Below are 43,568 nucleotides of genomic sequence, written 5' to 3' on the forward strand. Positions count from 1 at the left end.
GGGGGGGGGGCTTCCTGCTGAAGGCTGGGTGATCGGGCCGCTTCGAGCGGTTGACGGCCCGCGTTCGCCTATTTAATCTGCATTCTCATACATAGATGATGTCTACATGAGGAGACCAGCTCTCGCTCGCCGACCTGGCCGCCCTCACCGTCCAACTCACCGCGGGACTCGACCTCGTAGGAGCCGCTCCGTGAACCTCGCCATCACCGACGTACGGCTGACGCCGATCCTGGTCGCGGACCCGCCGCTGCTGAACACGCAGGGCGTGCACCAGCCGTACACGCCCCGGCTGATCGTCGAGGTCGTCACGGCGGACGGGGTCACGGGCGTGGGGGAGACCTACGGCGACACCAAGTACCTGGAGCTGGCCCGGCCCTTCGCCGAGCGGCTGAAGGGGCGGCAGGTCAGCGATCTGAACGGGCTGTTCACGGTCGCGGACCAGGTCGCGGTGGACGCCTCCCGGGTCGAGAACGCCGTCGACGTCGGCGGGCTGCGCGGTGTCCAGACAGCCGACAAGCTGCGGCTGTCCGTCGTCTCCGCCTTCGAGGTCGCCTGCCTCGACGCCCTCGGCAAGGCTCTCGGGCTGCCGGTGCACGCGCTGCTCGGCGGCAAGGTGCGAGACGCCGTCGAGTACAGCGCGTACCTGTTCTACAAGTGGGCCGGCCACCCGAAGGGTGTCGCCTGCGAGAAGGACGACTGGGGGGCCGCCGTCGACCCGGCCGGGGTGGTGGAACAGGCCCGCCGGTTCACCGAGCGGTACGGCTTCACCTCCTTCAAACTCAAGGGCGGTGTCTTCCCGCCCGACGAGGAGATCGCGGCCGTACGGGCGCTCGCCGAGGCGTTCCCCGGTCACCCGCTGCGGCTCGACCCCAACGGCGCCTGGTCCCTGGAGACCTCGCTGAAGGTGGCGCGGGAGCTCGGGGACGTCCTGGAGTACCTGGAGGACCCGACCCTCGGCATCCCCGCCATGGCCGAGGTCGCCGAGCGGACCGAGGTGCCGCTCGCCACCAACATGTGCGTGACGACGTTCGCCGAGATCAAGGAGGCGTTCACCAAGGGCGCCGTCCAGGTGGTCCTCTCCGACCACCACTACTGGGGCGGGCTGCGCAACACCCAGCAGCTCGCCGCCGTCTGCCGCACCTTCGGTGTCGGTGTGTCGATGCACTCCAACACCCACCTGGGCATCTCGCTCGCCGCGATGACCCACGTGGCGGCCACCGTCCCGAACCTCCACCACGCCTGCGACTCCCACTACCCCTGGCAGCCGGAGGACGTGCTCACCGAGCGGCTCGGCTTCGAGGGCGGCAAGGTGACCGTGTCCGACGCGCCCGGGCTCGGTGTGGAGCTCGACCGTGAGCGGCTGGCCGTGCTGCACCGGCGGTGGCTGGAAGACGACGGTGCGCTGCGGGACCGCGATGACGCGGCGGCCATGCGGGTCGCCGACCCGGCGTGGGTGACGCCCTCGGTGCCCCGCTGGTAGGCCCGGCTCTCCGGTCGCTCAGGGGGCGCGCGGGGGGCCGGTGCGAGCTGACGGAACGGGTGGGCCCGGCGTGATCGGCGTCACGTTGTCAGTGATGTGGTGCAGACTGGCCTGATCCGCACCACGTCAGGGAGCGCATCGTGATCGCGTCCACCGCCCCGGCCGGAAAGGGCCCGGCCGGAAAGGGATCGCACCGCCAGACCCAGGTCGATCCCCTCGCCCCGCTGCGCGCGCCGGACGACCCGCCCTGGGACGTCTATCTCACCGGCACCGTCTTCCTCGACATCATCTTCACCGGGCTCGACTCCGCCCCGGTGCGCGGGACCGAGTCCTGGGCGCGCGGGATGGGCTCGAGCCCCGGCGGCGTCGCCAACATGGCCACCGCCCTGGCCCGCCTCGGCCTGCGTACGTCCCTCGCGGCGGCCTTCGGCGACGACCACTACGGCGACTACTGCTGGGACGCCCTGGAGCACGGCGAGGGCATCGACCTCTCCCCGTCGCGCACGGTGCCCGGCTGGCACTCCCCGGTGACGGTCTCCATGGCCTACGAGGGGGAGCGCACCATGGTCTCGCACGGCCACGAGCCGCCCCCGGAGGAGCCCGCCCCCGAGTGCCCGCCCCGCGCGCGTGCCGCCGTCGCCTCCCTCGCCCCCGGCGTGAGCGCGCCCTGGATCGCCCAGGCCGCGAGCAAGGGCGCGCGGGTCTTCGGCGACGTCGGCTGGGACGACACCGGCGCGTGGGACCTGGCGGCGCTGTCCGACCTGCGGTACTGCGAGGCGTTCCTGCCGAACGCGGAGGAGGCCATGCGGTACACGGGCGCGGACTGCCCGAGGGCGGCGGCACACGCGCTGACCGAGCACGTGCCGCTCGCGGTGGTCACGCTCGGGGCGGACGGGGCGTACGCGGTGGACCGGCGCACGGGGGAGACGGCTGAGGTGCCGGCGATCGAGGTCGAGGCGCTCGATCCGACGGGGGCGGGGGACGTGTTCGTCGCCGGGTTCGTGACGGGGACACTGGCGGACTGGCCACTGGCGGACCGGCTGGCCTTCGCCGGGCTGACCGCGGCGCTGTCCGTGCAGGAGTTCGGGGGGTCCTTGTCAGCGCCGGGGTGGTCGGAGATCGCGGCGTGGTGGCGGAGGGTCCAGTCGGTGGAGGGGCAGGATCCGGCGGCGTTGCGGCGGTACGGGTTCCTTGCAGGGCTTGTGTCGGATGAGTTGGTGAGGCCCTGGCCGTTGCGGCGGGCCGTGCCGACGATCGGGTTCCGGCGCTCCGCGTGACGCCCTGGCGGACCAGGGGGCTCCGCCCCGAGCGGTCGGGCAAGAAGCCCGGGTGAAAACCCCGCCCCCAAAACCCCTACGGCGTTGTCAGTCCCCCGTCGTACCCTGGGAATCGCGAGGCCGCCCTCAGCTACGCGGCCGTGAACAGGAGGAACCGCAGGCCTTCAGCGCCGGCCCATGACTCAGACACCCACAGCTCACACCCCCGCGCAGGAGCAGGCCAGAGCACAGTTCACCGTCCCTGCCCAGCACCCCATGGTGACGGTGCTGGGGTCCGGCGACGCCCTCCTCCGCGTGATCGAGAAGGCCTTCCCGGCGGCCGACATCCACGTCCGGGGCAATGAGATCAGCGCGGTCGGCGACCCCGTGGACGTCGCCCTCATCGCCCGCGTGTTCGACGAGATGATGCTGGTGCTCCGCACCGGACAGCCGATGACGGAGGACGCAGTGGAACGCTCGATCGCCATGCTCAAGGCGAGCGAGAACGGGGAGAGCGACGGCCAGGAAACCCCTGCCCAGGTGCTCACGCAGAACATCCTGTCCTCGCGAGGCCGCACGATCCGCCCCAAGACGCTCAACCAGAAGCGCTACGTGGACGCGATCGACAAGCACACGATCGTCTTCGGCATCGGCCCCGCGGGTACCGGCAAGACCTACCTGGCGATGGCCAAGGCGGTGCAGGCCCTGCAGTCCAAGCAGGTCAACCGCATCATCCTGACCCGCCCGGCGGTCGAGGCGGGAGAGCGGCTCGGATTCCTCCCGGGCACGCTCTACGAGAAGATCGACCCGTACCTGCGCCCGCTCTACGACGCGCTGCACGACATGCTCGACCCGGACTCGATCCCGCGGCTGATGGCGGCGGGCACGATCGAGGTCGCGCCGCTCGCCTACATGCGCGGCCGCACGCTCAACGACGCCTTCATCATCCTGGACGAGGCCCAGAACACGAGCCCCGAGCAGATGAAGATGTTCCTCACCCGCCTCGGCTTCGACTCGAAGATCGTGATCACGGGTGACGTGACGCAGGTCGACCTCCCGGACGGGACGAAGAGCGGTCTGCGGCAGGTGCAGGACATCCTGGACGGCGTCGAGGACGTCCACTTCTCCCGCCTGTCGTCCCACGACGTCGTCCGGCACAAGCTGGTGGGCCGTATCGTCGACGCGTACGAGCAGTACGACACCAAGCACGGCACCCAGAACGGCGCGCACAAGGGCCGCGGCAAGTCCGGGCACAAGGGGAAGTAGACACACACAGCACCATGTCGATCGACGTCAACAACGAGTCCGGCACCGAGGTCGACGAGCAGGCGATCCTCGACATCGCCCGCTACGCGCTGGCGCGGATGCGCATCCACCCGCTCTCCGAGCTCTCGGTGATCGTCGTGGACGCCGCCGCCATGGAGCAGCTGCACATCCAGTGGATGGACCTGCCGGGCCCCACGGATGTCATGTCCTTCCCGATGGACGAGCTGCGCCCGCCCTCCAAGGACGACGACGAGCCGCCGCAGGGTCTGCTCGGCGACATCGTGCTGTGCCCCGAGGTCGCGGAGAAGCAGGGCAAGGAAGCGGACACGCAGCACTCCATGGACGAGGAGCTCCAGCTGCTCACCGTCCACGGTGTGCTGCACCTGCTGGGCTACGACCACGAGGAACCGGACGAGAAGGCCGAGATGTTCGGTCTCCAGGCGGCCATCGTGGACGGCTGGCGCGCGGAGCGGGGCCTGACCGGCCCGTCCCCGGCGCCGACGGTCTCGTAGCGCCGCCGATGAGTCCGCAACTCGCCCTGGGCGCGGTCGCCCTGGTCGTCGTGGCCTGGCTCTTCGCGTGCGCGGAGGCGGGCCTCGCGCGCGTCTCCAGCTTCCGCGCCGAGGAGGCCGTGCGCTCCGGCCGCCGGGGCAGCGCCAAGCTGGCCCAGGTCGCCGCCGACCCGACCCGCTACCTGAACGTGGCACTGCTGGTGCGCGTCGCCTGCGAGATGGCCGCCGCCGCGCTGATCACGTACGGCTGCCTGATGGAGTTCGACAACACGACCGAGGCCCTCCTGATCGCCATCGCGGTCATGGTCCTCGTGTCGTACGTCGCCGTCGGCGTCTCCCCGCGCACCATCGGCCGCCAGCACCCGCTGAACACGGCGACGCTCTCGGCATACGTCCTGGTGCCGCTGGCCCGGATCATGGGCCCGATCCCGTCGCTGCTGATCCTCATCGGCAACGCGCTCACCCCCGGCAAGGGCTTCCGCCGCGGTCCCTTCGCCTCCGAGGCGGAGCTGCGCGCGCTGGTCGACCTCGCCGAGAAGGAGTCGCTCATCGAGGACGACGAGCGCCGCATGGTGCACTCGGTCTTCGAGCTGGGCGACACCCTCGTCCGCGAGGTCATGGTCCCGCGTACGGACCTGGTGGTCATCGAGCGCTTCAAGACCATCCGCCAGGCCCTCACTCTCGCCCTGCGCTCCGGCTTCTCCCGGATCCCGGTGACCGGCGAGAGCGAGGACGACATCGTCGGGATCGTGTACCTGAAGGACCTGGTCCGCAAGACGCACATCAGCCGCGAGGCCGAGTCCGAGCAGGTGTCCACGGCGATGCGGCCGGCGTTCTTCGTGCCCGACACCAAGAACGCGGGCGACCTGCTGCGCGAGATGCAGAAGGAACGCAACCACGTCGCCGTCGCCGTCGACGAGTACGGCGGCACCGCCGGCATCGTCACCATCGAGGACATCCTCGAGGAGATCGTCGGCGAGATCACCGACGAGTACGACCGCGAACTGCCGCCGGTGGAGGACCTCGGCAAGGACCGCTACCGGGTCACCGCCCGCCTGGACATCGGCGACCTGGGCGAGCTGTACGGCCTGGAGGCGTTCGACGACGAGGACGTCGAGACCGTCGGAGGTCTGCTGGCGAAGGCGCTGGGCCGGGTTCCCATCGCCGGTGCCTCGGCCGTCGTGGAACTCCCCGACGGCCGGGAACTGCGCCTGACCGCGGAGGCCGCGGCCGGCCGCCGCAACAAGATCGTGACGGTGCTGGCGGAGCCGGTGGACCCGGCGGATCTCCCGGAGGAGGAGAAGCCGGAATGACCCCGCAGGAACTGCGCGCGTTCTGCCTGTCCTTCAACGCGGCCGTCGAGGACTTCCCGTTCAGCCCGGAGATCTCGGTCTTCAAGGTCCAGGGCAAGCTGTTCGCCCTGTCGCACCTCGACGCGCGCCCCTTGAAGGTCAACCTCAAATGCGACCCGGACGACGCGATCCGGCTGCGCCGCGAGCACGAGGGCCTGATCGTCCCGGGCTGGCACATGAACAAGCGGCACTGGAACACGGTCACGGCCGGCGGGGGACTCCCGGACCGGCTGGTCCGGGAGCTCGTCGAGGACTCGTACGACCTCGTCGTCGCGGGCCTGCCGCGAGCCGACCGCCTCCGCCTCGACCGGCCCTGACGCTTCCGTATGCTCGGATCATGACCGACAGCAGCGCACTCGACGCCGAGGACCGCAAGATCGTCACCCTCGCCCGTTCCGCACGGGCCCGCAACGGCGTGCCCGAGGGGGCGGCCGTACGGGACGAGACCGGACGTACGTATGTCGCGGGGACCGTGGCCCTCGACTCGCTGAAGCTCAGTGCCCTCCAGACGGCCGTGGCGATGGCGGTGGCCTCGGGCGCGAAGTCCCTGGAGGCCGCGGCCGTGGTGACGGAGGCGGAGACCGCGTCCGACGAGGACCGGGCGGTGGTAAGGGATCTCGGTGGCGCCCAGACGCCGGTGTTGGTGGCCGGGCCCGACGGGACGGTTCGTGCGACGGTGACCGCCGGCTGACGTGCCGGCCGGACTTCGGTGTAACCGGCGGTAATTAGGCGAGTTTTCAACCTTGCCGCCGTCTGCCCCGGACGCATCAATGGAACCGTCAGTTCCGACGGACCGTCAGGTTCGGCTCTCGGCAGTGTGTCCGCATCCACGTGCCGAGCGGTCCCCCCACACGGAAACGGAGCCGGAATCCCATGAGATGCAAGCGAATCGGAGCAGGCGCGGCCCTGGCGGCCGGGGCCCTCGCGGTCACCGGGCTCGCCTTCGCCCCCGCCGCACTCGCCGTCACCCCCCAGACGGCGACGATCAGCGCCGACTGCGGCACCTTCGGCAGTGGCGAGGCCACGCTCACGGCCACGCAGGACGGCACCGCCGCCACGCTCACCGTCAAGTCATCCGCGATCACCGCGCCGATCGCGCTCGGCGAGGACTCGATCGCGTCCACGCTCACCCTGGCGAAGGCCGACGGCGGCACCGTCGACTTCACCGGCACGGAGAACCCGGCGATGGCCGCCGGCGCCCCCGTCGAGGTCGGCCCCCTCAGCGGCACCGTGGCCTCCGGCGACAGCCTGGAGGCCTTCGGCGGCTCGCTGAAGATGACCGTCTTCGGCATCACCATCACCTGCACGGCGACCGGGCCGCAGTCGCCGGGCCCGTTCGTGTTCGACTGATCCCGGCGGGCCGGGCGCGACCTACAGCGCGTCCGGCCCGCGCTCGCCCGTCCGCACCCGCACGACCGTGTCCACGGGCAGCGCCCACACCTTGCCGTCGCCGATCTTGCCGGTGTGCGCGGCCTTCACGACCGTGTCGATGACGGCCTCGGCGTCCGCGTCCTCGACGACGACCTCGATGCGGATCTTCGGCACCAGGTCGACCTGGTACTCGGCGCCGCGGTACACCTCGGTGTGGCCGCGCTGTCGGCCGTAGCCGCTGGCCTCGCTCACGGTCAGGCCGTGCACGCCGAGCTCTTGCAGGGCGTTCTTGATCTCGTCGAGGCGGTACGGCTTGACGATCGCGGTGATGAGCTTCATGCCTGGTGGGTGACCTTCTGGGCGGGGGAGAAGAGGAGGGGGCCGGGGCGCCGTGGCCCAGGATGCCGTGATCGTAGGCCGTCTCGGCGCGCACCGTAAGGCCCAGGCCGGTCTGCGCCCGGAGGCACCCGGTGGGCGGCGTTCGGGCGCCGGTGCGGCACGGCTCTGTGGATCAGGGAGAATGGGCGCCATGAGCGTTCGTACCCAGTCATCCGAAAAGCCGGCCGAAGCTGTCCACAGGGCTGGCTTCGCCTGCTTCGTGGGCCGTCCCAACGCGGGCAAGTCCACCCTCACGAATGCTCTGGTCGGCCAGAAGGTGGCGATCACGGCGAACCAGCCGCAGACGACGCGGCACACCGTGCGGGGCATCGTGCACCGCCCGGACGCCCAGCTGATCCTGGTCGACACTCCGGGGCTGCACAAGCCGCGCACGCTGCTGGGCGAGCGGCTGAACGACATCGTGCGCACCACGTGGGCCGAGGTGGACGTGATCGGCTTCTGCCTGCCGGCGAACGAGAAGCTCGGCCCCGGTGACCGCTTCATCGCGAAGGAGCTGGCGTCCATCCGGAAGACGCCGAAGATCGCGATCGTCACGAAGACCGACCTGGTGGACGGCAAGACGCTCGCCGAGCAGCTCATCGCGATCGACCAGCTCGGCAAGGAGCTCGGCTTCGAGTGGGCCGAGATCGTCCCGGTGTCGGCGGTCGGCGACAAGCAGGTGGGCCTGCTGGCCGACCTGATCGTCCCCCTCCTGCCGGAGGGCCCGGCGCTCTACCCCGAGGGCGACCTGACCGACGAGCCCGAGCAGGTCATGATCGCGGAGCTGATCCGGGAGGCCGCGCTGGAGGGTGTGCGCGACGAGCTTCCCCATTCCATCGCCGTGGTCGTCGAGGAGATGCTCCCCCGCGAGGACCGCCCCGCCGACAAGCCCCTTCTCGACATCCACGCCTTCGTCTACATCGAGCGCCCCAGCCAGAAGGGCATCATCATCGGCCCCAAGGGCAAGCGCCTGAAGGAGGTCGGCATCAAGTCCCGCAAACAGATCGAGGCTCTGCTGGGCACTCCGGTGTTCTTGGACCTGCATGTGAAGGTCGCCAAGGACTGGCAGCGGGATCCGCGGCAGCTGCGCAAGCTGGGGTTCTGAGGGTCCCGGGCGCGTTATGACGCCGTCGCAAGGCTCGCCCACACCGCGTTGCCGCCAGTGCGCGGCGAGCGGGTGACTCCCCAGCTGTCGGCTATCTCGCGCACGAGCAGCAGACCCCGGCCGCCCTCGTCGTCGAGGCCGGGGCAGCAGTCGGGGATGCCGCGGCCCGTGAGGTCGCCGTCGTGCACCTCCAACCGGAAGCGCTCGTCCGTCATCCGCCCGACGCCGCACAGGATCCGCTCGCTGGACGTGTGCAGTACGGCGTTCGTCACCAGCTCGGACACGAGCAGGACGGCGTTCGCGCACACCTCGTCGGGTACCTGCCACGAGGCCAGCCACGCCCGCGTGGCATGACGGGCGACTCTGACGCTGGTCCGCTGGGGCGGCAGTTCCAGCCAGTGGGTGCGGCCCGGGCGCACCGCGTCCAGGAACCGGGAGGTGGAAGTCGTGTGGGGGGACACGGCGGTCGCCTTCCGTGGGGGGTGGGCGCAGTCATGGAAGGGGCGAGGCGCGAAACGGACCGGCCGGAAAGGGGAGTTCAGGGTTCCGGCGTCGTCTTCACACAGTAACTATGCTCGCAGAGCAGTTCACGCTGCAACCATCTGCCGGTAGACGTCAACGACCCCCAGGTACTCCTGAACGCACCCGAACTGGCAGAGGTCCTGGACCTGAGCCGCCCGGTCGGGCTGTCCCTCAACGCCCTGATGCACTTCGTCACCGACGCCCAGGACCCGTACGGCATCGTGCGCCGCCTGCTGGACGCCCTGCTCTCGGGCAGCGCCCTGGCGCTGAGCCACTGCACGCCCCCGACTTCGACCCGTCCACCTGGCAGAAGGTCACCGACATCTACACCTCGGCCGGGACGCCGTGCGGTTCCGCTCCCGGGCGGACGTCGCCCGCTTCTTCGACGGCCTGGAGCTGCTCGACCCGGGCGTCACCGTCGGCCACCGCTGGCGGCCCGGCCTCACCGACGGCGACGCCCCGACGGACGCCGAGGTCAGCCTGTGGACCGGGGTGGGCACCAAGCCGTAGTTCCCTGGGCCCGCAGCACCTCCCGGTACCAGCGGTACGACGACTTCGGGGTCCGTTCCAGGGTCTCGAAGTCGACGTGGACCAGGCCGAAGCGGCGTGCGTAGCCCTCCGCCCACTCGAAGTTGTCGAGCAGGGACCACACGAAGTAGCCGCGCACGTCGACGCCCGCCTCCAGCGCCCGGTGCAGAGCCCGGATGTGGCCGTCCAGGTAGGCGATGCGGTCCTGGTCGTCGATGTCCGGGTACGAGCAGCCGTTCTCGGTGATCACGACGGGCGGGAGCCGGTCGCCGTAGCGGTCGCGGAAGGCGGTGAGGAGTTCGGTCAGGCCCTCGGGCACGACCGGCCAGCCGAAGTCGGTGACCGGATGACCGGTGATCTCCAGGACCGCGAAGGGGAGTTCGGCGGGCATGGCGACGCCGCCGAAGGTGATGTCGGTGCCCTGCGGGGCGCCCACCCGCGTCGGCGCGTAGTAGTTGACGCCGTACCAGTCGACCGGCTCGGCGATCACCTCCAGGTCGGCCTCGACGTCCCCGGGCATCAGCTCGCCGATACCGTCCGGGTACCGGCCCAGCAGCACGGGGTCCGCGAACAGGCGGTTGAGCAGCACGTCGTAGAACTCGGCCGCCTCCACGTCCTCCGCCTCGGTCGACGCCGCCCAGGTCGGGCCGTGCGAGTTGGCGATGCCGATGTCGGTGGCGCCCGAGGCGCGCAGGGCCCGTACGGCCAGGCCGTGGGCCAGCAACTGGTGGTGGGCGGCCGGGAGCGCGTCGAACAGCAGTTGCCTGCCCGGTGCGTGCACGCCCAGGGCGTGGCCCAGCAGGGTGTGTTCGGCGGGCTCGTTGAGGGTGATCCACTTCGTCACCCGGTCCCCGAGGCGGCCGGCGACGAGCGAGACGTAGTCGGCGAAGCGCGCGGCCGTGTCCCTTTCCAGCCAGTCGAGGTCCGCCGGCAGGTCCCAGTGGAACAGGGTCGGCACCGGGCGGACCCCCGCCGCGCACAGGTCGTCCACCAGCCGGTCGTAGAAGTCCAGGCCCTTCTCGGACCGCACCCGGGGCCAGGAGACCGAGAAGCGGTAGGCGTTCACGCCGAGGTCGGCCAGCAGGGCCACGTCCTCGCGGTGGCGGTGGTAGTGGTCGCAGGCCACCGTCGCCGTCGAGCCGTCCTTCACCCGGCCCGGCTCGGCCGTGAAGGCGTCCCACACGGACGGCTCGCGCTCCTCCGCCGCGCCCTCGATCTGGTGCGCCGAGGTCGACACGCCCCAGAGGAAGCCGGCCGGGAAGCGGGGGATCGGATTGCCTGCGTCAGTCGCCATGCGCTGGATCATCCGTACCAGCGGTAACAGAAGTCAACGGGCTTGTGGCGAGGACCTGTTACCGGGAACTCCTGGTGTATCCGGCGGGCGGAGACGCCGTGTCGTCGCCGCCGGATACGCAGAGACGCTGAACGCCTGTGGAGTGCCGGTAAGACGGGCAAACGCGCCCGCACAGCGCGGTGAAGCAGGAAGCCGCCGCAAGGGTCGGCCGACCCAGGCCGCATTCCCTGGACTTCAGGCCAGGGAGCACGTCAAGCACCTTCCTTCAGCACCCGCGAGATCAGCTTCCGCTGTTCGTCCGTCAGTCGCGGGTCGGCCGCGTACACCGTCTTCCCGTCCACGGTGATCTGGTAGCTGAACCCGTCCGGAACCCCGATCGGCGGCGTGCTCCGGCCGGCGGCGACCGCCTGCTCGGCCAGTGCGTGCCATTCGGGGGCATCGGGGCGGCCGGAGGTGTCCACCTCGGCATGTCGCTCGATGCCCGCGAACCCGCCCGTGCGCCTCACCTGAATACGCATGGCACCTGTCTAGTACGGAACTACAGGGTCCGCACCCCGACCTGCTCCCAGGCCTTCGACACGGCGTCCAGCTCCTCGCCGTCGCCGAACCGCTCCCGCGCGGCCTTGACGGTGAGCGTGGCGAAGTCGGCGAACATCGCCTGCTGCTTCAGCTCGCCGCCGGTCAGCACGTCGTACCAGATCAGCCCCGCGCGCTCCCAGGCGTGGCCGCCGAGGGCCGTGGCCGCCAGGTAGAAGGCGTGGTTCGGGATGCCCGAGTTGATGTGGACGCCGCCGTTGTCGCGGCCGGTGCGGACGAAGTCGTCCATCGTCGCCGGCTGCGGGTCCTTGCCCAGGACGTCGTCGTCGTACGCCGTGCCCGGCTCCTTCATGGAACGCAGTGCCTTGCCCGTCACCCGCGGGGCGAGCAGGCCGGCGCCGATCAGCCAGTCGGCCTCGGCGGCGGTCTGGCCGAGCGTGTACTGCTTGATGAGCGAGCCGAAGACGTCCGACACGGACTCGTTCAGCGCGCCGGGCTGGCCGAAGTAGGTGAGGTTGGCCGTGTACTGCGTGACGCCGTGGACCAGTTCGTGGCCGATGACGTCGATCGGGATGGTGAAGTCGAGGAAGATCTCGCCGTCCCCGTCGCCGAAGACCATCTGCTCGCCGTTCCAGAAGGCGTTGTTGTACTCGCGGTCGTAGTGCACGGTCGCGTCCAGCGGAAGGCCGTTGCCGTCGATCGAGTCGCGCTGGTACGCCTTCAGGAGCAGCTCGAAGGTCGCGCCGAGGCCGGCGTAGGCGCGGTTGACGGTGGCGTCCTTGCCGGGCTTGTCGCCCTCGCCCCGCACCTTGTGGCCGGGCAGGTCCGTGCCGTGCCGGGCGTCGTGGACCGTGCGGTGCGGCTTGGCGGGCACGGCCCCGGCGGGCTGGGCCACGGACGGGGCGCCGACGACCGTGGTCAGCCGGCGGTGGGTGCGCTCCAGGGCGTCGCGCTCCAGGGTCCGGCGGGCGGGTCCGGCGAGCGCGGGGTCCTCGGCCTGGGAGAGCTTGTCGAGGACGTGGGGCGGAACGATGGTGCAGAAGACGGGCTCGAAGCCCCCGTGAGTCGTCATGCCCGGCACCCTTGCACTGCGTGACGGTGCTGTCACTAGTAGCCACCATGATTGGTGAAATACCGGGACAAGGGTCTTCACTCTCCGTGGTGAAGTGGTGTGGCGCACTTTTTGTCCCGTATGTGCGTCCGGTCCCGCATACTGATACGGACCCGCGCACCCGGAGGGCCTCGGCTAGCATGCTGCGCATCATGCGTTTCGGGCTGCTTCTCCTTAGCTGCCGCGGCGAGGGCCTGTAGTCGAGGCCGACTCCCTCCCCGCGGAGCTTGGTGCTGCGTCGTCGGCCGTCCTTCCGGACACCCTCTGAGGAGCCCTAAGCATCATGGCGAACCGCCAGCAGCCCAGTTCCATGCCGATCCACAAGTACGGCCGCTACGAGCAGGTCGACATCCCGGACCGCACCTGGCCGGACAAGCGCATCACCACCGCCCCCCGCTGGCTCTCCACCGACCTGCGTGACGGCAACCAGGCCCTGATCGACCCCATGTCGCCCGCCCGTAAGCGCGCGATGTTCGACCTGCTGGTCAAGATGGGCTACAAGGAGATCGAGGTCGGCTTCCCGGCCTCCGGCCAGACCGACTTCGACTTCGTACGCTCCATCATCGAGGAGCCCGGGGCCATCCCCGACGACGTCACCATCTCCGTGCTGACCCAGGCCCGCGAGGACCTGATCGAGCGCACGGTGGAGTCGCTGAAGGGCGCCAAGCGCGCGACCGTCCACCTCTACAACGCCACCGCCCCCGTCTTCCGCCGGGTCGTCTTCCGGGGCTCCAAGGACGACATCAAGCAGATCGCCGTCGACGGCACGCGGCTGGTCATGGAGTACGCGGAGAAACTGCTGGGTCCGGAGACGGAGTTCGGCTACCAGTACTCGCCGGAGATCTTCACCGACACCGAGCTGGACTTCGCGCTGGAGGTCTGCGAGGCGGTCATGGACGTCTGGCAGCCCGGCCCGGGCCGCGAGATCATCCTCAACCTGCCCGCCACGGTGGAGCGTTCGACCCCCTCGACCCACGCGGACCGCTTCGAGTGGATGGGTCGCAACCTCTCCCGCCGCGAGCACGTCTGCCTGTCGATCCACCCGCACAACGACCGCGGCACGGCCGTCGCCGCCGCCGAGCTGGCCCTGATGGCCGGTGCCGACCGTGTCGAGGGCTGCCTGTTCGGGCAGGGCGAGCGCACCGGCAACGTCGACCTGGTCACCCTGGGCATGAACCTGTTCTCCCAGGGCGTCGACCCGCAGATCGACTTCTCCGGCATCGACGAGATCCGTCGCACGTGGGAGTACTGCAACCAGATGGAGGTCCACCCGCGCCACCCGTACGTGGGCGACCTGGTCTACACGTCCTTCTCCGGCTCCCACCAGGACGCCATCAAGAAGGGCTTCGACGCCATGGAGGCCGACGCGGCCGCCAAGGGCGTCACCGTCGACGACATCGAGTGGGCGGTCCCGTACCTGCCGATCGACCCCAAGGACGTCGGCCGCTCCTACGAGGCCGTCATCCGGGTCAACTCGCAGTCCGGCAAGGGCGGTATCGCGTACGTCCTGAAGAACGACCACAAGCTGGAACTGCCCCGGCGGATGCAGATCGAGTTCTCGAAGATCATCCAGGCGAAGACCGACGCCGAGGGCGGCGAGGTCACGCCGAAGGACATCTGGGCGGCCTTCGAGGACGAGTACCTGCCCAACCCCGAGAACCCGTGGGGCCGGATCCAGGTCAAGAACAACCAGTCGACGACGGACACCGACGGCGTGGACACGCTGACGGTCGAGGCCACGGTCGACGGCCAGGACACCGTCCTGTCCGGCTCCGGCAACGGGCCGATCTCGGCCTTCTTCGACGCGCTCCAGTCCGTCGGCATCGACGTACGGCTGCTGGACTACCAGGAGCACACGATGAGCGAGGGCGCTTCCGCGCAGGCCGCCTCCTACATCGAATGCGCGATCGACGACAAGGTTCTGTGGGGGATCGGAATCGACGCGAACACCACGCGCGCCTCGCTGAAGGCGGTCGTCTCGGCCGTCAACCGCGCGACTCGCTGACCAGTCCCGACGATGGTTCGAGGGCTTCGTCCGCCGTTGTCCGGCGGGCGGAGCCCCGTCGTATACCGGCCAATCCCTGTGTGGGTCACGGAAAGGTCTCCTCCGGGGTGCTGACTCCTCCTCATAGATGTGGCTAACATCACGCAAGCGCGGCGACGCTGCCGTGCGGCATGACGGAGGTGCGACGTGCTGCCAGGACGGGGACGAAACGGCCATGCCGCCAGGTTGTCGAGCATCCTGGGCACCCGTACCGCGTGGACGCCCGCCGGTGACGGGGAGTTCTTCTGCCCCGGCTGCGGCGGCGACCGCAACTACCAGCGGTTGACCGGACAACGCCGCTTCACTCTGCTCGGCCTGCCCTTGCTGCCGCGCGGCGAGACCGGCCCGGTCGTGGAGTGCGCCGCCTGCCGCCGCCACTTCGGCATGGACGTCCTCGACCATCCGACCACCACCCGCTTCTCCGCGATGCTCCGCGACGCCGTGCACACCGTCGCCCTCGCCGTGCTGGCCGCGGGCGGCGCCGGTTCCCGTACGGCGCTGGAGTCCGCGGTGCTCGCCGTGCGCGCGGCCGGCTTCGACGACTGTACGGAGGAGCAGCTGGCCGCCCTCGTGGAGGCGCTGGAGGCGGACACCGGCCGGATCACCGGGGAGCCCTGCGGTGCGGGGCTGGCCATAGAGCTGCACGAGGCACTGGACCCGCTCGCCCCGCACCTCGCCACGGCGGGCCGCGAATCGATCCTGCTCCAGGGGGCGCGTATCGCCCTGGCGGACGGGCCGTACACACCGGCCGAGCGGGACGTGCTCGCGACGGTGGGGGCGGCGCTGACCATCTGCTCGGACGACGTGACGCGGGTGCTGGCGGAGGCGGCGCGTACGCCGTCGTAGGGGAGCGTCTCTTCCCGCTGCCCCCGGCGTTACTCCCCGGGGAGTAATCCGCCGCTCGTACCGCCCTCGGCAGTAGCCCCCGATTCGGCCTCGGGCCCGACGAATCGGCCCCCGTGCGCCGGGATTCTGGAGACCGTTCCAGACACCCGGACCGGAGGGAGCCCGAGCAGTGGGGGACACAAGGAAAACCGCACGGCGGCGAGCCGTGCCCTGGGTGGTGGTCGGGCTGTGGCTCGCCGCGCTCGTGCTGGTCGGACCGCTCGCCGGGAAGTTCGCCGGCATCCAGCAGAACCGCGCGGTCGACTACCTGCCCGACAGTGCCGACTCCACGCAGGTGGCGCGGATCCAGGACCGGCTCCCGGGAGGCGAGTCGACCGACCTGGTGCTCGTGTACCACCGGGACGGCGGTCTCACCGACGCCGACCGGCGCACGGCCGCCGAGCAGGTCGCCGAGGTGCGCGGCGCCTACGACCTGACCGGCGAGCCGCGGGGCGTGCCGTCCGAGGACGGCTCCACCCTGATGTACCCGGTGTCCAGCACCCAGCCGGGCCAGGACGAGGAGGCCCGGAACGCCTTCGTGGACGGCGTGCGGGAGGTCGCCGAGGGGAGCGGCGGGCTGAGCGTCGAGGTCGGCGGGCCAGGGGCGCTGAACACCGACATGGGCAAGGTGTTCGAGACGATCGACGGCACCCTGCTGCTGGCCACGCTCGCCGTCGTCACCGTCCTGCTGATCCTGATCTACCGCAGCCCGTTCCTGTGGCTGGTGCCGCTCGCCGTGGCGGGCGTCGCCGCCGCCACCGCCATGGCCGCCGGGTACGGACTCCACGAACTGTTCGACGTCACCGTCACCGGTCAGAGCGGCGGCGTGATGACCGTGCTCGTCCTCGGCGCCGGAACCGACTACGCGCTGCTGCTCATCGCCCGCTACCGCGAGGAACTGCGGCGCCACGAACGGCCGTACGACGCCATGCGCACCGCTCTGCGCGGCTGCGGGCCGGCCATCCTCGCCTCCTCCGGGACCGTCGCGGCCGGGCTGCTGTGCCTGCTCGCGGCCGATCTCAACAGCAGCAGCGGCATGGGGCCGGTCGGCACGATCGGGGTACTCGCCGCGCTGGTCGCCATGACGACCCTGCTGCCCGCCGTGCTGGTGCTCCTCGGACGGCGGGTGTTCTGGCCGCTGATCCCCGCCTTCGGCAGTGAGCCCAAGGCCCGCCGGTCGCTGTTCGCCGCGATGGGGACCTCGGCGACGCGCCGGCCCGTCACCGTCCTGGCCGGCGGGGCCCTGCTGCTCGGTGCCCTCGCGCTCGGCACGCTGAACCTGTCCGGGAGCATCAAGCAGGAGGACTCCTTCACGGACCGGCCCGAGTCGATCACCGCGATGCAGACGCTGGCGCGGGAGTATCCGGAGCGCAGCAGCCGGCCGGTGACCGTCATCGCCCCCGACGAGCGGGCCGACGCGGTTCTGGACCGGGTCCGTGCGACGGACGGTGTCGCCGAGGTCGCCCCGGGGCGCTCCGGCTCGGGGTGGACCGAGATGGCGGTCTTCACCACTGCCTCGCCCGAGACCACGGCCGAGACCCGGACCATCGAGGCCCTGCGTGCCGGGCTCGACACGACGGGCGCCTACGTCGGCGGGCCCAGCGCGCAGCAGATCGACCTGGCCGACAGTGAGTCCCGGGACCGGAAGGTGATCGTGCCGCTGGTGCTGGCGGCCGTGTTCGTCATCCTGGTCGGGCTGTTGCGGAGTCTCGTCGCGCCGTTGCTGCTGCTGGCGGCGGTGGTGGCGGTGTGGGGCGCGGCCCTCGGCATCGGGGGCCTGGTGTTCGAGCCGGTGTTCGGCTTCTCGGGCAACGATCCCGGACTCGGGCTGCTGTCCTTCGTGTTCCTGGTCGCCCTCGGGGTGGACTACGGGATCTTCCTCATGCATCGGATGCGGGAGGAGTCCGTGAAGGGTGCCGAACCGGAGGCTGCCGCGCTCACCGCTCTGCGGACGACCGGTGGGGTCATCGCCTCGGCGGGGGTGGTGCTCGCGGCGACGTTCGCGGTGCTGACGACGCTGCCGATGGTGGGGCTGGTGGAGCTCGGCTTCGTCATCGCGGTGGGGGTGCTGCTGGACACGTTCCTGGTGCGCACGTACCTGGTGACCACCGCGAGTGTGCTGCTCAAGCGGCGGATGTGGTGGCCGGGGAGGCTCTCCCGCGCGACGGAGCGGACGGCCCCGCCTCAGGAGCGGAAGCCCTTGGCCGCGAACGCCCCCTGACCGACCGACGGCGCCCCTCCTCTCCCGGAGGGGCGCCTTCCTGGCCCAGGATGATGCCCGTGCAGGCACCCACCACACCGTCGGCGACCTGGTCGCGGCCCGCGGAGCGGATCATGGCCGCGATCAACCGCGAGCCCCTGACCGCCCCGCACGCCATCCGCAACGACGCGTTGCTCGCCGTTCTGACGGCCGCGCTCGCCGTCGTCCTCGCGCTGTTCGTCGACGACGGCCGCAGGCCCGACGCGCCCGGCTGGGCCCTGCTGCTCGTCTCCCACGTGCCGCTGGTGTGGCGCCGCCGCCGTCCCCTGCTCGTCCTGCTCGCCGTGGTGGCCTGCGTCTTCCCCTACCACTTCCTCGACTACCCGCACACCGCCGCCACCCAGGCCGCGTACGTCGCCCTCTACACCGTCGCTGTCACCGGCCGGCCGCTGCGCACCGTCCTGGTCGGCATCGGCGTCATCACCCTGTCGGTGAGCGTGATGCTCACCATCAGCGCCCACGAGGCGCTGGGGCTGCTGAAGGCATCCGGCTGGGTCGTCGCCGTGCTGTTCCTCGGCGTCGACGTGCGCTTCTACCGCCAGTACGTCGCCTCCATCGTGGAACGCGCCGAACGCGCCGAGCGCACCCGCGAGGAGGAGGCCCGGCGGCGGGTCGCCGAGGAGCGGCTGCGGATCGCCCGGGACCTGCACGACCTGCTCGCGCACACCATCACCCTCATCGGCGTGCAGACCTCCGTCGCCGCCCACGTGCTGTCCGCCGACCCCGAGCGGCTCGACCGGGAGACCGTGGCCAAGGCGCTGGACGACATCGCCGAGACCTGTCGCAGCGCCCGCGGGGAGCTCCGTACGACGCTGGAGGTGTTGCGCGAGCACGGTTCTCCGGACGCCCGCGGTCCGCTGCCCGGCCTGGACGGTCTGACCGACCTGGCGGAGGCCGCGCGGCTCGCCGGTGCCCGGGTCGAGCAGACCGTACGGATACGGCAGGCGCCGCCCGCCGTGGGCGCCGCCGCCTACCGCATCGTGCAGGAGGCGCTGACCAACGCGGTACGGCACGCGGGACCCGGACCGGCCGTCCGCGTCGATCTGGTGGAACGGGAGGGCGCCCTGCACCTGTCGGTCAGCGACGACGGCACGGCACCGGGCGCGGGCGGCACCCCGGGCTTCGGACTGGTCGGAATGCGCGAGCGGGCGCGCAGTGTGGGTGGCACACTCGACGCCGGTCCCCGTGCGGACGGCGGCTTCGAGGTGACCGCCGTGCTGCCGCTGACGAAGACGGGGACCATGGGGGAGGGGACCGGATGACCATCCGAGTACTGCTCGCGGACGACCAGACCCTGGTACGGGAGGCGTTCGCGATGCTCGTGGAGTCGGCCCGGGACATGGAGGTCGTCGGCCAGGCCGCCACCGGCCGGCAGGCCGTGCGACTGGCCCGCAGCGAGCGCGCCGACCTCGTGGTGATGGACATCCGCATGCCCGACCTGGACGGCATCGAGGCGACCCGGCTCATCGCGGCCGACGAGGACCTCGCGGGCGTCCGCGTCCTGGTCCTCACCACGTACGACACCGACGAGAACATCGTGGACGCCCTGCGCGCCGGCGCCTCCGGGTTCCTGGTGAAGGACACCAGGCCGGCCGAACTCCTCGACGCCATCCGTACGGTCGCGGCCGGGGAGTCCCTGCTGTCGCCGGGGCCCACGGCACGGCTGATCGAGCGGTTCCTGCGCAGCCCCTCGGCACCGGAGACCGGTGGGCCGGAGTGCCTGTCCGGCCGTGAGCGGGAAGTGCTGTCACTGGTCGCGCGCGGCCTCAACAACACCCAGATAGCCGACGCGTTGGGCCTGAGCCCGCTGACCGCGAAGACCCACGTCAGCCGCATCATGGGCAAGCTGGCGGCGCGGGACCGGGCGCAGTTGGTCATCGTCGCGTACGAGTCGGGGCTGGTGACGCCGGGGAGCATCTGACGGACAGGTACTGTCCGATGCTCCGTCACGCTCCGTCAGGAGAGGGATGACACTCCTCAGACGCACACTCCTCGTCACCGCCGTCCTGTTCACGCCCCTCACCGCCACGACCCACGCCTCGGCCGCCCCCGGCTGCACGTCCTCCGTCCCGTACGTCTCGGGCGAGGGCGGCTACGACACGTACCGCATCCCGGCCACCGTCACGACCGCCAAGGGCACCGTCCTCGCCTTCGCCGAGGGCAGACGCGGCGGCGCGGGCGACACCGGCGACATCGACGTCGTTCTCCGGCGCTCGGCGGACGGCGGCTGCACCTGGGACCCGCTCACCGTGGTCGCCGCCGGGGACGGCGACACCCGGGGCAACCCGGCACCCGTCGTCGACCCGCGCACCGGCGCCGTCGTACTCCTCACCTCCTACAACAGCGGCGAGGTGACGGAGGCCCGGATCATGCGCGGCGAGGTCACGCCCGAGCAGAGCCGCCGGGTGTTCGTGCAGCGCAGCCGGGACGACGGCCGGCACTTCACCCCGCCCCGCGAGATCACCGCGCAGGTGAAGGCCCCGTCCTGGCGCTGGTACGCGACCGGCCCCGGCCATGCGATCGCCCTCACCCGGGGCCCGTACGCGGGCCGTCTGGTCGTCCCCGCCAATCACTCGGCGTCCCCGCCGGCCGGCTCCCCGGACACCGGTCAGGAGCCCCGCTACTACGGCGCTCACGCGCTGCTGAGCGACGACGGCGGCAGGACCTGGCGGCCGGGCTTCGTCGACGACTCGTACGAGGGGACCCACAACGCCAACGAGTCCACAGCCGCCCAACTCCCGGACGGCAGGGTGTACTTCAACGCCCGGGACCAGCACGGCACGAGCCCGGGCAACCGCCTCGACAGCCACTCGCCGGACGGCGGCCGGTCTCTCGACCGCCCGTACACCGTGCAGCCCACCCTGAACGAGGTCCCGGTCGTCCAGGGCAGCGTCCTGCAACTCCCCGGCCGCCGCGGTCCGTTGCTGTTCTCCGGTCCGTCCGTCCCCACCGCCCGCCGGGCGATGGCCGTCTGGCGCAGCACGGACGGCGGCGCCACCTTCACCAAGGCGCTGACGCTCTCCCAGCGGCCCGCGGCCTACTCCGACCTGGTGCCGCTCGGCCGGAAGACGGTGGGGATCCTCTACGAGACCGGGGCCCAGGGGCCCTACGGGACGATCGAGTTCCGCCGCCTCCCGGCCGACGGGCTCTAGAGCAGCCCCGCCGCCGCCAGGTACTTCCCGACCCGCTCCACCTCGTCCTGCGACAACGGCACCTGCGGCTCCGCCGTGGCCGGGCAGTCGATCACGCCCCGCAGGTGCAGCGCGGCCTTGAAGGCGCCGATCGCCGAGGAGCCGGGGCCCATGCGGGCCGGGTCGCCGACGGTGACCATGCCGAACAGGGCGCACAGCCGCTCCTGTTCGGTACGGGCCTCCGCCCACTCCCCGGCGCGGCACAGGCGGTCCAGGCGGGCGTAGCCGTGCGGGTCGACGTTGCCGAGGCCGGGCACCGTGCCGTCCGCGCCGACGGCGAGCGCCGCGTCGACGATCAGCTCGGAGCCGGTCAGCACGCTGAAGCCGGTGATGCCCTGGTGGGCCCGGGCGCCGGTGACGACCCGGCGGAAGGCGGCCAGGTCGCCGCTGGAGTCCTTGAGTGCGGCCAGGACACCGTCGGCGGCCAGCTCCAGGATCACGTCCGCGGGCAGCTTCGTGTGGACGGCGACGGGAATGTCGTAGGCGACCACCGGGACCGGGCTGGCCCCCGCGACCACGCGGTAGTGGCGGGCGATCTCCGCCGGGTGGGTCCGGGCGTAGAACGGGGCGGTGACGACGACCGCGTCCGCGCCCGCCGCCGTCACCGCCGCGACATGGCCGAGGACCCGGGCCGTCGTCATGTCGATCGCCCCGGCCAGCACCGGGAGCTGCCCGCTCACGTGGCCCGCGACCGACTCGACCACCAGCCTGCGCTGCTCGTCCGTCAGATACGCGGCCTCCGATGTCGAGCCGAGCACGAACAGGCCGTGCACCCCGCCGGCCACCAGATGGTCGACCAGCCTGAGCAGCGAGGGGACGTCCACCTCGCGGTCCGGTGTCAGGGGCGTGCAGACGGGCGGGATGACACCGGTCAGCGAGGTGATCGTCATGGGGCCTCCATCGGGTCGCTCCGGCGGACGAGGTCGCGGGTCGACTCGTCCTCCTGGACAGGATGGTGGCAGCGGAAGCGGTGGGCGGGGGCCGACGCGGCCGAGAAGTCCGGCATTGTCTGCGCGCACGTCCCGTCCGCCTTCCAGCAGCGCGTGCGGAACGGGCAGCCGCTCGGCGGGCGCGTCGCCGACGGGACCGGACCGGCCAGCGGGATCGGGTCGATCGGGTCGAGCAGGCCGGGCGTGGCGGAGAACAGGGCACGGGTGTACGGGTGCCGGGCCCGGTCGGTGACCAGGGCGGCCGGGGACTCCTCGACGATCCGGCCCAGGTACATGGTGATCACGCGGTCGCTCATCCGCCGTACGGTCTGGATGTCGTGCGACACGAACACCAGGGCCAGGCCCAGGCGTTCCTTCAGGTCCAGCAGCAGATTGAGGATCTGCGCGCGGACCGACACGTCCAGGGCACTGGTCGGCTCGTCCGCCACGACCAGGTCCGGGTCCAGTGCCAGCGCCCGGGCGATCGCGACGCGCTGCCGCTGCCCGCCCGACAGCTGGCCCGGCAGGGCGTCGGCGAGGGCCCGGGGGAGGCCGACCAGGGACATCAACTCCCGTACGCGTTCGTCGCGTTCCCTCCTCGTGCCCCGGTCGTGCACGTCCAGCGGGTCCCGCAGGATCTGCCGTACGGTCAGGCGGCGGTTCAGGGCGGTCGACGGGTCCTGGAAGATCATGCCGGTGCTGCCGCCGACGGCCCGGCGGCGTTCGGCGGGCGGCATCGCCCACAGGTCGCGGCCCCGGAACGACACCGTCCCACGCGTCGGCCGCTCCACACCCACCAGCACCTTCGCCAGCGTCGACTTCCCGCAGCCCGACTCGCCCACCACGCCGATGGTCTCGCCGGGCGCGATCGTCAGGTCGGCGCCGGTCAGGGCGTACACCCGGTCGCGGGTGAACAGGCCGCCGCTGCGGGCCTTGTGCACGACGTGCGCGTCGGAGAGCTCCATCAGGGCGGGCCGCTCGGTCATGACACCGCCTCGGTCTCAGTCGTCGCCAGCTCTACGGCCGGGTGATGGCAGGCGGCCGTGTGCGCCGGCGTACCGGTCAGAAGGGGAGCCGTCGTCCGGCAGACCCCGCTCGCCCGCGGACACCGGTCGGCGAACCGGCACCCGGCCGGGAAGTCGACGGGGGACGGCACGACCCCCTTGATCTGCGTCATCCGCTCCTGCGCCGACTCCAGCGACAGCACGCTGCCGAGCAGGCCGCGCGTGTAGTGGTGGGCCGGGGCCTCCACCAGGTCGGCGGTCACGCCGATCTCGACGATCTGCCCGCCGTACATCACCGCCACCCGGTCGGTGACGTCCGCGACCAGCGCCAGGTCGTGCGAGACGAGGATCAGCGCGAAGCCCAGCTCCTCGCGCAGCCGCAGCAGCAGCTCTATGACCTGGGCCTGCACGGTCACGTCGAGGGCGGTCGTCGGCTCGTCGGCGACGATCAGCTTCGGGTCGCGGGACAGGGCCATGGCGATCAGGACGCGCTGCCGCTGCCCGCCGGACAGTTCGTGCGGGTAGCTGCGCAGGGTGCGCCCGGGGTCGAGGCCGACCATTGTCAGCAACTCGGCGGGACCGCGCCGCCCGCCCCGCCGCACGACCTGTTTCAGTTGCGCGCGGATCGTCATCGCGGGGTTCAGTGACGACAGGGCGTCCTGGTAGATCATCGCCATCTGGTGGCCGAGGAGTTTGCGGCGTACGCGCATCGGTTCGGCGAGCAGGTCCCGCCCGCCGAACCGGACCTGGCCCTTGATGCGCGCGCCCTTCGGTGCCAGCCCCATGATCGCGAGCGCGGTCAGCGACTTGCCGCAGCCCGACTCGCCGACCAGGCCCAGCACCTCACCGGGATGCACCTCGAAGCCGATGCCGTCCACGATGTCCACGCCGCCGTGCCGCTGGTCGAAGCCGATGGCGAGGTTCTCCACCGCGAGTACCGGCTGCCCGTCCCGGGGCAGTTGACGGGCCCGGGCCCGCAGCCGCCGGGCCGCCTCCGTCAGGCCGGGCAGTTGTACGACCTCCCCGCTGCCGGGTTCCGGCGCCTGGAGCCGGTCGTCCTCGGGGACGTCCACGTCCCGCGCCGACGGGGCCGCCCACGCGTCGGACACCCCCTCGGACAGGATGTTCAGCGACAGCACCGTGACCAGCATCAGCAGGCCGGGGAACACCGTCGCCCACCAGCCGCCGGTCAGCACCATGTTCTTGCCGTCCGCGATGACACTGCCCCAGGACGGGTCGGGCGGCCGTACGCCCGCTCCGATGAAGGACAGCGACGCCTCGAAGACGATCGCCTCGGCGACCTGCACCGTGCAGAACACCAGCACGGGAGCCGCGCAGTTGATCGCCACGTGCTTCAGCACGATGTGCGGTGTCCGGGCACCGATCACCCGTTCCGCCGTCACGTAGTCCTCGCCGTACTGGTCGAGGACGTTCGCCCGGACGACCCGCGCCACCGGAGGCGTGAACAGGAACGCGATCGCGCAGATCAGCACCGTGATGCCCCCGCCGAACACCGCCACCAGCACGGCGGCGAGCGCGATGCCCGGGAACGCCATGACGACGTCCAGGCAGCGCATCAGCGTCTCGTCGACCGCCTTGCGCGAGGTGGCCGCGACGGCCCCGAGCAGCGCCCCGACCACCAGTGCCAGGCCGGTGGCGCCGAGCCCGATCGCGAGCGACCAGCGCGCCCCGTACATCAGCCGGCTGAGGATGTCCCGGCCGAGGCTGTCCTGGCCCATCCAGTGCCCGGCGGACGGATGCCCCGTGCCGTCGACGGGCGGCTGCTGGTCGAGCGGGTCGTGCGGGGCGAGCAGCGGCGCGAGCAGCGCCAGCAGGACGACGACGGCCAGGAAGCAGACGGCGGCCTTCGACAGCAACGGCAGCCGGCGCCAGCCGCGCAGCCGCACGCCGGGCCGGGACAGCGCCTCGGTGAGGCTCTTGCGGGTCATCACGTGGTCGCATCCCTCAGTCGCGGGTTGACCAGCAGGTAGAGGACGTCGATGACGAGGTTCACGACGACGAACCCGGCCGCCGTGGTCAGTACGACGCCCTGGACGACGGCCGGATCACCGTTCTTCACGGCGTCGATCATCAGCTTGCCCATGCCGGGCAGCGAGAAGATCGTCTCGATGACGACCGCGCCGCCGAGGAGATAGCCGACGCGCAGCCCGAGCACGGTGAGCGGGTTGATGAGCGCGTTCCGCAGCACGTTCCGCCCCACGACCACGCGCGGCGGCAGCCCGCTCCCGATCGCCGTCCGTACGTAGTCCTTGTCCAGCTCCTCCACCACCGCCGTCCGCACGATCCGGGTCAGCTGCGCCGCCACCGGAAGGGAGAGGGCGAGGGCGGGGAGCGTCATGGTCTTCAGCCACCCGGTGAAGGAGTCGGCCGGGTTGATGTAGCCGCCGGTCGGGAACCAGCCCAGGTCGACCGCCAGATACTGGATCATCAGCAGCGCCAGCCAGAAGCCGGGCGCCGCGACACCGGTCAGCGACACGACCCGGATGACCTGGTCGGGCAGCCGGTCCCGGTAGATCGCCGCGGTAACGCCGCCCACGAGGGACAGCACGACCGCGATGCCCAGGCCCAGGAAGGTCAGCTGGAGGGTGAGCGGCAGCGCGGTGGTGACCTGGTCGACCACCGGCGCCCGGGTCAGCGCGCTGGTGCCCATGTCGCCGTGCAGCAGGTCGGCGACGAAGTCGGCGTAGCGCACGGGCAGCGGGTCGAGCAGGCCGTGTTCCTCGCGGAAGTCGTGCAGTTGCTGCGGTGTCGGGTTGGCGCCCTGGAAGAACGCGGACGCCGGGTCGACGTCCGAGAACCGCATCACCAGGAACACGAACAGCACGATGCCGAGCATCAGCGGCACGAGCAGGGCGACCCGGCGGAGCAGGATGCGGACGACGGCGATCACGTGACGGCAACCCCCTGTCGCCTAGGCCCACTTGGCCTGAAGCAGGTTGATGCCCGGGTACGGTTGCGCCCTTATGCCGCTGAGCTGCTTCGGGTCCCAGGCCGTCATCAGCTCGTTGTGGACGACCGGGTAGAGCACGGCCTGTTCGGCGACGACGTCGATGTAGTCCTGGACCATCGCCTTCTTCTTCTCGGGATCCGGCTCCCTGGTGGCCCGGTCCATGTCCCTGAAGAGAGCCTTGGCGACGGGGTCGCCCGCCCACCGCGTGTACTGCATCCACAGGTTCTCGGGCCCGTAGTTGTAGTGCATGATCAAGTCGGCGTCGAGGCCGAACTGGTTGGGGTTCGAGGCGGCGGCGACGACCTGGTAGTCCTGCTTCTGGTCCATCTTCGTGAACACGGCCGTGGTCTCCTGCGGGGACAGGGTCGTCTGCACGCCGATCGCGTCCCAGGAGGACTTGATGGTCGGCAGGCAGTCGACGATCCAGCTCACGTTCACCGCGAGGATGTCGATGCTCAGCCCCCTGACCCCGGCCTCCTTCAGCAGCGCCTTCGCCCTGTCGGGGTCGTGGTCGTAGACCGTCTTGGCCCGGCGGTAGGACGGGTTGCTCTCGTCGAGGAAGGAACTCGACGGCTTCCCGTGGCCCTTGAGCGCGACCTCCACCATCTTCTCGGTGTCGATGGCGTAGTGCAGGGCCTGGCGTACGCGCACGTCGTCGAAGGGCTTGTGCTTGGTGTTGAACATCAGGAACAGGTTGTTCATCCCGGCGCCGCCCGCGACCGTCAGCCCGCTGCTCTCCAACTGCGCGATGTTGGCATACGGGATGTTGTCCGCGATCTGCGCGCCGGCGCTCGACCCCGAGATCTTCGCGACGCGGGGTGCCGCGTCCACGATCGTCAGCCAGTTCATCTTCTGGAAGGCAGGCTTGCGCGGGCCGTTGTAGCCGTCGAACGCCTCGAAGGTCGTGTTCGACTTCGGGTGGTGCGCGGTCTGCCGGTACGGACCCGAGCCGATCGCCTTGCCCTTGATGGCGTCGTCCCAGGCGCCCGGCCGCGAGAACACGTGCTTCGGCATGATCTTGGCGAGTGTCAGCCGCGAAAGCCCGTCCGGGAAAGGGAACTTGAGCACCAGCTCCACGTTCTGCGCGTCGACCTTCCGGACCTCCTTCAGCCAGCTCGCGAAGAAGCCCTTGGCGAGGGTCTGGGTGTCCGGGTCGAGGATCCGCTCGAAGACGAAGACCACGTCGTCGGCGGTCACGGGCTTGCCGTCGTGGAACTTCGCCCCGGCCCGCAGCGCGAACTTCCACGACGTGCTGTTCGGGTCCTTCGGCACCTCGGTCGCCAGGGCCGCGTACGGCTCGCGGGAGATCGGGTCGGTGTCGAGCAGGCCCTCGTAGATGTGGTTGTTGGCGGCCATGCAGAACGCGGACGCCGTCTGGGTGGGGTCCCAGCTGCCGTCGTTGCCGTAGCCGATCACCGCGGTCAGCGTCCGGTTCGCCCCGCTGCCGCCGCCACTGGTGTCGTTGGTGGACTCCGGCCCGGACGAACAGGCCGAAAGCGACGCGGAGACGGCGGCGGCCGCGCCCAGCGCGCCGGTGTACTTCAGGAACGTCCGGCGGTGCGGCGCCGGCACGTCGTGGGTCACGTCGCGCACGGGGTCCTCCAGCGAGAGATCTGGAAAGGAAACGAGGGGGCGAGCAGAGGAGATACGACGTCCTACGTCCTGCGGTCAGCGCGACCATAGGAGGGGTCGTGGAGGCGGTCAAGGGATCGCACACGAATGGCGTATCTGCCAGAGGTCGGACCAATGGCGCTGGAGCAGACGCTAGTTGACGGTCTATCAGGGCAGGTCCGGCGCCGGGTACCGCCAGAGGTGGGACGTGGGACGTCCGGGGCGCGTACGATGCGGCGCATGTCCGAGGAGCCCAGGACCAGCCGGATACAACGCCAGGTCGTGCAGCTCATCCTCGACCGCAGACTCACCGCCGGCGCGCCGCTGCCCACCGAGACCGAACTCATGGAGGACCTCGGCGTCAGCCGCAACTCCGTCCGGGAGGCACTCAAAGCCCTCCAGGCCCTCGACATCGTCGAGATCAGACACGGCTACGGCACCTACGTCGGCCAGGCCTCCCTCACCCCCCTCGTCGACGGCCTGACCTTCCGCACCCTGGCCCGGCACGACGACGACACCGGCGCCCTCGCCGAGATTCTCCAAGTCCGGGAGGTGCTGGAGGAGGGCCTGATCCGCCGGGTCGCCGCGACGGTCACCGAGGTGGAACTGGACAGGCTGGAGGGCGTGGTGACCCGCATGGAGTCCGCGGGCGGCACGGGCCGCTCCTTCCCCGAACTGGACCGCGAGTTCCACGAGATCCTGTACGCCTCCCTCGGCAACGCGCTGGTCCCCCAGCTCCTCGGCGCGTTCTGGACGGTCTTCCGCCGGGTCTCCGGCGCTCGCGGCTGGACCGACGACCCGTCCCCCGAGATCACGGTCCGCCGCCACCGCGACATCGTCACCGCCCTGCGCGCCCGAGACGTCGAGGGCGCGCAGCGGGCGATGGCGGTGCACTTCCGGGGGATCGAGGCGCGGGCGGCGGAGGAGTCGCGAGGGGTGGGCTGATTCCGCTCCCGGGGGAGCGAGCGCGGAGCATCGTGAGCGGCGTGACTGAGCTGTGGAACGAGAGCGACGCCGGTGTCCTGCGCCTGCCCTCTGGCCGACTGGTACGCGGCCGAGGCCTCCGCCACCCCCTGGACCCCACCGCGCCCACCCCCTCCTACGGCCTCTACTGCTCGGCAAGCAGCCTCCCGAGGTCCCCTGGGGGCCGACTGGTTGCGCTGGCCCGACTTCCGCCTCCCGTCGGACCGGGCGGCCGCCCGGGGGGTGCTGGCGAGCGCCTGGGAACGGGCCGCCGGGGAGCGCGTGGAGATCGCCTGCGGCGGTGGCCGGGGCGCACGGGGACGGCCCTGGCCTGCCTGGCGGTGCTGGACGGGGTGCCGGGGGACGAGGCGGTGGCGTATGTGCGTCGCCACTATGACCGGAAGGCCGTGGAGACGCCGTGGCAGCGGCGGTACGTACGGAGTTTCGGCGAGGGCTGAGCCCCTCCTTCGGCCGGGGACGAGGCCGGCCGGCGCAAGCGAGCTGAACCGCAAAGGATTCTTCGCGAAGACACCTTTGCGAAGAACTCTTTGCGGACTACCGTGTGTCGCATGGCTGATGCAGAGGAGAGGCCGGATGGCCCGAACGTCGAAGAGGACTCGGTTGTCCTGGACGCCAAGGGGCTGCGTGCCCTGGCGCATCCGGTGCGCGTGCAGTTGGTCGGGCTGCTGCGAAAGTACGGCCCGTCGACGGCCACCCGCCTCGCGGAGCGGCTGGGTGTGAATTCCGGTACGGCCAGCTACCACCTCCGGCAGCTCGGCGCGGCCGGTTTCGTCGAGGAGGACACCGAACGCGGCAACGCGCGAGAGCGCTGGTGGCGTTCGGTGCACCGGACGACCTGGTTCAACGATCCGGAGCTGCCCGAGCGGGAGCCTGAGGCCTCACTGGCCTACCGGCAGTCCGTCGCCGCCGTCTACACCCTGCGCACGCAACAGACCCTGAACGGGCTTCAGGCGATGCCCCGCGCATGGCGGAACACCTTCGACATGAGCGACTGGGCCTTGCGGCTCACGCCCGAAGAAGCCGCCGCCCTGTACCGGGAGTTGACGGAAGTCATCGCGCGCTACCGGCGAGACGCACCGGAGACGGCGGCAAGTGCCCCCGAGGGAGCCGAACGGGTCGCCGTGATCACGCAGATCCTGCCCGAACTGGATGCGCCTGCCGCGTCGTCGCTCCCTTCCGGCCCTCAGGAAGAGGAAGGAAGCCCGACGTCATGACCGACGACGCCTCGGAGGCCGGCGGCATACCCGGCAAGAGATCCTTACGGCCGCTGGGCGGGGTGCTGGCAGCCATGACCGTGTCGCTGACCGGCACTCGGATCTCCGTTGTGGCACTGCCCTGGTTCGTCCTCGTCACAACCGGCAGCGCCACCCAGACCGGACTGGTCGCCTTCTGCGAGATGACTCCCTACGTGGTGGTCAAGGCGTTCACCGGACCACTGGTGGACCGGATCGGCCCGCGGGCCGTTTCCTGGACCACCGATCTGGCCAGCGCGACCGCCGCCGCCGCGGTTCCCCTGCTCCACGCCCTGGACCTGCTCTCCTTTCCCCTTCTGCTGGTTCTGGTCGCGCTGATCGGCGCGGCCCGGGGACCCGGCGACCTGGCCAAGGAGGTGATGGTCCCGGAGGCGGCCGAGCGCAGCCGGGTGCCGCTGGAGCGGGCCACCGGTCTGTCCGGCGTGATCGAGCGGCTCGCCTCTACCGTCGGCCTGGCGATCGGCGGATCCCTGGTGGCGCTGCTCGGCCCCCTGACCGGACTCGCCGTCAACGCGGGCTGCTTCGCCCTCGGATCAGTGATCATCAAAGTCGCGCTGCCTCGCGGCATGGGGCACGCGGCCGAGGAAGCCCCCTCGCCTGCCGGCAAGACGGCACCGGGCTTCTGGCGGCGGTTCGGCGAGGGCTTCACCTTCCTGCGCGGCGAGCCGCTGCTGCTCACCATCATCGTCATGGTCGGCATCACCAACCTGCTGGACGCAGCGTTCAACTCGGTACTCGTACCCGTCTGGGCCAGAGAGTCCGGCAACGGGCCGACCGCGATCGGTCTGACGGGCAGCGTGATGGGGGCCGCGGCGGTCGGCGGGAGCCTGATCGCCGCGGTGGTCGCGCACCGGCTGCGGCGGCGGGTGGTGGTTCTCACCGGGTTCCTGCTGCTCGGGGCACCGAGGTTCCTGATCCTCGCCGTCGATGCCCCGCTGGGGTTGGTACTGGCCGTCTTCGCGGTCAGTGGGTTCGGTGCCGGCTTCGTCAACCCAGTGCTGGGAGCCGTCCTCGTCGAGCGGGTGCCACGCCGGATGCTGGGCCGGGTCAACGCGCTCGGTGACTCGCTGGCCTGGGCCGGTATCCCTCTCGGCGGGCTGCTCGCCGGAGCGGTGGTGACCGCTGCCGGACTCGTGCCGGTACTGCTCACCTGTGGGGTCGCGTACTTCCTCACCACGAATCTGGCTGGACTGCGGCCGGAATGGCGCGAGATGGACCGTACCCGTGGGCGGAGCGTCGTGAAGCCGCATTCCAGGGAAGACGCCTCACAAGACAGCGCGAATGCAGCGACATGACGATTACGTGCACGGCGAAGCCCGGTCGCCTCGCACCGCGCTTGACGAGATCACCGCCGTTTGCGGCTGGTCACATCCGGGCGACTGCCGGATCTTTCAGGGGGTTCACCCCCTACGGGATCACTGGATGAGCAGTGTGCGGGAGTCTCAGCATGAAGATGTCGACCGGGTCCTGGGTTTCGACCGTGAAGCCGTGGCGTTCGTAGAGGCGGCGGGCCGGGCTGCCCTGGAGGACGTTCAGGCGGACGAGTGCGTGGTCGGCGTCGGTCCGGGTCAGCAGGGTGTGGAGGACGGCCGCTCCGAGGCCTCGGCCCTGGAGGGCCGGGGCGAGGTAGAAGTGCTCCAGCCAGTGGCCGTTCCCGTCGGTCTCGGACGGGCGCAGGGCGACGCTGCCCGCGAAGGCGCCGTCGGCCTCGATGACCGATGTGTGCTGGGGCGAGAAGGCGTCTCGTAGCCGCTGCCTGACCCGGTGTTCGTCGAAGCGGCCCAACCGTTCCAGGTCCGGGCGCATCACCACCGCCCGTAGTTCCGCTATCGGTTCGACGTCTGCCGGCTCGGCGGGGCGCATGGCCCAAGTCACGGGGACCGGCCGTATCCCGTCCGCCCTCGTACGCGTATCCACGGCCGGATTATGTCAGCGGCCGCTTATCGTCAATCGGCTTCCTGTCCAGCCGCTCGGAAAACCCCACTGCCTGCCGAGAACCGTTGGCCATTGCCGAACCCCTTTGTGCTGCGCCGCAGTTGTAGGGCACAGACCCCTCCCGAGTGTAGGCGCGGAGCGTCACCGCAGGGATGCGAAGAGTGAAACTCCAAAAGAAAGGGGAGCACGGTGGAGGCACGACACTCGGCGCTCTGCGTCGAAGAAGCGGAGGATGCGGTGAAAGAATTGCGGGCAGAACTCGCCAAGGCCGGAATTACCCTGCCGTCACTGGGGCTGGACCCGGTGAGTCTTGCGCGGGAAGCACCCTGTCCGCTCGTGGAATTGGGCCGGTGTTCCGTTCAGACCGCCCGGCGGCTCGCGGCGGTGCTGCGATGAAGCCCCCGGTCGGCGCGTACGTCGTGGACACCCACAGCGGCCGCATCGGCATCGTCATGGGGCATGAGGGGCCCTACGTGCAGCTGAGGCCGTACGGGGGCGGGAAGGAGTGGGACGCCGACCCCGGTGCCGTCCGGCACGCCACCCCGGCCGAGCGGCTGCGCGCGGCGACGGCGTACGCCAACGCCCGCAGCCGGGGTGAGGTCCCTTGACGCGATGACCCTGCGAGAATGACGCCATGAGTCTGTTCCGCGACGACGGCATCGTGCTGCGCACCCAGAAACTGGGTGAGGCGGACCGGATCATCACGCTGCTCACCCGCGGTCACGGACGCGTACGGGCGGTGGCCAGGGGCGTGCGCCGGACGAAGTCGAAGTTCGGTGCGCGCCTCGAACCCTTCTCTCACGTCGACGTGCAGTTCTTCGCCAAGGGGAGCGAGCTGGTCGGGCGCGGGCTGCCGTTGTGCACGCAGAGCGAGACCATCGCCCCGTACGGGGGCGGGATCGTCAGCGACTACGCGCGGTACACCGCGGGGACCGCGATGCTCGAGACCGCCGAGCGGTTCACCGACCACGAGGGCGAGCCGGCCGTGCAGCAGTATCTGCTGCTCGTCGGCGGACTGCGGACCCTCGCCCGCGGGGAGCACGCGCCGCATCTCGTGCTGGACGCGTTCCTGCTGCGGTCCCTCGCCGTCAACGGATACGCCCCGAGCTTCACCGACTGCGCGAAGTGCGGTATGCCCGGGCCCAACCGGTTCTTCTCGGTCGCCTCGGGCGGTTCCGTCTGCGGGGACTGCCGGGTGCCCGGCAGCGTCGTACCCTCGCCCCAGGCCCTGGAACTCCTCGGCGCGCTGCTTACGGGAGACTGGGAGACTGCGGACGCCTGCGAGGCGCGATACGTCCGGGAGGGCAGCGGGCTGGTGTCCGCGTATCTGCACTGGCACATGGAGCGCGGACTGCGTTCCCTGCGCTACGTCGAGAAGTAAGCGAAACAAGCAAGCACGAGGAGACGAGAAACACATGGCCGTACGCGGGATCCTGGGGCGGCAGCGCCGGGAGTACAGGACGCCGGAGCCCCACCCGTCCGGCGCGCGGCCGCCGAAGCTCGGAGAGCTCGTACCACAGCATGTGGCGATCGTCATGGACGGCAACGGGCGCTGGGCGAAGGAGCGGGGCCTGCCGCGCACCGAGGGGCACAAGGTCGGCGCCGAGCGCGTGCTGGACGTGCTCCAGGGCGCCATCGAGATGGGCGTGGGCGCCATCTCCCTGTACGCCTTCTCCACCGAGAACTGGAAGCGGTCGCCGGACGAGGTGCGCTTCCTGATGAACTTCAACCGGGACTTCATCCGCAAGACCCGGGACCAGCTGGACGAGCTGGGCATCCGGGTGCGCTGGGTGGGACGCATGCCCAAACTGTGGCGGTCCGTGGCCAAGGAGCTCCAGATCGCCCAGGAGCAGACCAAGGGCAACGACCGGCTCACGCTGTACTTCTGCATGAACTACGGGGGGCGCGCCGAGATCGCCGACGCGGCGCAGGCGCTGGCGGCCGATGTGAAGGCCGGGAAGCTCGACCCGTCCAAGGTCAACGAGAAGACCTTCGCGAAGTACATGTACTACCCGGACATGCCGGACGTCGATCTGTTCCTGCGCCCGAGCGGCGAGCAGCGCACCTCCAACTACCTGATCTGGCAGAGCGCGTACGCCGAGATGGTCTTCCAGGACGTGCTGTGGCCGGACTTCGACCGCCGCGACCTGTGGCGGGCGTGCCTGGAGTTCGCCTCGCGGGACCGGCGGTTCGGCGGGGCCATCCCGAACGAGGAGCTGCTGGCCATGGAGGGCAAGCAGGAGTAGTCCCGCAGACCAGCGCTTCACAGGCAAGGGTGGCGCAGTTCCCTCAGGGGCGCGAGGAACTGCGCGACCGGCCGCCACGGACCCGCACCCGGGAACCGGGTCTCACCCCCACGGCGAAAAGCGGCTCAGCCGCCGGAGGCCTTCGCGCAGTCCGCGCACGTCCCGAAGATCTCCACCGTGTGGGCCACGTTCACGAAGCCGTGCTCGACGGCGATGGCCTCCGCCCACTTCTCCACGGCCGGGCCCTCCACCTCGACGGCCTTGCCGCAGCCGCGGCACACCAGGTGGTGGTGATGGTCGTCGGTGGAGCAGCGGCGGTAGACGGACTCGCCGTCGGCGGTGCGCAGGACGTCGACCTCACCGGCGTCGGCGAGGGACTGCAGGGTGCGGTAGACCGTGGTGAGCCCGACCGAGTCGCCCTTGTGCTTGAGCATGTCGTGCAGTTCCTGCGCGCTGCGGAACTCGTCGACCTCGTCCAGGGCCGCCGCCACGGCGGCACGCTGCCTGGTGGCGCGGCCCTTCACGGACGGTCCAGCGGTCGTCACCGTTGCCTCCTCACGTCTGCCTTGCCCGGGCCATTGTGCCAGCCCGGGGCGGTGGCGGTCAGACGCCGACTTCGTCGGCTGTCTTCCGGGTGCCCGGAATCGCGCACTCGGCAGGGTCGTGGGCGGGATCCGCAGCCGCCTGGGCACGGGCGCGGCGGCGGGCCAGCGGAGTCGCGAGCGCCGTCAGCACGACGAAGGCGCCGATGGTCAGCAGCACGATCGTCGCGCCGGGCGGGACGTCCTGGTAGTACGACGTGACGGTGCCGCCGATCGTCACGCTCACGCCGATCGCGACGGCGATCACGAAGGTCGCGGCGAAGCTGCGGCCGATCTGCTGGGCGGCCGCGACGGGCACCACCATCAGCGCGCTGACCAGGAGCAGGCCGACCACGCGCATCGCCACCGTCACCGTGACGGCCGCGGTGATCGCCGTCAGCAGGTTCAGGGCGCGCACCGGCAGGCCCGTCACCCGCGCGAACTCCTCGTCCTGGCTGACCGCGAACAGCTGCCGGCGCAGGCCGAGGGTGACCAGGACGACGAAGGCGGCCAGAATGCAGATCGCCGTGACGTCCGACTCGGACACCGTCGACAGGGAGCCGAAGAGGTACGACGTCAGGTTGGCGTTGGAACCCGTCGGCGCGAGGTTGATGAACATCACACCGCCGGCCATGCCGCCGTAGAACAGCATCGCGAGGGCGATGTCGCCGCGGGTCCGGCCGTACCAGCGGATCAGCTCCATGAGGACCGCGCCGATGACCGAGACGAGGGTCGCCATCCACACCGGGGACCAGGTCAGCAGGAAGCCGAGTCCGACGCCGGTCATCGCCACGTGGCCGATGCCGTCGCCCATCAGGGCCTGGCGGCGCTGGACCAGGTAGATCCCCACGGCGGGGGCCGTGATGCCGACCAGGACGGCGGCGAGCAGCGCCCGCTGCATGAAGGCGTAGTCGAGGATCTCCATCAGCTCAGCAGTCCCGTGCGGATCGGTTCGTGGCCCGCGGGTGCGTGCGGGTGTACGTGGTCGTGGCCGGGCAGGGCGTGCTGCCCGACCGCCTTCGGGGGCGGGCCGTCGTGCACGACGCAGCCGTCGCGCAGTACGACCGCCCGGTCGATGAGGGGCTCCAGGGGGCCCAGTTCGTGCAGTACGAGCAGCACGGTCGTGCCCTGGGAGACCTGCTCGCGCAGCGTGTGCGCGAGGACCTCCTGGCTGGCCAGGTCGACGCCGGCCATCGGCTCGTCCATGATCAGCAACTCCGGCTCGGAGGCGAGCGCGCGGGCGATCAGGACACGCTGGTGCTGACCGCCCGAGAGGGCGTTGACCGAGTCCTTGGCCCGGTCCGCCATGCCGACGAGCTCCAGGGCCGCGCGCACGGCCCTGTGGTCCGCCTTGCGCAGCACGCCGAAGCGGGCACGGGACAGGCGGCCCGAGGAGACCACCTCGGTCACCGTGGCGGGCACCCCGCCCGCGGCCGTGGTGCGCTGCGGGACGTAGCCCACGCGATGCCAGTCGCGGAACCGCCTGCGGTCCGTGCCGAACAGCTCGATCTCGCCGGCGCCGGTCTGCACCTGGCCGATGATGCTGCGCACGGCCGTGGACTTGCCGGAGCCGTTCGCGCCGAGCAGCGCGACGACCTCACCGTGGTGCACGGTGAGGTCGATGCCGCGCAGGACGGGGCGCGAGCCCAGGTCCGCGCGGACGCCGCGCAGGGATACGACGGGCTCGGTCATGCCGTCCTCCGATGGGTCGATCACTTGGCTCCCAGGGCCGTCCGAAGGGCCTTGAGGTTGGCTTCCATGACCTGGAAGTAGTCGTCGCCGCGGGACTTGTCGGTGATGCCCTCGAGCGGGTCGAGGACGTCCGTCTTGAGCTTCGCGTCCTTGGCGAGGGTCTTCGCGGTCTTGTCGGAGACCAGTGTCTCGTAGAAGACGGTGGTGACGCCGTCGGCCTTGGCCTCCTGCTGGAGCTCCCTGACCCGGGCGGCGCTGGGCTCGCTCTCGGGGTCGAGGCCGGAGATGGCCTCCTGGGTGAGGCCGTAGCGCTCGGCGAGGTAGCCGAAGGCGGCGTGGTTGGTGAAGAAGACCTTGGTCTTGGTGTTCTTCAGACCGTTCTCGAACTCGCCGTTGAGGCCGTTCAGCTTCTTGACCAGGGCCGCGGTGTTCTTCTTGTAGTCGGCGGCGTGGTCCGGGTCGGCCTTTTCGAAGGCCTTGCCCACGCCCTCGGCGACCTCGGCGTACTTCACCGGGTCCAGCCAGATGTGCGGGTCGCGGGCGTGCTCCTCCTCCTCGGCGTGGCCCTTCTCCTCGGCGTGGCCCTTCTCCTCGGCGTGGCCCTCCTCCTCGGCGTGGCCTTCCTCGCCCTCGTGGCTGTGCTCGGTGTTGCCGTGGTCCTCGAGGGTGGTCAGGCCGGCCGCGTCGATCTTCGTCTTGATGCCGGTCTGCGAGACCGCCTCGTCGACGGCGGGCTGGAGGCCCTTGAGGTAGAGCGCCGCGTCGGCCTCTTCCAGCTGCGCCCGCTGCTTGGTGCTGATCTCCAGGTCGTGCGGCTCCTGGCCGGGCTCGGTCAGACTGGTGACGTTCGCGTGGTCGCCGCCGATCTGCTCGGCGAGGAAGGCCATCGGGTAGAACGACGCGACGACGTCGAACTTGTCCGTGTTGCCCGTCGCCGCGCTGTCGCTGGAGCAGGCGGAGAGAGCACCGAGGCCGAGAGCGGTGGCCGCGGTGACCGCGGTGGCGGATATGAGGCGTCGTCGTACGTTCATGACACTCATTTTCAACAAATATGGAAACCGTTGTCAACAAATCAGCTGAGCGGGTTCCCGGGAGGGGGCCTGGCGGTCGCGGGAGCGGGAGCGATTTGATTGAGGGGGCGCCCCCGCCGGTAACCTGAAGCATTCGCTGGAAGCAACTCGCTTCGTCGCCCGTCGTCGTAATGAAGAGAGCACCGTGGCCGCCGACAAGATCGACACCATCGTCAGCCTGAGCAAGCGCCGTGGCTTCGTATTCCCCTGTAGTGAGATCTACGGCGGCCAGCGCGCCGCCTGGGACTACGGCCCCCTGGGTGTCGAGCTCAAGGAGAACCTCAAGCGCCAGTGGTGGCGCTACATGGTGACGTCGCGCGAGGACGTCGTCGGTATCGACTCGTCCGTGATCCTGGCCCCCGAGGTCTGGGTCGCCTCCGGCCACGTCGCCACCTTCACGGACCCGCTGACCGAGTGCACCTCCTGCCACAAGCGGTTCCGCGCGGACCACCTGGAGGAGGCCTACGAGGCCAAGCACAGCCGCCTGCCGGAGAACGGCCTGGCCGACGTCAACTGCCCGAACTGCGGCAACAAGGGCCAGTTCACCGAGCCCAAGCAGTTCTCGGGCCTGCTGTCCACCCACCTCGGCCCGACCCAGGACTCCGGCTCCATCGCCTACCTGCGGCCCGAGACCGCCCAGGGCATCTTCACCAACTTCTCCCAGGTGCAGACCACCTCGCGCCGCAAGCCGCCGTTCGGCATCGCCCAGATGGGCAAGTCCTTCCGCAACGAGATCACGCCCGGCAACTTCATCTTCCGCACCCGCGAGTTCGAGCAGATGGAGATGGAGTTCTTCGTCAAGCCGGGCGAGGACGAGAAGTGGCAGGAGTACTGGATGGAGCAGCGCTGGAACTGGTACACCGGTCTCGGCCTGCGTGAAGAGAACATGCGGTGGTACGAGCACCCGAAGGAGAAGCTCTCCCACTACTCCAAGCGCACCGCCGACATCGAGTACCGCTTCCAGTTCGGCGGCAGTGAGTGGGGCGAGCTCGAAGGCGTCGCCAACCGCACCGACTACGACCTCGGCGCCCACTCCAAGGCCTCCGGCCAGGACCTCACCTACTTCGACCAGGAGGCCGGCGAGCGCTGGACCCCTTACGTCATCGAGCCCGCGGCCGGTGTCGGCCGCGCGATGCTGGCGTTCCTCCTGGACGCCTACATCGAGGACGAGGCGCCCAACGCCAAGGGCAAGATGGAGAAGCGCACGGTGCTGCGCCTCGACCCGCGCCTGTCCCCGGTGAAGGTGGCGGTGCTGCCGCTGTCCCGGAACCCGGAGCTGTCCCCGAAGGCCAAGGGCCTCGCCCAGGCGCTGCGCCAGCACTGGAACATCGAGTTCGACGACGCCGGCGCCATCGGCCGCCGCTACCGCCGCCAGGACGAGATCGGCACGCCGTTCTGCGTGACCGTCGACTTCGACACCCTGGAGGACAACGCGGTCACCGTCCGCGAGCGTGACTCGATGAAGCAGGAGCGCGTCTCCCTCGACCAGATCGAGGGTTACCTGGCGGCCCGCCTGGTCGGCTGCTGATCGCCCTTGGGCCTGCGGCGGTGCCGGGTTCCTCCGCGGAGGGGCCCGGCACCGCCGCGTTTCAGAGGTCCAGGTCCGCGTAGACGGCCGCGTGGTCCGAGGCGCGGTTCCACTTCGAGGTGACGGTGTCGAAGGACTTGACCGTGGACGGCGCCCAGATGCCGCGCCGTTCGACCTCGACGTGCTGCACCTGGTCCCACAGCGGCGGCGGCAGCATCAGGTAGTCGAGCTTCTGGCTCTCGGACGTGCCCGTGCCGTGGGTGCCCGGGGTGCCCCGGTACTCCGGGTGGCTCATCACGTCCCGCAGGCCGGTGCCCAGCAGGGCCCGGATCGCCTCGCTGGACGGTTCGTCGTTGAGGTCCCCGGCGACCACGACGTACGGAGAACGCTCCAGGGCGCTCTGGTAGATCGACGCCACGCGCCGTGCCTGGGCGATGCGCAGTTCCGGGTCGTCGCCGCTCTGGCTCTTCAGGTGATTGCCGAGCAGCCACAGCGGGGTCCCGCCGATCTGGATCTCGTACTCGGGGCAGTCCCGGCTGAAGAGGTACTCGCCCGGGCGGTCCGGGTCGGGGTCGAAGACGTGGGACCGCATGGACGTGATCGGGTGGCGGCTGAGGATCCCCACGTCGATGCCGCGCGGGTCGTTGCCGTCGATCACCATGTCGTAGGGGTACGGGGTCTTCTTCAGGTCGCCGCCCAGCACCTGCTCGTTGAACCGGCGCAGGGTCGTGCGGTCCTCCACCTCCACCACGAGCAGGATGTCGGCGTCGACCTCGGCGATCACCCGGCCCGTGTTGTGCACGACCTCCCAGTCGAGGTCGTCACGGACCAGCTCCACCCAGCCGGTCCAGCCCGAGCGGCCCTTGGCGACGATCTCGAAGGTGACGTGCTCGCCGCTGCCCCTCGTCTTGAACAGCGTCCCCTGGCCGCGGGTCTCGTTGACGAAGAACGGCCTGTCCTTGCGCGAGTCGTGTACCCGGTGCTTCTTGAGGAGCTCGGCGATGCGCTCCTTGGTCTTGTCGTCGTAGGTCTTCTTCTCCAGGAGGGAGATCAGCTTCGAGTAGTCGCTCAGGATCTCCCGGCGCTGCTTGTCGCCGGGGAGGCGGAAGACCTTGGGACGGCGGAAGAGGTTCTCCGTGTTGAAGGTGGCGATACGGATCGTCATGGCGCGCTCCCTCGGGCGGCGCAGGAGTTCCGCGCGGCCGGTGGGCAGGCGCCGCCGGGGAGACTGCTCGCCGGCTCTTCCATTCTCGGGGCGGGTGTGAGGCGTGTCGAACGGTGGGGCGGGTGAATGCCTGTGTGGTCGGCGTGATGGTGTCGCGCCCTTTCCGGTGCACGCACCACGAGCGGCTGACAAGTATCGAATGACAGATATTGAAATCTGTCACCTGTCATGTCATGGTGGAGGACATGAAGATGCGAACACGAACCCTCGGAACCACCGGCCCCCGGGTCTCCGCCCTCGGTCTCGGCTGCATGGGCATGTCCGCGCTGTACGGCGAGGCGGACCGGGCCGAGTCCATCGCGACCATTCACGCGGCGCTCGAAGCGGGCGTCACCCTGCTCGACACCGGCGACTTCTACGGCATGGGCCACAACGAGATGCTGATCGGCGAGGCCCTGCGCGCGGCCCCCGCCGCCCGGCGCGAACAGGCCCTGGTCAGCGTCAAGTTCGGCGCGCTGCGCGGCCCGGACGGCAGCTGGCTGGGCTACGACGGCCGCCCCGCCGCCGTGAAGAACTTCGCCGCGCACTCCCTCCAGCGGCTCGGCGTCGACCACATCGACGTCTACCGCATCGCCCGCCTCGACCCCGACGTGCCGATCGAGGAGACGGTCGGCGCGATCGCGGAACTGGTCGAGAAGGGATACGTGCGGCGCATCGGCCTCAGCGAGGTCGGCGCGGGCACGATCCGCCGGGCCGCCGCCACCGCGCCGATCTCCGACCTCCAGATCGAGTACTCCCTCATCTCGCGCGGCATCGAGGACGAGATCCTCCCCGCCACGCGCGAGCTGGGCATCGGCATCACGGCGTACGGCGTGCTCTCCCGGGGCCTGATCTCCGGCCACTTCACCGCCGACCGGCAGCTCGGCTCCGGCGACTTCCGGGCGATGTCGCCGCGCTTCCAGGGGGACAACCTCCGGCACAACCTGGACCTCGTCGAGGCGCTGCGGAAGATCGCCGAGCAGAAGGGCGTCAGCGTCGCGCAGATCGCCATCGCCTGGGTGCTCTCGCGCGGTGAGGACATCGTGCCGCTGGTCGGCGCCCGCCGCCGCGACCGGCTCACGGAGGCGCTGGGCGCGCTGGACGTGACGCTGGACGCGGTCGACCTGGCCGCGATCGAGGAGGCCGTACCGCCCGGCGCCGCCGCCGGCGACCGCTACCCGGCGGCCCAGATGGCGCACCTCGAGAGCTGAAGCGGGCTCCGGGTACGGTCAGGGGCATGGCACCGACCAGCGAGATCCTGACCGCCGAGCGCATCCTCGAGGCGACCGAGGAGGTGCTGCGCCGCCACGGCCCGGCCAAGGCCACGGTCGTGGACGTGGCCCGCGCGCTCGGCGTCAGCCACGGCAGCGTCTACCGTCACTTCCGCACCAAGGCGGCGCTGCGCGAGGCGGTCACCAAACGCTGGCTGGACCGCACGTCCGGGGAACTGTCGGGTATCGCCGCGGGGGACAGTGACCCTAAGGCCCGGCTGCGGGACTGGCTCGCCGCGCTGTTCGCCGCGAAGCGCCGCAAGGCGGGCGGGGATCCGGAGCTGTTCGCCACGTACACGGTCCTCACGGACGAGAACGGCGCGGCGGTCGGTGACCACATCGCCGACCTGACGGCCCAGCTGACCCGCATCATCCAGGCCGGCGTCGAGACCGGCGACTTCACCGCCGCCGACCCGCAGGCCACGGCCCGCGCGGTCTTCCAGGCGACGGGGCGCTTCCACGACCCCTGTCACGCCCGGGAGTGGGAACGGCCGGGGGCGGAGGCCGACTTCACGGCGGTCGTCGACCTGCTGATCCGAGGACTGCGGCCCTGAGGGTATCGCCGTACCCACCGGGTGCGCCCCGGCCGGTAGGGGCACAGGATGAGAAGTGAGGGGTGGGTCGCCGCGGGGGGCGCTGAGAAGGGGATGGCGATCGTGGATCTCATATTGCGTCCGGGCACTGCGGACGATGCCGCAGAGTGCGGAAGGATCTGCTACGAGGCCTTCGCCGGCATCGCCGAGGAGCACGCGTTCCCACCCGACGTCCCGAGCCCCGACGTGGGTGTCGCGCTGATCGAGGGAGCCCTGACCCACCCGGGGTTCTACAGTGTCGTCGCCGAGCTCGACGGGCGGATCGTGGGCAGCAACTTCCTCGACGAGCGCTCGACCGTCGTAGGGGTCGGGCCCGTCACCGTCGACCCCGCCGTGCAGAACGCGGGCGTGGGCCGCCGCCTGATGCGGGACGTGATGGAGCGGGCCGGCGAGCGCGGGGCGCCGGGCATCCGGCTGTTGCAGAGCGGCTACCACAACAGATCGTTCTCGCTGTACGTGAGCCTGGGCTTCGCCCACCGGGCCACCGTGGCCTGCGTGCAGGGCCCGCCGCTCCGGCGTGCGATGCCCGGGTACGCGGTGCGGGAGGCCACGGACGCGGACCTCGGCGCCTGCAACGACGTGTGCCGGCAGGTGCACGGCGTCGACCGTGGCGGCGAGGTCGCCGACGCGCTCAAACAGGGCACCGCCCGCGTCGTCGAGCGCGCGGGACGCGTCACCGGCTACGCCACCGACCTGGCCTTCTTCGCGCACGCCGTGGGCGAGACCACCCCCGACGTCCAGGCCCTGATCGCGGCGGCCCCTCGGTTCGGCGGTCCGGGCGTCCTCGTACCCGTGAGCGACAGCGTGCTGCTCAGGTGGTGCCTGTCCAGCGGCCTCAAGGTCGTGCAGCTGTTGAGCCTGATGACCATCGGCCTGTACCACCGGCCCGACGGGGCGTACCTGCCCTCGATCCTCTACTAGGGTTTGTCTCCGCCGCCCCCGGGACGCCGGCTCGTGATCGCCGGGCCGTTCAGGCCGCCGTCGGGTCCACCGTCGCCTGATGGGCCTCCGCCAGGTGTTCCTCGGCCTTCAGCCAGGGCAGGAACTGGGCGCCTCTGCGCCAGCCGCAGGTGTCGCAGCTGATCGTCCGCTGCACGCCCGTGCGCTGCACCCGCACCACGTGCTCCCGGCCGTGCTGGTCCCAGCGGCTGACCTTGCTGGTGTCGATCTGCGCCATGACGTCTCCCGCGTCCAGGAATCCGGCGGATCCGGGCCTGCTCGCAGCAAGGAGTGTGCAGCAGAACCAACATCAACAGGGTTTCCCCGGATGCGAGTTATCAGGCCGTGAGGGACCTCGAGCGACCGTACGCGGCAGCCGGGGACTCAGCGGACCGGTCAGCACCACACCGCCGAGCTGCACCGGGAGCGTCGTGACCAGGGCGTTTCGCATGCCCATCTCCGGGACGAGGAAAGGAACAGCATCCCCAGGGTCGCCACACCGAGTGCCGGCGCCGCCTGCTGAGTGATGATCATCACGCCGGCCTCAGGGCGCGGGGAACTGCGCGACCAGCCGCCGCTCACCCGCGGCTAGTGCCGCGGCAGGCAACGTTTGCCCGTCAAGGAGCGGCGTCCGGTGCGGCGAGAGGGCGTGCCGGGCGTCGCGA

43 protein-coding genes and 3 pseudogenes are annotated in these 43,568 nt (G+C 70.7%); 28 read left to right on the plus strand and 18 right to left on the minus strand.

Features of this window, described 5'->3' with window-relative positions:
- The first annotated feature begins 190 nt into the window (after positions 1-190).
- The 8 genes from AOQ53_RS01105 to AOQ53_RS01140 all read left to right on the plus strand — a co-directional run bounded on the left by AOQ53_RS01105 (position 191) and on the right by AOQ53_RS01140 (position 7,216).
- Positions 191-1,480 (plus strand): glucarate dehydratase family protein, encoded by a 1,290-nt coding sequence (locus AOQ53_RS01105; protein WP_059414058.1) that lies wholly within the window; start codon positions 191-193, stop codon positions 1,478-1,480.
- Positions 1,481-1,620: 140 nt separating this feature from the next.
- On the plus strand, positions 1,621-2,757 hold the full coding sequence (locus tag AOQ53_RS01110) for a carbohydrate kinase family protein (protein ID WP_059414059.1): 1,137 nt from the start codon (positions 1,621-1,623) through the stop codon (positions 2,755-2,757).
- A gap of 177 nt (positions 2,758-2,934) precedes the next feature.
- Entirely contained in the window at positions 2,935-4,002 is a 1,068-nt protein-coding gene (locus AOQ53_RS01115) for a PhoH family protein (RefSeq protein WP_078945087.1), read from the plus strand.
- 14 nt (positions 4,003-4,016) lie between these two features.
- Positions 4,017-4,514, plus strand: coding sequence for an rRNA maturation RNase YbeY (gene ybeY / locus AOQ53_RS01120; protein WP_059414063.1), 498 nt, complete (start codon positions 4,017-4,019; stop codon positions 4,512-4,514).
- Positions 4,515-4,522: 8 nt separating this feature from the next.
- Complete coding sequence (locus tag AOQ53_RS01125; RefSeq protein WP_059414065.1) at positions 4,523-5,827, plus strand: hemolysin family protein; 1,305 nt, start codon at positions 4,523-4,525, stop codon at positions 5,825-5,827.
- The gene (locus AOQ53_RS01130; protein ID WP_059414068.1) at positions 5,824-6,183 is read left to right on the plus strand and encodes an MmcQ/YjbR family DNA-binding protein; all 360 of its coding nucleotides are present in this window, start codon (positions 5,824-5,826) and stop codon (positions 6,181-6,183) included. Before AOQ53_RS01125 ends, AOQ53_RS01130 begins: the two co-directional genes overlap by 4 nt.
- Positions 6,184-6,203: 20 nt before the next feature.
- The gene (locus AOQ53_RS01135; RefSeq protein WP_059414070.1) at positions 6,204-6,557 is read left to right on the plus strand and encodes a cytidine/deoxycytidylate deaminase family protein; all 354 of its coding nucleotides are present in this window, start codon (positions 6,204-6,206) and stop codon (positions 6,555-6,557) included.
- A 182-nt stretch (positions 6,558-6,739) separates the two neighbouring features.
- Positions 6,740-7,216, plus strand: coding sequence for a hypothetical protein (locus tag AOQ53_RS01140; protein ID WP_059414072.1), 477 nt, complete (start codon positions 6,740-6,742; stop codon positions 7,214-7,216).
- Positions 7,217-7,237: 21 nt separating this feature from the next.
- Here AOQ53_RS01140 and AOQ53_RS01145 read toward each other — a convergent pair whose 3' ends face one another.
- The gene (locus AOQ53_RS01145; RefSeq protein ID WP_059414074.1) at positions 7,238-7,576 is read right to left on the minus strand and encodes a P-II family nitrogen regulator; all 339 of its coding nucleotides are present in this window, start codon (positions 7,574-7,576) and stop codon (positions 7,238-7,240) included.
- Positions 7,577-7,757: 181 nt separating this feature from the next.
- Here AOQ53_RS01145 and era point away from each other — a divergent pair, with 181 nt between their 5' ends.
- Complete coding sequence (gene era / locus AOQ53_RS01150) at positions 7,758-8,720, plus strand: GTPase Era (RefSeq protein ID WP_086605467.1); 963 nt, start codon at positions 7,758-7,760, stop codon at positions 8,718-8,720.
- A gap of 14 nt (positions 8,721-8,734) precedes the next feature.
- Here era and AOQ53_RS01155 read toward each other — a convergent pair whose 3' ends face one another.
- A complete protein-coding gene (locus AOQ53_RS01155; RefSeq protein ID WP_059414078.1) occupies positions 8,735-9,181 on the minus strand; it encodes an ATP-binding protein in 447 nt (148 codons plus the stop codon).
- A gap of 147 nt (positions 9,182-9,328) precedes the next feature.
- Here AOQ53_RS01155 and AOQ53_RS01160 point away from each other — a divergent pair.
- A pseudogene (locus AOQ53_RS01160) lies at positions 9,329-9,752 on the plus strand (SAM-dependent methyltransferase); the annotation flags it as partial.
- Here AOQ53_RS01160 and AOQ53_RS01165 read toward each other — a convergent pair.
- From AOQ53_RS01165 to AOQ53_RS01175, 3 genes are all read right to left on the minus strand, one after another.
- Positions 9,718-11,064 carry a GH1 family beta-glucosidase gene (locus AOQ53_RS01165; RefSeq protein WP_059414133.1) on the minus strand — a complete coding sequence of 449 codons (1,347 nt, stop codon included), beginning with the start codon at positions 11,062-11,064 and terminating at the stop codon, positions 9,718-9,720. The pseudogene AOQ53_RS01160 and the gene AOQ53_RS01165 sit on opposite strands and share 35 nt — an antisense overlap.
- Before the next feature lie 251 nt (positions 11,065-11,315).
- Positions 11,316-11,582, minus strand: a complete 267-nt coding sequence (locus tag AOQ53_RS01170; protein WP_059414081.1) for a protealysin inhibitor emfourin — start codon at positions 11,580-11,582, stop codon at positions 11,316-11,318.
- A gap of 20 nt (positions 11,583-11,602) precedes the next feature.
- Positions 11,603-12,673: a M4 family metallopeptidase gene (locus AOQ53_RS01175; protein WP_059414083.1), complete on the minus strand. Its 1,071-nt coding sequence runs from the start codon at positions 12,671-12,673 to the stop codon at positions 11,603-11,605.
- A gap of 322 nt (positions 12,674-12,995) precedes the next feature.
- On the opposite strand from AOQ53_RS01175, the gene leuA reads away from it, so the two are divergent.
- The 6 genes from leuA to AOQ53_RS01205 all read left to right on the plus strand — a co-directional run bounded on the left by leuA (position 12,996) and on the right by AOQ53_RS01205 (position 21,053).
- Positions 12,996-14,717: a 2-isopropylmalate synthase gene (gene leuA / locus AOQ53_RS01180; RefSeq protein WP_059414085.1), complete on the plus strand. Its 1,722-nt coding sequence runs from the start codon at positions 12,996-12,998 to the stop codon at positions 14,715-14,717.
- A 186-nt stretch (positions 14,718-14,903) separates the two neighbouring features.
- Complete coding sequence (locus tag AOQ53_RS01185) at positions 14,904-15,602, plus strand: tellurite resistance TerB family protein (RefSeq protein WP_059414088.1); 699 nt, start codon at positions 14,904-14,906, stop codon at positions 15,600-15,602.
- Positions 15,603-15,771: 169 nt separating this feature from the next.
- Positions 15,772-17,862, plus strand: coding sequence for an MMPL family transporter (locus tag AOQ53_RS01190; RefSeq protein ID WP_059414089.1), 2,091 nt, complete (start codon positions 15,772-15,774; stop codon positions 17,860-17,862).
- A gap of 50 nt (positions 17,863-17,912) precedes the next feature.
- Complete coding sequence (locus AOQ53_RS01195) at positions 17,913-19,163, plus strand: sensor histidine kinase (protein ID WP_059414091.1); 1,251 nt, start codon at positions 17,913-17,915, stop codon at positions 19,161-19,163.
- Positions 19,160-19,822 (plus strand): response regulator, encoded by a 663-nt coding sequence (locus AOQ53_RS01200; RefSeq protein WP_059414093.1) that lies wholly within the window; start codon positions 19,160-19,162, stop codon positions 19,820-19,822. Before AOQ53_RS01195 ends, AOQ53_RS01200 begins: the two co-directional genes overlap by 4 nt.
- A gap of 46 nt (positions 19,823-19,868) precedes the next feature.
- Positions 19,869-21,053, plus strand: coding sequence for a sialidase family protein (locus AOQ53_RS01205; protein WP_059414095.1), 1,185 nt, complete (start codon positions 19,869-19,871; stop codon positions 21,051-21,053).
- Here the strand turns inward: AOQ53_RS01205 and AOQ53_RS01210 are convergent.
- Genes AOQ53_RS01210 through AOQ53_RS01230 form a run of 5 tightly spaced genes read right to left on the minus strand, consistent with a single transcriptional unit; the run spans position 21,050 to position 27,589 of the window.
- On the minus strand, positions 21,050-21,982 hold the full coding sequence (locus tag AOQ53_RS01210) for a dihydrodipicolinate synthase family protein (RefSeq protein WP_059414097.1): 933 nt from the start codon (positions 21,980-21,982) through the stop codon (positions 21,050-21,052). The genes AOQ53_RS01205 and AOQ53_RS01210 overlap by 4 nt on opposite strands.
- Positions 21,979-23,007: an oligopeptide/dipeptide ABC transporter ATP-binding protein gene (locus AOQ53_RS01215; RefSeq protein ID WP_059414099.1), complete on the minus strand. Its 1,029-nt coding sequence runs from the start codon at positions 23,005-23,007 to the stop codon at positions 21,979-21,981. Before AOQ53_RS01215 ends, AOQ53_RS01210 begins: the two co-directional genes overlap by 4 nt.
- The gene (locus AOQ53_RS01220) at positions 23,004-24,974 is read right to left on the minus strand and encodes a dipeptide/oligopeptide/nickel ABC transporter permease/ATP-binding protein (RefSeq protein ID WP_174523213.1); all 1,971 of its coding nucleotides are present in this window, start codon (positions 24,972-24,974) and stop codon (positions 23,004-23,006) included. The genes AOQ53_RS01215 and AOQ53_RS01220 overlap by 4 nt, the downstream gene beginning before the upstream one ends.
- Positions 24,974-25,936 carry an ABC transporter permease gene (locus AOQ53_RS01225; protein ID WP_059414103.1) on the minus strand — a complete coding sequence of 321 codons (963 nt, stop codon included), beginning with the start codon at positions 25,934-25,936 and terminating at the stop codon, positions 24,974-24,976. Before AOQ53_RS01225 ends, AOQ53_RS01220 begins: the two co-directional genes overlap by 1 nt.
- 21 nt (positions 25,937-25,957) lie before the next feature.
- Positions 25,958-27,589 carry an ABC transporter substrate-binding protein gene (locus tag AOQ53_RS01230; protein WP_059414105.1) on the minus strand — a complete coding sequence of 544 codons (1,632 nt, stop codon included), beginning with the start codon at positions 27,587-27,589 and terminating at the stop codon, positions 25,958-25,960.
- A gap of 249 nt (positions 27,590-27,838) precedes the next feature.
- Between AOQ53_RS01230 and AOQ53_RS01235 the strand changes: the two genes are divergently transcribed.
- From AOQ53_RS01235 to AOQ53_RS01245, 4 genes and pseudogenes are all read left to right on the plus strand, one after another.
- Complete coding sequence (locus AOQ53_RS01235; protein ID WP_059414106.1) at positions 27,839-28,552, plus strand: FadR/GntR family transcriptional regulator; 714 nt, start codon at positions 27,839-27,841, stop codon at positions 28,550-28,552.
- Between the two features lie 41 nt (positions 28,553-28,593).
- A pseudogene (locus AOQ53_RS45625) lies at positions 28,594-29,028 on the plus strand (protein-tyrosine phosphatase family protein).
- A 111-nt stretch (positions 29,029-29,139) separates the two neighbouring features.
- Positions 29,140-29,805, plus strand: a complete 666-nt coding sequence (locus tag AOQ53_RS01240; protein ID WP_059414108.1) for an ArsR/SmtB family transcription factor — start codon at positions 29,140-29,142, stop codon at positions 29,803-29,805.
- A complete protein-coding gene (locus AOQ53_RS01245; RefSeq protein ID WP_059414110.1) occupies positions 29,802-31,139 on the plus strand; it encodes an MFS transporter in 1,338 nt (445 codons plus the stop codon). The genes AOQ53_RS01240 and AOQ53_RS01245 overlap by 4 nt, the downstream gene beginning before the upstream one ends.
- 112 nt (positions 31,140-31,251) lie before the next feature.
- Here the strand turns inward: AOQ53_RS01245 and AOQ53_RS01250 are convergent, their stop codons facing one another.
- Positions 31,252-31,707 (minus strand): GNAT family N-acetyltransferase, encoded by a 456-nt coding sequence (locus AOQ53_RS01250; RefSeq protein WP_059414112.1) that lies wholly within the window; start codon positions 31,705-31,707, stop codon positions 31,252-31,254.
- 261 nt (positions 31,708-31,968) lie between these two features.
- Here AOQ53_RS01250 and AOQ53_RS40140 point away from each other — a divergent pair, with 261 nt between their 5' ends.
- The 4 genes from AOQ53_RS40140 to AOQ53_RS01265 are packed head-to-tail and all read left to right on the plus strand — an operon-like array spanning position 31,969 to position 34,025.
- Entirely contained in the window at positions 31,969-32,175 is a 207-nt protein-coding gene (locus AOQ53_RS40140; RefSeq protein ID WP_078945089.1) for a hypothetical protein, read from the plus strand.
- Positions 32,172-32,387, plus strand: a complete 216-nt coding sequence (locus AOQ53_RS01255) for a hypothetical protein (protein ID WP_059414114.1) — start codon at positions 32,172-32,174, stop codon at positions 32,385-32,387. The genes AOQ53_RS40140 and AOQ53_RS01255 overlap by 4 nt, the downstream gene beginning before the upstream one ends.
- A gap of 26 nt (positions 32,388-32,413) precedes the next feature.
- Positions 32,414-33,160: a DNA repair protein RecO gene (recO, locus tag AOQ53_RS01260; RefSeq protein WP_059414116.1), complete on the plus strand. Its 747-nt coding sequence runs from the start codon at positions 32,414-32,416 to the stop codon at positions 33,158-33,160.
- 34 nt (positions 33,161-33,194) lie between these two features.
- Entirely contained in the window at positions 33,195-34,025 is an 831-nt protein-coding gene (locus tag AOQ53_RS01265) for an isoprenyl transferase (RefSeq protein ID WP_059414118.1), read from the plus strand.
- Positions 34,026-34,150: 125 nt separating this feature from the next.
- Here AOQ53_RS01265 and AOQ53_RS01270 read toward each other — a convergent pair whose 3' ends face one another.
- The 4 genes from AOQ53_RS01270 to AOQ53_RS01285 are packed head-to-tail and all read right to left on the minus strand — an operon-like array spanning position 34,151 to position 37,329.
- A complete protein-coding gene (locus AOQ53_RS01270) occupies positions 34,151-34,570 on the minus strand; it encodes a Fur family transcriptional regulator (protein WP_059414120.1) in 420 nt (139 codons plus the stop codon).
- A gap of 58 nt (positions 34,571-34,628) precedes the next feature.
- A complete protein-coding gene (locus AOQ53_RS01275) occupies positions 34,629-35,531 on the minus strand; it encodes a metal ABC transporter permease (protein WP_059414121.1) in 903 nt (300 codons plus the stop codon).
- Positions 35,531-36,298 carry a metal ABC transporter ATP-binding protein gene (locus AOQ53_RS01280; RefSeq protein WP_059414135.1) on the minus strand — a complete coding sequence of 256 codons (768 nt, stop codon included), beginning with the start codon at positions 36,296-36,298 and terminating at the stop codon, positions 35,531-35,533. Before AOQ53_RS01280 ends, AOQ53_RS01275 begins: the two co-directional genes overlap by 1 nt.
- A 20-nt stretch (positions 36,299-36,318) precedes the next feature.
- Entirely contained in the window at positions 36,319-37,329 is a 1,011-nt protein-coding gene (locus tag AOQ53_RS01285; RefSeq protein WP_059414123.1) for a metal ABC transporter substrate-binding protein, read from the minus strand.
- 184 nt (positions 37,330-37,513) lie between these two features.
- Between AOQ53_RS01285 and AOQ53_RS01290 the strand changes: the two genes are divergently transcribed.
- The gene (locus AOQ53_RS01290; protein WP_059414125.1) at positions 37,514-38,896 is read left to right on the plus strand and encodes a glycine--tRNA ligase; all 1,383 of its coding nucleotides are present in this window, start codon (positions 37,514-37,516) and stop codon (positions 38,894-38,896) included.
- A gap of 61 nt (positions 38,897-38,957) precedes the next feature.
- Here the strand turns inward: AOQ53_RS01290 and AOQ53_RS01295 are convergent, their stop codons facing one another.
- On the minus strand, positions 38,958-40,061 hold the full coding sequence (locus tag AOQ53_RS01295) for an endonuclease/exonuclease/phosphatase family protein (RefSeq protein WP_059414126.1): 1,104 nt from the start codon (positions 40,059-40,061) through the stop codon (positions 38,958-38,960).
- 245 nt (positions 40,062-40,306) lie between these two features.
- On the opposite strand from AOQ53_RS01295, the gene AOQ53_RS01300 reads away from it, so the two are divergent.
- The 3 genes from AOQ53_RS01300 (at position 40,307) to AOQ53_RS01310 (ending at position 42,885) form a co-directional block, all read left to right on the plus strand.
- Complete coding sequence (locus AOQ53_RS01300; RefSeq protein WP_059414137.1) at positions 40,307-41,311, plus strand: aldo/keto reductase; 1,005 nt, start codon at positions 40,307-40,309, stop codon at positions 41,309-41,311.
- Between the two features lie 26 nt (positions 41,312-41,337).
- A complete protein-coding gene (locus AOQ53_RS01305) occupies positions 41,338-41,925 on the plus strand; it encodes a TetR family transcriptional regulator (protein ID WP_059414128.1) in 588 nt (195 codons plus the stop codon).
- Between the two features lie 93 nt (positions 41,926-42,018).
- Positions 42,019-42,885, plus strand: coding sequence for a GNAT family N-acetyltransferase (locus tag AOQ53_RS01310; protein ID WP_059414130.1), 867 nt, complete (start codon positions 42,019-42,021; stop codon positions 42,883-42,885).
- Between the two features lie 49 nt (positions 42,886-42,934).
- On the opposite strand, the gene AOQ53_RS01315 is transcribed toward AOQ53_RS01310, so the two are convergent.
- Together AOQ53_RS01315 and AOQ53_RS45630 are read right to left on the minus strand one after the other, a co-directional pair.
- Complete coding sequence (locus tag AOQ53_RS01315) at positions 42,935-43,141, minus strand: hypothetical protein (protein WP_059414132.1); 207 nt, start codon at positions 43,139-43,141, stop codon at positions 42,935-42,937.
- 72 nt (positions 43,142-43,213) lie between these two features.
- Positions 43,214-43,446: pseudogene (locus AOQ53_RS45630) on the minus strand (hypothetical protein); the annotation flags it as partial.
- Positions 43,447-43,568: the final 122 nt, after the last annotated feature.

Source organism: Streptomyces azureus (genome assembly GCF_001270025.1).
Classification (GTDB): Bacteria; Actinomycetota; Actinomycetes; order Streptomycetales; family Streptomycetaceae; genus Streptomyces; species Streptomyces azureus.

What these genes read in the sequence shown, in the direction of transcription:
- AOQ53_RS01220 (WP_174523213.1), bottom strand. Translation starts at nt 24,974, where the DNA reads ATGACCCGCAAGAGCCTCACCGAGGCGCTGTCCCGGCCCGGCGTGCGG.
- AOQ53_RS01255 (WP_059414114.1), top strand. Translation starts at nt 32,172, where the DNA reads ATGAAGCCCCCGGTCGGCGCGTACGTCGTGGACACCCACAGCGGCCGC.
- AOQ53_RS01305 (WP_059414128.1), top strand. Translation starts at nt 41,338, where the DNA reads ATGGCACCGACCAGCGAGATCCTGACCGCCGAGCGCATCCTCGAGGCG.
- AOQ53_RS01275 (WP_059414121.1), bottom strand. Translation starts at nt 35,531, where the DNA reads ATGGAGATCCTCGACTACGCCTTCATGCAGCGGGCGCTGCTCGCCGCC.
- AOQ53_RS01215 (WP_059414099.1), bottom strand. Translation starts at nt 23,007, where the DNA reads ATGACCGAGCGGCCCGCCCTGATGGAGCTCTCCGACGCGCACGTCGTG.
- recO (WP_059414116.1), top strand. Translation starts at nt 32,414, where the DNA reads ATGAGTCTGTTCCGCGACGACGGCATCGTGCTGCGCACCCAGAAACTG.
- AOQ53_RS01280 (WP_059414135.1), bottom strand. Translation starts at nt 36,298, where the DNA reads ATGACCGAGCCCGTCGTATCCCTGCGCGGCGTCCGCGCGGACCTGGGC.
- AOQ53_RS01125 (WP_059414065.1), top strand. Translation starts at nt 4,523, where the DNA reads ATGAGTCCGCAACTCGCCCTGGGCGCGGTCGCCCTGGTCGTCGTGGCC.
- AOQ53_RS01210 (WP_059414097.1), bottom strand. Translation starts at nt 21,982, where the DNA reads ATGACGATCACCTCGCTGACCGGTGTCATCCCGCCCGTCTGCACGCCC.
- AOQ53_RS01200 (WP_059414093.1), top strand. Translation starts at nt 19,160, where the DNA reads ATGACCATCCGAGTACTGCTCGCGGACGACCAGACCCTGGTACGGGAG.
- AOQ53_RS01295 (WP_059414126.1), bottom strand. Translation starts at nt 40,061, where the DNA reads ATGACGATCCGTATCGCCACCTTCAACACGGAGAACCTCTTCCGCCGT.
- AOQ53_RS01235 (WP_059414106.1), top strand. Translation starts at nt 27,839, where the DNA reads ATGCGGCGCATGTCCGAGGAGCCCAGGACCAGCCGGATACAACGCCAG.
- AOQ53_RS01145 (WP_059414074.1), bottom strand. Translation starts at nt 7,576, where the DNA reads ATGAAGCTCATCACCGCGATCGTCAAGCCGTACCGCCTCGACGAGATC.
- AOQ53_RS01310 (WP_059414130.1), top strand. Translation starts at nt 42,019, where the DNA reads ATGGCGATCGTGGATCTCATATTGCGTCCGGGCACTGCGGACGATGCC.
- ybeY (WP_059414063.1), top strand. Translation starts at nt 4,017, where the DNA reads ATGTCGATCGACGTCAACAACGAGTCCGGCACCGAGGTCGACGAGCAG.
- AOQ53_RS01175 (WP_059414083.1), bottom strand. Translation starts at nt 12,673, where the DNA reads ATGACGACTCACGGGGGCTTCGAGCCCGTCTTCTGCACCATCGTTCCG.
- AOQ53_RS01195 (WP_059414091.1), top strand. Translation starts at nt 17,913, where the DNA reads ATGATGCCCGTGCAGGCACCCACCACACCGTCGGCGACCTGGTCGCGG.
- leuA (WP_059414085.1), top strand. Translation starts at nt 12,996, where the DNA reads ATGGCGAACCGCCAGCAGCCCAGTTCCATGCCGATCCACAAGTACGGC.
- AOQ53_RS01265 (WP_059414118.1), top strand. Translation starts at nt 33,195, where the DNA reads ATGGCCGTACGCGGGATCCTGGGGCGGCAGCGCCGGGAGTACAGGACG.
- era (WP_086605467.1), top strand. Translation starts at nt 7,758, where the DNA reads ATGGGCGCCATGAGCGTTCGTACCCAGTCATCCGAAAAGCCGGCCGAA.
- AOQ53_RS01250 (WP_059414112.1), bottom strand. Translation starts at nt 31,707, where the DNA reads ATGCGCCCCGCCGAGCCGGCAGACGTCGAACCGATAGCGGAACTACGG.
- AOQ53_RS01300 (WP_059414137.1), top strand. Translation starts at nt 40,307, where the DNA reads ATGAAGATGCGAACACGAACCCTCGGAACCACCGGCCCCCGGGTCTCC.
- AOQ53_RS01245 (WP_059414110.1), top strand. Translation starts at nt 29,802, where the DNA reads ATGACCGACGACGCCTCGGAGGCCGGCGGCATACCCGGCAAGAGATCC.
- AOQ53_RS01170 (WP_059414081.1), bottom strand. Translation starts at nt 11,582, where the DNA reads ATGCGTATTCAGGTGAGGCGCACGGGCGGGTTCGCGGGCATCGAGCGA.
- AOQ53_RS01240 (WP_059414108.1), top strand. Translation starts at nt 29,140, where the DNA reads ATGGCTGATGCAGAGGAGAGGCCGGATGGCCCGAACGTCGAAGAGGAC.
- AOQ53_RS01135 (WP_059414070.1), top strand. Translation starts at nt 6,204, where the DNA reads ATGACCGACAGCAGCGCACTCGACGCCGAGGACCGCAAGATCGTCACC.
- AOQ53_RS01140 (WP_059414072.1), top strand. Translation starts at nt 6,740, where the DNA reads ATGAGATGCAAGCGAATCGGAGCAGGCGCGGCCCTGGCGGCCGGGGCC.
- AOQ53_RS01205 (WP_059414095.1), top strand. Translation starts at nt 19,869, where the DNA reads ATGACACTCCTCAGACGCACACTCCTCGTCACCGCCGTCCTGTTCACG.
- AOQ53_RS01115 (WP_078945087.1), top strand. Translation starts at nt 2,935, where the DNA reads ATGACTCAGACACCCACAGCTCACACCCCCGCGCAGGAGCAGGCCAGA.
- AOQ53_RS01285 (WP_059414123.1), bottom strand. Translation starts at nt 37,329, where the DNA reads ATGAACGTACGACGACGCCTCATATCCGCCACCGCGGTCACCGCGGCC.
- AOQ53_RS01165 (WP_059414133.1), bottom strand. Translation starts at nt 11,064, where the DNA reads ATGGCGACTGACGCAGGCAATCCGATCCCCCGCTTCCCGGCCGGCTTC.
- AOQ53_RS01130 (WP_059414068.1), top strand. Translation starts at nt 5,824, where the DNA reads ATGACCCCGCAGGAACTGCGCGCGTTCTGCCTGTCCTTCAACGCGGCC.
- AOQ53_RS01315 (WP_059414132.1), bottom strand. Translation starts at nt 43,141, where the DNA reads ATGGCGCAGATCGACACCAGCAAGGTCAGCCGCTGGGACCAGCACGGC.